The 57,671-nt window shown below is 30.4% G+C and carries 60 protein-coding genes, 1 tRNA gene, 3 other RNA genes and 1 pseudogene (2 of these 65 running past the window's edge); 6 read left to right on the forward strand and 59 right to left on the reverse strand.

Features of this window, described 5'->3' with window-relative positions; translation table 11 throughout:
• Positions 1–712, forward strand: the 3' portion of a protein-coding gene (locus ACCQ40_RS05490; protein WP_410032948.1) for a ribonuclease H-like domain-containing protein. Its footprint begins 194 nt before the window's first position; only the last 712 of its 906 coding nucleotides appear in the window; its start codon lies beyond the left edge, outside the window; it ends in the stop codon at positions 710–712.
• On the opposite strand, the gene ACCQ40_RS05495 is transcribed toward ACCQ40_RS05490, so the two are convergent.
• The 46 genes and pseudogenes from ACCQ40_RS05495 to ssrS form a co-directional block, all read right to left on the reverse strand.
• Positions 707–1,384 carry a uracil-DNA glycosylase gene (locus tag ACCQ40_RS05495; RefSeq protein WP_410032949.1) on the reverse strand — a complete coding sequence of 226 codons (678 nt, stop codon included), beginning with the start codon at positions 1,382–1,384 and terminating at the stop codon, positions 707–709. The genes ACCQ40_RS05490 and ACCQ40_RS05495 overlap by 6 nt on opposite strands.
• The gene (lspA, locus tag ACCQ40_RS05500) at positions 1,381–1,827 is read right to left on the reverse strand and encodes a signal peptidase II (RefSeq protein WP_410032950.1); all 447 of its coding nucleotides are present in this window, start codon (positions 1,825–1,827) and stop codon (positions 1,381–1,383) included. The genes ACCQ40_RS05495 and lspA overlap by 4 nt, the downstream gene beginning before the upstream one ends.
• Positions 1,824–2,591, reverse strand: a complete 768-nt coding sequence (locus tag ACCQ40_RS05505) for a YlmH family RNA-binding protein (RefSeq protein WP_410032951.1) — start codon at positions 2,589–2,591, stop codon at positions 1,824–1,826. Before ACCQ40_RS05505 ends, lspA begins: the two co-directional genes overlap by 4 nt.
• 30 nt (positions 2,592–2,621) lie before the next feature.
• Positions 2,622–3,245 carry a cell division protein SepF gene (locus tag ACCQ40_RS05510; RefSeq protein WP_410032952.1) on the reverse strand — a complete coding sequence of 208 codons (624 nt, stop codon included), beginning with the start codon at positions 3,243–3,245 and terminating at the stop codon, positions 2,622–2,624.
• 70 nt (positions 3,246–3,315) lie between these two features.
• Positions 3,316–4,302, reverse strand: coding sequence for an NAD(P)H-dependent glycerol-3-phosphate dehydrogenase (locus ACCQ40_RS05515; RefSeq protein WP_410032953.1), 987 nt, complete (start codon positions 4,300–4,302; stop codon positions 3,316–3,318).
• A gap of 2 nt (positions 4,303–4,304) precedes the next feature.
• Positions 4,305–4,880, reverse strand: a complete 576-nt coding sequence (gene plsY / locus ACCQ40_RS05520) for a glycerol-3-phosphate 1-O-acyltransferase PlsY (protein ID WP_410032954.1) — start codon at positions 4,878–4,880, stop codon at positions 4,305–4,307.
• Complete coding sequence (der, locus tag ACCQ40_RS05525) at positions 4,880–6,196, reverse strand: ribosome biogenesis GTPase Der (RefSeq protein ID WP_410032955.1); 1,317 nt, start codon at positions 6,194–6,196, stop codon at positions 4,880–4,882. The genes plsY and der overlap by 1 nt, the downstream gene beginning before the upstream one ends.
• A gap of 2 nt (positions 6,197–6,198) precedes the next feature.
• Positions 6,199–7,434 carry a serine hydroxymethyltransferase gene (locus tag ACCQ40_RS05530; RefSeq protein WP_410032956.1) on the reverse strand — a complete coding sequence of 412 codons (1,236 nt, stop codon included), beginning with the start codon at positions 7,432–7,434 and terminating at the stop codon, positions 6,199–6,201.
• Positions 7,434–7,850, reverse strand: coding sequence for a SoxR reducing system RseC family protein (locus ACCQ40_RS05535; protein WP_410032957.1), 417 nt, complete (start codon positions 7,848–7,850; stop codon positions 7,434–7,436). The genes ACCQ40_RS05530 and ACCQ40_RS05535 overlap by 1 nt, the downstream gene beginning before the upstream one ends.
• On the reverse strand, positions 7,834–9,606 hold the full coding sequence (aspS, locus tag ACCQ40_RS05540) for an aspartate--tRNA ligase (protein WP_410032958.1): 1,773 nt from the start codon (positions 9,604–9,606) through the stop codon (positions 7,834–7,836). Before aspS ends, ACCQ40_RS05535 begins: the two co-directional genes overlap by 17 nt.
• 9 nt (positions 9,607–9,615) lie before the next feature.
• Positions 9,616–10,218, reverse strand: a complete 603-nt coding sequence (locus ACCQ40_RS05545; RefSeq protein WP_394011503.1) for an MBL fold metallo-hydrolase — start codon at positions 10,216–10,218, stop codon at positions 9,616–9,618.
• Positions 10,219–10,668 carry a D-aminoacyl-tRNA deacylase gene (gene dtd, locus ACCQ40_RS05550; RefSeq protein ID WP_394011502.1) on the reverse strand — a complete coding sequence of 150 codons (450 nt, stop codon included), beginning with the start codon at positions 10,666–10,668 and terminating at the stop codon, positions 10,219–10,221.
• Entirely contained in the window at positions 10,668–12,857 is a 2,190-nt protein-coding gene (locus ACCQ40_RS05555; protein WP_410032959.1) for a RelA/SpoT family protein, read from the reverse strand. The genes dtd and ACCQ40_RS05555 overlap by 1 nt, the downstream gene beginning before the upstream one ends.
• Before the next feature lie 7 nt (positions 12,858–12,864).
• The gene (gene recJ, locus ACCQ40_RS05560; RefSeq protein ID WP_410032960.1) at positions 12,865–14,595 is read right to left on the reverse strand and encodes a single-stranded-DNA-specific exonuclease RecJ; all 1,731 of its coding nucleotides are present in this window, start codon (positions 14,593–14,595) and stop codon (positions 12,865–12,867) included.
• A 75-nt stretch (positions 14,596–14,670) separates the two neighbouring features.
• The gene (locus tag ACCQ40_RS05565) at positions 14,671–14,931 is read right to left on the reverse strand and encodes a preprotein translocase subunit YajC (RefSeq protein ID WP_410032961.1); all 261 of its coding nucleotides are present in this window, start codon (positions 14,929–14,931) and stop codon (positions 14,671–14,673) included.
• Positions 14,931–16,049, reverse strand: coding sequence for a tRNA guanosine(34) transglycosylase Tgt (tgt, locus tag ACCQ40_RS05570; RefSeq protein WP_394011498.1), 1,119 nt, complete (start codon positions 16,047–16,049; stop codon positions 14,931–14,933). The genes ACCQ40_RS05565 and tgt overlap by 1 nt, the downstream gene beginning before the upstream one ends.
• Before the next feature lie 9 nt (positions 16,050–16,058).
• Positions 16,059–17,081: a tRNA preQ1(34) S-adenosylmethionine ribosyltransferase-isomerase QueA gene (queA, locus tag ACCQ40_RS05575; protein WP_410032962.1), complete on the reverse strand. Its 1,023-nt coding sequence runs from the start codon at positions 17,079–17,081 to the stop codon at positions 16,059–16,061.
• Positions 17,082–18,089 carry a Holliday junction branch migration DNA helicase RuvB gene (gene ruvB / locus ACCQ40_RS05580; protein WP_394011496.1) on the reverse strand — a complete coding sequence of 336 codons (1,008 nt, stop codon included), beginning with the start codon at positions 18,087–18,089 and terminating at the stop codon, positions 17,082–17,084.
• Between the two features lie 9 nt (positions 18,090–18,098).
• On the reverse strand, positions 18,099–18,686 hold the full coding sequence (gene ruvA, locus ACCQ40_RS05585) for a Holliday junction branch migration protein RuvA (protein ID WP_410032963.1): 588 nt from the start codon (positions 18,684–18,686) through the stop codon (positions 18,099–18,101).
• Positions 18,686–19,180 carry a crossover junction endodeoxyribonuclease RuvC gene (gene ruvC / locus ACCQ40_RS05590; protein ID WP_394011494.1) on the reverse strand — a complete coding sequence of 165 codons (495 nt, stop codon included), beginning with the start codon at positions 19,178–19,180 and terminating at the stop codon, positions 18,686–18,688. Before ruvC ends, ruvA begins: the two co-directional genes overlap by 1 nt.
• A gap of 33 nt (positions 19,181–19,213) precedes the next feature.
• On the reverse strand, positions 19,214–19,927 hold the full coding sequence (locus ACCQ40_RS05595; RefSeq protein ID WP_410032964.1) for a hypothetical protein: 714 nt from the start codon (positions 19,925–19,927) through the stop codon (positions 19,214–19,216).
• A gap of 181 nt (positions 19,928–20,108) precedes the next feature.
• Positions 20,109–20,846 carry an HAD family hydrolase gene (locus ACCQ40_RS05600; RefSeq protein ID WP_410032965.1) on the reverse strand — a complete coding sequence of 246 codons (738 nt, stop codon included), beginning with the start codon at positions 20,844–20,846 and terminating at the stop codon, positions 20,109–20,111.
• 15 nt (positions 20,847–20,861) lie between these two features.
• Positions 20,862–21,413, reverse strand: a complete 552-nt coding sequence (locus tag ACCQ40_RS05605) for a hypothetical protein (RefSeq protein ID WP_410032966.1) — start codon at positions 21,411–21,413, stop codon at positions 20,862–20,864.
• Complete coding sequence (locus ACCQ40_RS05610; RefSeq protein ID WP_410032967.1) at positions 21,413–21,895, reverse strand: metallophosphoesterase family protein; 483 nt, start codon at positions 21,893–21,895, stop codon at positions 21,413–21,415. The genes ACCQ40_RS05605 and ACCQ40_RS05610 overlap by 1 nt, the downstream gene beginning before the upstream one ends.
• Positions 21,892–22,476: an RdgB/HAM1 family non-canonical purine NTP pyrophosphatase gene (gene rdgB, locus ACCQ40_RS05615; RefSeq protein WP_410032968.1), complete on the reverse strand. Its 585-nt coding sequence runs from the start codon at positions 22,474–22,476 to the stop codon at positions 21,892–21,894. Before rdgB ends, ACCQ40_RS05610 begins: the two co-directional genes overlap by 4 nt.
• A gap of 49 nt (positions 22,477–22,525) precedes the next feature.
• Positions 22,526–24,010: a hypothetical protein gene (locus ACCQ40_RS05620; protein ID WP_410032969.1), complete on the reverse strand. Its 1,485-nt coding sequence runs from the start codon at positions 24,008–24,010 to the stop codon at positions 22,526–22,528.
• Complete coding sequence (locus tag ACCQ40_RS05625; RefSeq protein ID WP_410032970.1) at positions 23,991–25,436, reverse strand: sensor histidine kinase; 1,446 nt, start codon at positions 25,434–25,436, stop codon at positions 23,991–23,993. The genes ACCQ40_RS05620 and ACCQ40_RS05625 overlap by 20 nt, the downstream gene beginning before the upstream one ends.
• Positions 25,427–26,125 carry a response regulator transcription factor gene (locus ACCQ40_RS05630; protein ID WP_410032971.1) on the reverse strand — a complete coding sequence of 233 codons (699 nt, stop codon included), beginning with the start codon at positions 26,123–26,125 and terminating at the stop codon, positions 25,427–25,429. The genes ACCQ40_RS05625 and ACCQ40_RS05630 overlap by 10 nt, the downstream gene beginning before the upstream one ends.
• On the reverse strand, positions 26,115–27,017 hold the full coding sequence (locus tag ACCQ40_RS05635; RefSeq protein ID WP_410032972.1) for an ROK family protein: 903 nt from the start codon (positions 27,015–27,017) through the stop codon (positions 26,115–26,117). Before ACCQ40_RS05635 ends, ACCQ40_RS05630 begins: the two co-directional genes overlap by 11 nt.
• Before the next feature lie 8 nt (positions 27,018–27,025).
• Positions 27,026–27,982, reverse strand: coding sequence for an RluA family pseudouridine synthase (locus ACCQ40_RS05640; RefSeq protein WP_410032973.1), 957 nt, complete (start codon positions 27,980–27,982; stop codon positions 27,026–27,028).
• A 1-nt stretch (position 27,983) separates the two neighbouring features.
• Positions 27,984–28,529, reverse strand: a complete 546-nt coding sequence (locus tag ACCQ40_RS05645; RefSeq protein ID WP_410032974.1) for a DUF6648 family protein — start codon at positions 28,527–28,529, stop codon at positions 27,984–27,986.
• 42 nt (positions 28,530–28,571) lie between these two features.
• Positions 28,572–28,991 carry a hypothetical protein gene (locus ACCQ40_RS05650; RefSeq protein ID WP_410032975.1) on the reverse strand — a complete coding sequence of 140 codons (420 nt, stop codon included), beginning with the start codon at positions 28,989–28,991 and terminating at the stop codon, positions 28,572–28,574.
• Between the two features lie 3 nt (positions 28,992–28,994).
• Positions 28,995–29,939, reverse strand: coding sequence for a tRNA modification radical SAM protein MnmL/YtqA (gene mnmL, locus ACCQ40_RS05655; protein WP_410032976.1), 945 nt, complete (start codon positions 29,937–29,939; stop codon positions 28,995–28,997).
• The gene (locus ACCQ40_RS05660) at positions 29,932–30,318 is read right to left on the reverse strand and encodes a DUF1292 domain-containing protein (RefSeq protein ID WP_394011480.1); all 387 of its coding nucleotides are present in this window, start codon (positions 30,316–30,318) and stop codon (positions 29,932–29,934) included. Before ACCQ40_RS05660 ends, mnmL begins: the two co-directional genes overlap by 8 nt.
• Before the next feature lie 13 nt (positions 30,319–30,331).
• Positions 30,332–31,702, reverse strand: a complete 1,371-nt coding sequence (locus ACCQ40_RS05665; protein WP_410032977.1) for a zinc-binding metallopeptidase family protein — start codon at positions 31,700–31,702, stop codon at positions 30,332–30,334.
• A 9-nt stretch (positions 31,703–31,711) separates the two neighbouring features.
• Entirely contained in the window at positions 31,712–32,452 is a 741-nt protein-coding gene (locus ACCQ40_RS05670; RefSeq protein ID WP_410032978.1) for a peptidylprolyl isomerase, read from the reverse strand.
• The gene (locus ACCQ40_RS05675; RefSeq protein WP_394011477.1) at positions 32,452–33,021 is read right to left on the reverse strand and encodes a S1 RNA-binding domain-containing protein; all 570 of its coding nucleotides are present in this window, start codon (positions 33,019–33,021) and stop codon (positions 32,452–32,454) included. The genes ACCQ40_RS05670 and ACCQ40_RS05675 overlap by 1 nt, the downstream gene beginning before the upstream one ends.
• Before the next feature lie 87 nt (positions 33,022–33,108).
• A pseudogene (locus ACCQ40_RS05680) lies at positions 33,109–33,264 on the reverse strand (RNA-binding protein); the annotation flags it as partial.
• Between the two features lie 6 nt (positions 33,265–33,270).
• Positions 33,271–34,107: a YitT family protein gene (locus ACCQ40_RS05685; RefSeq protein WP_394011476.1), complete on the reverse strand. Its 837-nt coding sequence runs from the start codon at positions 34,105–34,107 to the stop codon at positions 33,271–33,273.
• 74 nt (positions 34,108–34,181) lie between these two features.
• Positions 34,182–35,057: a hypothetical protein gene (locus tag ACCQ40_RS05690; RefSeq protein WP_410032979.1), complete on the reverse strand. Its 876-nt coding sequence runs from the start codon at positions 35,055–35,057 to the stop codon at positions 34,182–34,184.
• Between the two features lie 4 nt (positions 35,058–35,061).
• Positions 35,062–36,765: a phosphoenolpyruvate--protein phosphotransferase gene (gene ptsP, locus ACCQ40_RS05695; protein WP_410032980.1), complete on the reverse strand. Its 1,704-nt coding sequence runs from the start codon at positions 36,763–36,765 to the stop codon at positions 35,062–35,064.
• 64 nt (positions 36,766–36,829) lie between these two features.
• On the reverse strand, positions 36,830–37,090 hold the full coding sequence (locus ACCQ40_RS05700; RefSeq protein WP_394011473.1) for an HPr family phosphocarrier protein: 261 nt from the start codon (positions 37,088–37,090) through the stop codon (positions 36,830–36,832).
• A 60-nt stretch (positions 37,091–37,150) separates the two neighbouring features.
• The gene (locus ACCQ40_RS05705) at positions 37,151–38,152 is read right to left on the reverse strand and encodes a LacI family DNA-binding transcriptional regulator (RefSeq protein WP_410032981.1); all 1,002 of its coding nucleotides are present in this window, start codon (positions 38,150–38,152) and stop codon (positions 37,151–37,153) included.
• 53 nt (positions 38,153–38,205) lie between these two features.
• Positions 38,206–38,649: a hypothetical protein gene (locus ACCQ40_RS05710; protein WP_394018268.1), complete on the reverse strand. Its 444-nt coding sequence runs from the start codon at positions 38,647–38,649 to the stop codon at positions 38,206–38,208.
• A gap of 10 nt (positions 38,650–38,659) precedes the next feature.
• Positions 38,660–39,295 carry a YtxH domain-containing protein gene (locus ACCQ40_RS05715; protein ID WP_394018270.1) on the reverse strand — a complete coding sequence of 212 codons (636 nt, stop codon included), beginning with the start codon at positions 39,293–39,295 and terminating at the stop codon, positions 38,660–38,662.
• Positions 39,296–39,364: 69 nt separating this feature from the next.
• Positions 39,365–39,533: non-coding RNA, 6S RNA (gene ssrS, locus ACCQ40_RS05720), on the reverse strand.
• A gap of 182 nt (positions 39,534–39,715) precedes the next feature.
• On the opposite strand from ssrS, the gene ACCQ40_RS05725 reads away from it, so the two are divergent.
• A complete protein-coding gene (locus ACCQ40_RS05725) occupies positions 39,716–40,501 on the forward strand; it encodes an NAD(+)/NADH kinase (protein WP_410032982.1) in 786 nt (261 codons plus the stop codon).
• Here ACCQ40_RS05725 and ACCQ40_RS05730 read toward each other — a convergent pair whose 3' ends face one another.
• The 9 genes from ACCQ40_RS05730 to ACCQ40_RS05770 all read right to left on the reverse strand — a co-directional run bounded on the left by ACCQ40_RS05730 (position 40,502) and on the right by ACCQ40_RS05770 (position 53,404).
• Complete coding sequence (locus ACCQ40_RS05730) at positions 40,502–42,031, reverse strand: peptidoglycan D,D-transpeptidase FtsI family protein (protein ID WP_410032983.1); 1,530 nt, start codon at positions 42,029–42,031, stop codon at positions 40,502–40,504.
• Positions 42,024–43,283, reverse strand: a complete 1,260-nt coding sequence (locus ACCQ40_RS05735) for an FtsW/RodA/SpoVE family cell cycle protein (protein ID WP_410032984.1) — start codon at positions 43,281–43,283, stop codon at positions 42,024–42,026. Before ACCQ40_RS05735 ends, ACCQ40_RS05730 begins: the two co-directional genes overlap by 8 nt.
• Positions 43,276–43,779 (reverse strand): FHA domain-containing protein, encoded by a 504-nt coding sequence (locus ACCQ40_RS05740; RefSeq protein ID WP_394011466.1) that lies wholly within the window; start codon positions 43,777–43,779, stop codon positions 43,276–43,278. Before ACCQ40_RS05740 ends, ACCQ40_RS05735 begins: the two co-directional genes overlap by 8 nt.
• A 106-nt stretch (positions 43,780–43,885) precedes the next feature.
• Complete coding sequence (locus ACCQ40_RS05745; protein ID WP_410032985.1) at positions 43,886–45,580, reverse strand: phospho-sugar mutase; 1,695 nt, start codon at positions 45,578–45,580, stop codon at positions 43,886–43,888.
• Between the two features lie 9 nt (positions 45,581–45,589).
• Complete coding sequence (gene pulA, locus ACCQ40_RS05750) at positions 45,590–47,470, reverse strand: type I pullulanase (RefSeq protein WP_410032986.1); 1,881 nt, start codon at positions 47,468–47,470, stop codon at positions 45,590–45,592.
• The gene (locus tag ACCQ40_RS05755) at positions 47,467–49,713 is read right to left on the reverse strand and encodes a glycogen/starch/alpha-glucan phosphorylase (protein WP_410032987.1); all 2,247 of its coding nucleotides are present in this window, start codon (positions 49,711–49,713) and stop codon (positions 47,467–47,469) included. The genes pulA and ACCQ40_RS05755 overlap by 4 nt, the downstream gene beginning before the upstream one ends.
• A 1-nt stretch (position 49,714) precedes the next feature.
• The gene (glgA, locus tag ACCQ40_RS05760; protein WP_410032988.1) at positions 49,715–51,145 is read right to left on the reverse strand and encodes a glycogen synthase GlgA; all 1,431 of its coding nucleotides are present in this window, start codon (positions 51,143–51,145) and stop codon (positions 49,715–49,717) included.
• A complete protein-coding gene (gene glgD / locus ACCQ40_RS05765) occupies positions 51,145–52,269 on the reverse strand; it encodes a glucose-1-phosphate adenylyltransferase subunit GlgD (protein WP_394011461.1) in 1,125 nt (374 codons plus the stop codon). Before glgD ends, glgA begins: the two co-directional genes overlap by 1 nt.
• A 1-nt stretch (position 52,270) precedes the next feature.
• A complete protein-coding gene (locus tag ACCQ40_RS05770; RefSeq protein WP_410032989.1) occupies positions 52,271–53,404 on the reverse strand; it encodes a glucose-1-phosphate adenylyltransferase in 1,134 nt (377 codons plus the stop codon).
• Between the two features lie 152 nt (positions 53,405–53,556).
• On the opposite strand from ACCQ40_RS05770, the gene ssrA reads away from it, so the two are divergent.
• Positions 53,557–53,912, forward strand: a transfer-messenger RNA (tmRNA) gene (gene ssrA, locus ACCQ40_RS05775).
• Positions 53,913–53,980: 68 nt separating this feature from the next.
• Here ssrA and recR read toward each other — a convergent pair.
• From recR to dnaX, 3 genes are read right to left on the reverse strand one after another with little or no spacing between them, the layout of a single operon-like run.
• A complete protein-coding gene (gene recR / locus ACCQ40_RS05780) occupies positions 53,981–54,586 on the reverse strand; it encodes a recombination mediator RecR (RefSeq protein WP_410032990.1) in 606 nt (201 codons plus the stop codon).
• Complete coding sequence (locus tag ACCQ40_RS05785; protein WP_410032991.1) at positions 54,586–54,921, reverse strand: YbaB/EbfC family nucleoid-associated protein; 336 nt, start codon at positions 54,919–54,921, stop codon at positions 54,586–54,588. Before ACCQ40_RS05785 ends, recR begins: the two co-directional genes overlap by 1 nt.
• Positions 54,922–54,932: 11 nt before the next feature.
• Positions 54,933–56,642, reverse strand: a complete 1,710-nt coding sequence (gene dnaX, locus ACCQ40_RS05790; protein ID WP_410032992.1) for a DNA polymerase III subunit gamma/tau — start codon at positions 56,640–56,642, stop codon at positions 54,933–54,935.
• 85 nt (positions 56,643–56,727) lie between these two features.
• On the opposite strand from dnaX, the gene ACCQ40_RS05795 reads away from it, so the two are divergent.
• From ACCQ40_RS05795 to cbpB, 3 genes are all read left to right on the forward strand, one after another.
• Positions 56,728–56,818, forward strand: a tRNA-Ser gene (locus ACCQ40_RS05795).
• Positions 56,818–57,085: signal recognition particle sRNA large type (gene ffs / locus ACCQ40_RS05800), an RNA gene on the forward strand. The genes ACCQ40_RS05795 and ffs overlap by 1 nt, the downstream gene beginning before the upstream one ends.
• An 87-nt stretch (positions 57,086–57,172) precedes the next feature.
• On the forward strand, positions 57,173–57,637 hold the full coding sequence (gene cbpB / locus ACCQ40_RS05805) for a cyclic-di-AMP-binding protein CbpB (protein ID WP_410032993.1): 465 nt from the start codon (positions 57,173–57,175) through the stop codon (positions 57,635–57,637).
• Positions 57,638–57,653: 16 nt separating this feature from the next.
• On the opposite strand, the gene ACCQ40_RS05810 is transcribed toward cbpB, so the two are convergent.
• Positions 57,654–57,671, reverse strand: partial view of a GlgB N-terminal domain-containing protein gene (locus ACCQ40_RS05810; RefSeq protein ID WP_410032994.1) — the final stretch only. It continues 1,635 nt past the right edge of the window; only the last 18 of its 1,653 coding nucleotides appear in the window; its start codon lies off the right edge, out of view; the stop codon is at positions 57,654–57,656.

A 57,671-nucleotide genomic window follows, 5' to 3' on the forward strand; every position in this document is an offset into this window, starting at 1 on the left:
AATATATTTAAAAATGATAGAGGATAAAAAAGTTATAACCTACAATGGAGATAAGTTTGATATACCATTTTTAAATATGAGATTGGATTATCATAAACTTTTCCCCGTATTTCCTAAAACCTTGGATATATATAAGTTAATATCAAGACATAGGAAATATTTTGTGTTCGAATCTATGAAACTTATGGATATTGAAAAAAGTATAGGTATTTTTAGAAACGATCCTAGTAGGTATAAGGTTATAAGCAAACTTACCGAGGATATAAAAAAAAGGGATAAGCCAAAGCCTATAATGATTCATAACGAAAATGATATTATAGCTACTGAAAAACTAGCTAATATTGGAGAATATTTTAAAAAAGAACTTTCAATTACACTTGAAAATAATATTATAACATTAGAGTCAGTATGGATTAATAACGACATTTGCCAAGTAAAACTGAGTGGTAAGGAAAAATTTACAGAGTCTTATTTTCAAGCTAACAATTATGAACTAAAAACTACTGATAAAGAAGCAGAAATAAATATTCAAGTCCTTTATGGCAGATTTGATAGTAAAAATGCTGGTCATGTGGCTTTAAATACTTTTGAATTAGAAAATGAAAGCCATATGTCAGTCGATCCCAATCTTTTAATTATTAGAGAAAATTACCTATATAATTACAAAAATATATTAAATTTAAGTAAAAAAATAATTGAGAATCATTTATAGATTCTCAATTTGCCAATCGATGGGCTCTTCGCCTATGGATTTTAAAAAGTTATTTGTTTTAGAAAAGGGCCTAGACCCAAAGAATCCTCTATGTGCTGATAATGGAGAAGGGTGAGTAGATTTTATTATTAAATGATTAAGGTTTGTAATAAATTTTTCTTTTGATTGGGCATTTCTACCCCAAAGGATAAATACTATTGGTTTTTCTCTTTCGTTTAATTTTTTAATAATGTTATCTGTAAGAATTTCCCAGCCAATTTTTTGATGAGAGTTTGCTTCATGAGCTCTTACGGTTAATGAAGTATTTAAAAGTAATACTCCTTGGTCAGCCCATTTTAACAAATTTCCATTATCTGGAATAAATGTTCCTATATCTTCGTGCATTTCCTTATATATATTTTGAAGAGATGGTGGTGTTTTTATTCCTTTTTGTACTGAAAAAGCATAGCCATGAGCTTGCCCTTGGCCATGATATGGATCTTGACCTAGGATTACAACCTTTACATCCTTATAAGGAACAGATTTTAGAGCATTAAATATATCATACATATCAGGATATACTTTATAATTTTTGTATTCTTCTATTAATTTTTTTCTTAAATTTTGATAGTATACCTTATCCCACTGGTCAGCAAGGACTATATCCCAATCATTACCTATATTTACACTCATACCTTTTCACTTTCTTCGAAAAATATCATGTATATAATTAGTAATATACTTCCAACAGTTACAAAAATATCTGCTATGTTAAATACTGGAAAGTTTACAAAGGCAAATTCTATAAAATCTACTACATAACCTTGGAATAATCTATCATAAAAATTACCGATAGCACCAGATATTATCATAGCTAGGGCTATATTTAAAATTTTATTATTAGTCCTATAATTTTTTAGAAAATAATAAACTAGGGCACAAACTATGACTAGGGTTAGAATAATAAAAAATATCTTTCTGTCTTGGAGTATGCCAAAGGCTGCTCCCCTATTTTCTAAATAAGTAAAATTAAATAAAGTCCCATTATAGGGATTTTCTATCAAATTGTTTATAGCATAAGTTTTTGTAAGCCTATCTAGTATTAGACCTAAAACTATAATAATTATGTATGTCATTTTAACTTCCTATATGTAATGTGCATATTACCTTTTTTGCTAGTTCCAGTTATCTCATCAAATATGAAACGCCCTTGTCTTCTTATAGATATCATAGATCCTTCTTTAACCAACTTACTTGGATCAGTTATTATTTCGTAATTCACTTTTACAAACTTTGCTTTTATAATATCTTTGGCCTTAGCGCGTGATGTATTGGTAAATTCTGAAATAATATTATCTAATCTTAACAAAGAAACAAAACCCATGTGGCTAGTAAAATCTGATAATTTTATATCAAGTTTACTATCCTTTTTATCATCAATAGTAATGCCTTGTCTTTTAATCTTAGTGAGATTATACTTAATAAAATTTGCATCTTCTTTTAACACTACAAATTGGCAGGTATTACCATCTATTACTATATCTCCGATAGATTCACGGTTTAAGTTTAAACTCATTAAAGAACCTAATACATCAGGATGACTAAGTCCTTGATGTTTAAATTCTAAAATACTTATATAATTTGTCTCATCTATGGGTTCATAAAAGAAATTGGCGATAAATATTTTGCGTTCAGCTAAATCATTACCGCCTATAAATTTGATATCTATATTATTTTTATTTGCTATAGATTCTATAACTTCTTGCTCAAATGGGTCTAAAAAAAAGCTAGACTCTTCTAAGTTAGTATAATAAGCACGTTCTAAAAAAGAAATAGCTTTTTTTATAGTTGATTTTTTGCTTTTATCGTTTATAAAATCTAAATTATATTCTAAACTCATAAAAAATAAAGATCGATTTTTATCTCGATCTTATAATTGGTTATAATTTCCATCAGAAATTTGTTCTGTAACAGCACTGTCTACTTCTACTCCCCTAGGACTGATTACAAATATACCTTTTGTAACGCGTTCCACAGTACCATCTAGGGCATATACAGCTCCAGATACAAAATCAAATATTCTTTGTCTCATGTCTGCATCAACCATTTCAAGATTTAAAACAACAACTTTTTTATCAAGTATATCATTAATTACACTTGGTGCATCTGTTTCATAATCTAGAGGCTCATGAATAGAAATTCTCATTGAAGATCTCCCTGTAAAATTATTTTCTGTCATACTTACTATATTATCTCCTCTTTTTGATGATCTTTGATAGTTGTTAGTTGATTTATTTGAACTATAAGATTCACTATTATAATTATTTGAATCATAACTATAACTTGTAGATGAGCTAGGAGCTGAATAACTACTCTCATATGTTTTAGAGTTATCATTCTTTTCAATATCATCATCTAATAAACTAGTATAAGCCTCTCTAGATGATGAGTTAGAGTCTATATCTGTTCTATCATCATCGTAGTAAAGCTGCTCTTCATCATAATCATCGTAATTATCGTCAATACCAATAAAATCTTTAAATTTGTCAAACATAATTTTCCCTTTACTATTTTTATTAATTCTATTATAACTTAAAAATATAAAAATATAAAATATGTTTATATTAGAATTCGCTTTTTAAACTTCTACCCATAAGTGATATAACAGAATCAGCAGGATTTTTACCTTCATATAAAACTTTATAAATTTCTAAAGTAATTGGTAAGTCTAAATCATTTTGAGTTGAAAGTTGATATAATGCCTTAGTTGTTGGTATACCTTCTACGACCATATTTATCTCTTTAATAGCATCTTCCATCTTAAAGCCTTGTCCAATTAATAAACCTGTCCTATAATTCCTAGAATTCAGGCTAGTAGAAGTTACTATTAAATCTCCAACTCCAGCTAGCCCATTTATAGTGTTTGGATTTGCATCATATGTTACTAAAAGTTTACTCATTTCGCTAATACCACGAGTAATTACGGCAGCCTTGGTATTATCACCATAACCTAAGCCATCAAGCATTCCTATCCCAAAAGCTAGGGTATTTTTAATAGCTCCACCAAGTTCAACGCCTATTACATCTGTTGAACTATAGACTCTAAACCAGTCGCTGTTAAATATTTTTTGTATTTCTTTTGATAAATCCATATCATTAGATGCCGCTACTACTGCAGTAGGCATTTGTTTTACGACCTCTTCTGCATGAGATGGACCACTTAAAACAGCAAAAGATATATCACTACTAATTTCATCATAAAATATTTCTGAAATTCTTTTATGGGTATCTAGTTCTAACCCTTTAGAAAGATTTATAAAAACATTTTTTTCATTTACAAATGGCTTAAACTGCTTAATAACAGATCTAATGCTTTGGGTAGGTATACCATTAACTATAAATCTATTTTTAAATAGTTCTTCTAAATTATTAGTAGCTCTAATATTTTTTGATAAGTCAAAATCTTTTAAATACTTGCGATTTTTATGATTTTTATTGATATAATCTACATCATCTTTGTTTCTTGCATACATCAAAACTTTATGATTTTCTGCAAGTAAGGATGCTATAGCTGTAGACCAAGATCCTGCCCCTAGAATTGATATTTCCATAATTAAAATATTTTAGACTCCTCATGGTTTATTATTCGTTGAATATTTGCCCTATGCTTATAAATTACCAAACATGCAATAATAATTATTGCATAGTAAATATTAGTTAATCCAAAATAAAAATAACCTGCTATAATGGCACTTGCTGCTGCAAGAATAGATCCTAAAGATACCATCCTACTTGCTAATACTGCTAGTAGAAATATTGCAGCTAATATTAAAATAAATTTAATATCTATATAAATTAGAGCGCCAAATGATGTAGCCACACCCTTGCCGCTTTTAAAATTTAAAAACATACTGTACATGTGTCCTAAGACTACAAATACAAGGCTAACAGCAATACCATCAGATCCCACTACTTTATCAGCTAGAAAAACGGCAATAAATCCTTTTAAGGCATCACAGAAGAGAGTAGCAATGCCTGCTTTTTTTCCAAAGTTTCTAAGCGCATTTGTACTGCCTACATTACCAGACCCTAAAGTTCTGATATCAGTGTTATAGAAATATTTTCCTATAAGATATCCACTAGGAATAGAGCCTAGGATATAGGAAATTATAGCAACCAGAAAAATCATTATTCAGATCCTCTTTCTTTTAGTACAAAACTAAAAGGAACACCAATAAGGTTATAATTTTTCCTAATTTGATTTTCTAAATATCTCATATAAGAAAAGTGCATTAGTTCCCTGTCATTTATTGATAACATAAATTTAGGTGGCGCTGTCCCAACCTGAGACATGTAGTAAATTTTAAGCCTCTTACCCTTATCTTGTGGTGGTTGGTTAAGCATAATTGCATCTTGTAAGATGTTGTTTAAAACTCCAGTAGATATTCTTGTGTGGTAGTTATTATCTACAACTTCTATCATATCTAAGAGATTATCTATTCTTTGATTCTTAAGAACTGATATAAATACTACAGGTGCATATAATGCAAACCCTAGTTTGTTTCTGATATCTGCTTCCATATCTCTCATAGTATTAGTTTCTTTTTCAACTATATCCCATTTATTTACAGCGATAATTATTGCTTTTCTTTGGTTGTGGGCATAGCCTGCGATTTTTGTATCTTGCTCTGTAACACCAACAGTTGCATCTATTAAAAATAAAACTATTTCAGCACTATCCACTGCATCAAAAGTACGTTGATTAGCATAATATTCAATATTTTCTTTTACTTTTGATTTTCTACGAAGTCCTGCTGTATCTATTAGCACATAGTTTTTGTCATTATAAGTCCAGTAAGAGTCAACTGCATCACGGGTAGTACCAGCTAAATTTGTAACAATCATTCTTTCATCATTTAATAATAAGTTTACTAGAGATGATTTACCAGCGTTTGGTTTTCCTATAATAGCAATTCTTGTTTCATCCTCTATTTGGTCATATGCTTCAAAATCTATATTTTCTACTACTTTATCTAATAAATCACCAAGACCCTTACTTTGTTCAGCAGAGATGGTTGCTAAATCATCAAAACCCATAGAATAAAAATCATAAATATGATCTGGTAATTTGTGACTATCAATTTTATTGGCAACGATTATTACTTTTTTATGGTAGCGACGGATTACATCTGCTATTTCTGCATCATAAGGGCTTAGTCCTTCTTTTCCATCTACTACAAAAAGTATTAAATCTGTTTCAAGGAGGGCTTTTTCTACTTGAGATTTGATTTCTTGATTCATCATTTCTTTATTAGAAATATCAAGTCCACCAGTATCTACTAGTAAAAATTCATCTCCCTGCCACTCGACCTTATCTACAATTCTATCACGGGTTACACCACTGACATCCTCTGTTATAGATTTTTTCTTTCCTACAAGTCTATTAAATAATGTTGATTTTCCTACATTAGTTCTACCAACTAACGTTACTATCGGCATAGCCATAATTAATCTCCATACACAGGAAATTTGCTAGTTAATTCTATAACTTCCTTTTTTATTACTTCTAGGTCTTCTTTTCTATCAAGAGTTCTTGAAATAAGCTCTATTATCTTTTTCGACTCTTCTTCCTTCATTCCTCTTGATGTGATAGCAGCTGTACCTATTCTTAAGCCACTAGTCACTTGTGGAGAAAGTTTTTCATTTGGAATAGTATTTTTATTTGTTGTAATATATACTTCATCTAATAAATCTTGAGCCTCTGCACCAGTTATATTTTTATTTGTTAGATCAATTAAAAGTAAGTGATTATCTGTACCATCAGATATCATTTTAAAACCATGCTCTCTTAAGGCCTCTTCCATGGCCTTAGCATTTGCTTTAATTTGTTTAGCGTAATCTTTCCAAGATGGATCTAAGTTTTGCTTAAAACCAAGTGCTTTTGCTAAAATAATATGTTCTAGAGGTCCTCCTTGAGATCCTGGGAAAACTGCCTTATCAATTGCTTTTGCGTATTCTTCTTTACACATTATTATCCCTGATCTTGGTCCTCTTAAAGTTTTGTGAGTGGTTGAGGTAACTACATCACAATGTGGGAATGGATCTGGGTGTTCACCTGCAACGATTAAACCTGCAATGTGAGCCACATCTGCCATTAAAATTGCTCCAACTTCATCAGCTATTTCTCTAAATTTTTTAAAATCTATTTCTCGTGGGTATGCGCTTGCCCCACATACAATTAATTTTGGTTTGATTTCGCGAGCTTTACTTAATACATCGTCATAGTCAATTCTTCCAGTTTCGCTGTCTACTCCATATGCATAAAAATCATAAAGTTTTCCAGAAAAATTTACCTTTGATCCGTGAGTTAAGTGGCCACCTTCAGTAAGATTCATAGCTAATACCTTATCTCCAGGATTTATTAAAGCTGAGTATGCTGCAAAGTTTGCATTAGATCCTGAATGTGGTTGAACATTTGCATGCTCACAGTGGAATAATTCTTTTAAACGATCAATGGCAAGTTGCTCAATCTCATCAATATTTTCACAACCACCATAGTATCTTTTGTTCGGATATCCTTCAGCATATTTATTTGTTAGTATAGTGCCAGCTGCTTCTAGGATATAGGGCTTAACATAATTCTCTGATGCTATAAGTTCAATGTTATCTTCTTGTCTTTTAACTTCTTTTTCTAAAGCTTTGTAAGATTTTTCATCAAAGTCTTTGATCAATGAGTAATTCATTATATTTTCCTCACTTTCATAACTTTATCATTTGCGAGTTTTTTATCTATTCCTTTTATAATCATAAATGATATAGCAAAAAATACTATTATAGATATAAGAGTAAGTAAATTCATATCATATCCGCTATTTTTCAGGAATAAATTTGGTATTATAGCGCCTACAACCATCATGACTACTGGAAGTACATATACATACATAGAATACTTGGTAATATCAGATGAGCGAGTTTCAAGCATAACTTTATCCCCTACCTTTATATCATCAGGAGAAAATAATTCTATAATTGTTTCTTCTTTTTGACCACAAGAGCCCTTGGCTGCACAAGATCCGCATGCTTCATTTCTAGCTACACTAACAGTTAAATGCCCATTTTTATTTTCAAGAACAGTCCCTTGTTTAATCATCGTTGTCATTTATATCACTCCTTACAGTTATCCCAAGCTCATCTAGTGCTTTTGCATCAACAATTGTTGGTGCTTCAGTAAGTGGACATGTAGCTGATTGGGTTTTTGGAAAGGCAATTACATCTTTGATATTATCAGTTTTTGCAAATAACATTAATAGTCTATCTAGACCGTAAGCAAGACCTGCATGTGGTGGTGTACCATACGATAATGCTTCAATAAAGAATCCAAATTTATTTTGTATATCTTCTTCTGTTAGATTTAATGCTTCAAAGATTTCCTTTTGTAGGTCTGAATTATTTATTCTAACTGATCCACCGCCCATTTCATCACCATTTATTACAATATCATAAGCTTGTGTTCTAACCTTTTCTGGATGAGTTTTTAAAAGTGGAATATCATCTTCATTTGGCATGGTAAATGGATGGTGTTGGGAGACGTATCTATCTTCCTCTTCGTTGTATTCAAACATTGGAAAGTTTACTACCCATGTTAAGGCATATTCTTTTTCGTAAAGATTATTATCTTTTGCAACTTTATTTCTTAAAGCTCCAAGCCCTTCTAAAACTTTTTTATTCTTATCAGCAGCAATTAAGATAAGGTCATTATTTTCAATTTCTAATTTTTCTACCATATTATTTAAAATATCATCTGTTAAGAATTTGCTGATAGATGAATTTACTTCTTCACCATATTTGATATAAGAAAGTCCACCTAGACCATAGTGTTTAACAAAGTCTGTTAATTTATCTAATTGTTTTCTAGAATATTTATCTGCTAGGTTTTTAAAGTTAATTGCTCTTACTGAACTTCCTTCAGATGTATTGTTTGCAAATACTTTAAAGTCGCTATCTTTCCAGATTTCAGAAATATTTTCAATTTTGTAACCAAATCTTAAGTCTGGTTTATCAGACCCATATGATTCCATTGCTTCACTATAATCCATTCTTGGAATTGGAAGAGTCAAATCATAATCTGTATATTTATCAAATAATTCTTTAATAAGACCTTCATTTACCGCAATTACATCATCTTGGCTAGCAAAGGATAATTCCATATCTAATTGAGTAAATTCTGGTTGACGATTAGCTCTTAAGTCCTCATCTCTAAAGCATTTTACAACTTGGAAATATCTGTCTAATGAACCAATCATTAAAATTTGTTTTAAAAGTTGTGGTGATTGAGGTAGAGCATAGAATTCACCTTGATTAATTCTAGATGGTACAAGATAGTCTCTTGCCCCTTCAGGAGTTGGTTTTGTTAAAAATGGAGTTTCTACTTCTGTAAAGTCATTGTTATACATATATTCTCTTATAGTACGAACAATATCAGATCTAAGTTTTAGATTTTTTTGAACAGAAGCCTTTCTCATATCAAGGTATCTATATTTTAATTTTAAATTTTCTGCTACATCATCATCATCTTTTATGTAGATTGGTGGTGTGTTTGCCTTATCTAGGATATTTATTTTTTTAGCAACAATTTCTATATCACCTGTCGGCATATCTGGGTTTTTAGATTCTCTTTCTCTAACTGATCCTTTTACTTCAACTACATATTCTTGACCTAAGTGGCTAGCTAATTCGTGATTATCTTTATCTTCTTCACGAACTACTATTTGGGTTATGCCTGTTTTATCTCTTAAATCAAAAAATACTAGAGAACCTAAGTTTCTTTTTTTTGCCACCCACCCCATAAGGACTACTTCTTCACCAATATTTTCACTTCTTAATTCGCCACACATATGGCTTCTTTTAAATTCCATCTTATCTCCTTACATTAAAAATGGATTATTATTAAACTCATAATCCAAAGTTGTTTTTTCTCCATGACCTGGATATACTTCCATATTTGAATCTAATACCCTATACTTCTCATTTATTGAATTTATGATAGTATCATAATCTCCTCCAGGAAAGTCTGTTCTTCCTATGGATAATTTAAATAAAGTATCTCCAGAAAATAGAACATTACCTACAATATAACTTATAGAATCTAAGCTATGACCTGGTGTTTTTATTGCCTTTATATTAAAATTCGTGATTATTTCATCATCATTTAAATATCTATCAATTGGCACATATAAATCATCATAATCATAAGCCAGATTATAATTTTTATCATTAGCTATATCAATAGCTTCACTTGAAGCATACACATCTACATCATATAAGTTTTTATAGTATTCAAGTCCTAGGACATGATCGAAATGGGTGTGAGTTTGTAGGATAAAGTCAATTTTGATACCATTATCTTTTATATAATCAGTTACCAAATGACTTTTTTCTACTGCATCTATGATAAACCCATGACCATTTTCGCTTACTACATAAAGATTTGTCATGACAGGACCTATGGTAAATCTTTTAATTTCCAATTATAGAATCCTTTCACTATCAATTAAAATTGTAGTCGGTCCATCATTTATTAGACCTACCTCCATATGGGTTTGAAACTTACCAGTTTCTACCTCAAAACCATCTTCTATAAGCTCATCTTTCATTATTTCATAAAATTCATTAGCCTTATCTGGCCTTGCTGCTTCTATAAATGATGGTCTATTACCCTTTCTTACATCTCCAAAAAGGGTAAATTGGGAAACTAGAAGTATTTTTCCTCCCACATCTGCTATTGATAGGTTCATCTTTCCATCTTCATCTTCAAAAATTCTAAGTTTTTCAATTTTTTTCTTTACATAGGCAAGGTCTTCCATTGTGTCTGTATCCTTTATACCTAGTAAAACTAAAAATCCCCTATCAATTCTTGAAATTTCTTCGTTATCTACTACTACATTTGCATTTTTTACTTGTTGTATTACTGCTCTCATTAATTATTTATCCTATACACACTAAAAACTGTACTTAGTGATTTTAACTTCGCCATAACATCATCTAACTGGTCTAAGCTATTAACTTCAACAGTTAAATCAATAAGTCCCTCTTGATTTTCATTAAGCCTAGCATTCATACCAGCTATATTTACATTAACTGTGGATATCATTTTTGTAATATCATAAATTACTGATGGTGAATTTGCTACAGTTATTTGAATTTTAACCGGGAACTTATCAGTTGTCTCATTTTGCCAGTAAACATCGATTAGTCTTTCTGGAGCGTGGTTATTAATAATATTTGGGCAAGATTTTGTATGAACTGATATGCCATTTCCTTTTGTAATAAATCCTATAATAGGATCGCCAGGAATAGGTGTACAACATTTAGCAAATTTTACTTCAATATCATCATCAAAGTCACTTACCCTAACCTCGCCTTTGGAAGAGACTGGTTTCTTTTCCTTATTTACTATTTCAATTGGTTCATTTATAGATTTTTGCTTTTCTTCAAGTTCATTTTCTCTTTTTATGAGCTTTTGAATAATTTGCTCACTAGTTATTCTACCGTAACCAACTGCTGCATACATCTCATCTTGGGTTGGAAAACCTAATTCATTGGCAATTTCATCTACCCATTCATCCTTAAGTAGGGATTTATAACCTTCCCTGTGTTTTTTAATATCACGGATGATTTGATTTTTACCAAGCTCAATATTTTCTTCTTTACCATTTTTCTTAAAGAATTGCTTAATTTTATTCTTAGCTTGGTTACTTTTTACAATGTTTAGCCAATCTTTACTAGGTCCTGCAGAATTTTTACTGGTAAGTATTTCTATTACATCCCCAGTTTTAAGTTTTTGTGTAATTGGTACTATAGAGCCATTTACTTTCGCCCCTATACATTTATTCCCCACTTCTGTATGGACTTTATAAGCAAAATCTATGGCACAAGAACCTATTGGTAGGGAATAAATTTCGCCAGCTGGAGAGTAAACGTAAATTTCTCTTGAGAAAAAATCTGTTTTTAGAGTTTCCATAAACTCTTTACTATCTGAGTCCGCCCCACCTTCGTTTTGCCATTCCATAATACGGCGTAAAAATTCCATGGCATCATCAAAATCTGATCCCTTAGTATTATTTTCTTTATATCTCCAGTGGGCTGCTACCCCGTATTCACACTCTTTGTGCATTTGACGAGTACGAATTTGTACCTCAAATGGCCTAGAGTCTTCTCCAAACACAGTAGTATGAAGTGACCTATATCCATTTGGTTTTGGTTGACCAATATAATCTTTTATCCTATTTGGTATAGGTCTCCACAAAGAGTGGACTTTTCCTAAAACTTCATAGCACTCAGCAATTGTATCTACCAAAACTCTTACAGCTGTAAGGTCATATATTTCCTCAAAGACGATATTATTTCGCTTCATCTTCTTATAGATAGAGTAAAGAGATTTTGGTCTACCACTTATTTCAAAATTGATATTACTATCTTTTAAGGAATCTGTAAGTGTTTCTATTATTTCATTTATATATGCTTCTCTCTCCCTACGTTTTTGAGAAACCATTTCTGCTAGTTCATAATATCTTTCTGGGTCTTGGTACCTAAAACATAGGTCTTCAAGTTCCCATTTTATAGAGTATATTCCGAGCCTATGAGCAAGGGGTACATAGATTTCAAGAGTTTCTGTTGCTGTCTGCACTTGTTTTTCGCGTGTCTTATATTCCAAAGTACGCATATTGTGAAGTCTATCAGCAAGTTTTATAAGGACAACTCTTACATCGTTAGACATGGCCATAACCATTTTTCTGATGTTTTCTGCTTGCTTTTCTTCTCTTGAGCTATAGTTTAAGTTTTTTAGTTTAGTTACTCCATCTACTAGAAATGTTATCTCATGACCAAATTTTTCTTCCATTTGCTCATAAGTTATAGATGTATCTTCTAAAACATCATGCATAAGACCTGCACATATAGTTTGATCATCTAGTTTCATATTTGAAAGGGTTTCTGCTACTGCAATAGGGTGGATAAAATAATCCTCACCAGAGTTTCTCTTTTGTCCCCTATGGTTAACTTCACCAAAGTAATAGGCTTTTTTTATCAAATCCATATCAGCTTTAGGATTGTTTTTTAGGATTATATCTTTAAATTTTTCATATTCTTTATTAAAATCTGTTGCCATTTTTACCTCATCTTATATCAATAAGTTTTAACTGAAGGTTTCTATTGCCTCTAAACTCATTTATATCTGGGTAATAGACCACATCAATTTTCTTTCCTTCAATATTTCCATTAAATTTATCACGCAGATAATTATAATCATCCACTGCATTAAATTTAATAGCGTTTACATAAACTCCATTTTTATGGAGGGATAACTTCATAGTTTTTTTATCTTTACCAATCATAGCTACTTGGGCTATATCTACATTTTTATCAGCAAAAATTGGCTTTTCAAAATCTTTTCCAAAGGGCTCTAGCTTATTTAAGCTTTCTGCAAACTCTAAGGACAATCTTGAAATATCAATAGCCTTATCAATATTTATAGTTTTTTGCTTTTGACTATCTGTTAGCTTTGAGTTTTCATTTAAAAACTTTCTTAGCTCATCAATTTTTGCCGTTTTTATAGATAAGCCACAAGCCATAGGGTGACCGCCAAATGATTCTAAGTTTTCCTTATATTTTAAAACCTCTTGGTAGATATTGTAAGTTTCTATAGACCTACCAGATCCCTTAGCTATTCCCTCAGTATTTGAATCAGTAAGAATTATAGTTGGCCTATAATATTTTTCTTTTATACGACCTGCTACGATACCACAAATAGATTCATTAATTGATGGTTCATAAACTACTATTACATCATCATCGTAGAATTTGTTTTCTTCAATGATTGCTACACACTTATCTAAGCCCTCTTGGGTAAGTTTTTTTCGTTCATTATTTAATTCAACTAATTCTTTGGCAAGTTCATAAATTCTATCTATATCTTCTTCCATAAGTAACTCTATGGCCATTTTTGCAGAAGAAAGCCTACCTGTTGCATTCATAGTTGGTCCTAAAATAAAACCTAGGGTGTAAACATCAATTTCCTTTGTCCAAGAACTTTCTTCTAAGACAGCCTTTATTCCAAGTTTTTCAGTATAATTTAGTCTTTTTATTCCCTCAATAACAAATATGCGATTTTCATCTGTAAGAGAAACTATATCACAAACTGTTCCCATAGCTACATATTCTAATAGGCCATAGAGGTATTCGTAGTCCCCATCAAGTTTTTGAAATAGTGCTGTTATTAACTTAAAACAAACAGCTGCCCCACATAGGTCTGTAAATGGATAATCTTGGTCAATTCGTTTTGGATTTATAACTGCATCCGCTTCTGGTAATACTTGCTTGGTCCATTCACCATTATTTGAGGTTTCGATCTCGTGGTGGTCAGTTACAATTACATTTAGACCGGCAGTTTTTAATTCTTTTACCTGGTCAAAACCTGTGATTCCATTGTCACAAGTAATTATAAGACTAACTTTATCAGTAATAGCTTTTTCAACCATGCCAGTTGATATACCATAACCTTCCTTTACTCTTTGTGGAATATCATAGCTTATGTTGTCATAATAAAAAAGCAAGCCATCTAATAAGGTCATAACTGATGCTATACCATCTTGGTCATAGTCACCAAATATCCTTATTTCTCCACCTTTTTTCATAGTTTCAATAATAAGATTAGTAGCCTTATCCATATCTTTTAATAAAAATGGGTCATGCAATTTATCAAGACTAGGATTTAAAAACATATCTACCGTTTGTTCACCTATTATATCTCTATTTGCTAAAATCAAAGCTTCTAGCTTTGAAATATTATTATATTTTAAGTTATTTAAGTAATTTTCTTTTTTATTATATATAAACCAATTGCTCATTGCATCACCCTTCCTAATAGCAAAATTATACCATTTTTTAACTTTTTATAAAACAAAAGAGGCATCCTATGCCCCTTAAGAAATTATATTTTCAATTTCAGATTTTTTTATTTTTAGCTTACTTATACTATCATAGTCACCGGATAAAATTGTAACTACTTCTCCATCTATATCAGTAACTTCACCAATGATACCAGAAAAAGTTGTTATTTTGGAACCTATTTCAAGATTTTCATAAACATATTCTCTATTTTTTCTATGTTTTATGTCATCTTTGATAGATTTTTCATAAAATCCAAATAAGAGAATGATTAATATTATATATTCTAGTCTCATTAATAGCCGTATTTACTATAAAATTCTTCTTTATATTCTAAGAACCTATCTTCCATAATGGCTTGTCTAATGTTTTCGCACATTTTTAGCAAGAAATATAAGTTGTGGTAGGTTAGTAGTCTAGCACCTAAGATTTCATTTACATTTACTAAATGTCTGATATAAGCTCTAGAGTAATTTCTACATGTATAGCAGTCACATTCATGGTCAAGTGGCGAGAAATCTTCTTTATAAGCTGCATTTCTTACTACTAATCTGCCGTGAGAAGTCAAAGCAGTACCATTTCTTGCAATTCTAGTAGGCAACACACAATCTGCCATATCAATTCCTGCTTCAAATGATTCAAATAGATAATCTGGTGTTCCAACTCCCATATTGTATCTTGGCTTATCATAAGGAAGGAGAGGAGTAGTAAAGTTTAAAATATCAATCATTTCTTCTTTTGTTTCCCCAACGGAAAGTCCACCTATAGAAAATCCATCAAAATCCATAGCGGTTGTTTCTATAGCAGATTTTTCTCTTAAATCCTTATACAATCCACCTTGAACTATTCCAAATAAAGATTGGTCTGGATGTGAATGTTCTTTATGGTAATCTAGACCTCTTTTTGCCCAACGGATTGTTCTCTCCATTGATTGTTTTACATAATCGTAATCAGCTGGAGCTTCTACACACTCATCAAAACTCATCATTATATCAGAGTGGATATCATTTTGGATAGAGATTGCTTTTTCAGGCGTAAAGAATTGTTTTGAACCATCTATATGAGATCTAAACTCAACTCCATTTTCATTTATTTTCCTACGTTCTGCTAGAGAAAATACTTGAAAACCACCACTATCTGTAAGAATTGGCTTATCCCAATTCATAAATTTATGAAGACCACCTGCTTGTTTCATAATATCCATACCAGGTTTTAAGTATAAATGGTAGGTGTTTCCTAAAATGATTTTTGCACCCATTTGATCTAGCTCTTCTACTGTCATTGATTTTACAGTTCCAAGGGTGCCTACAGGCATAAAAATAGGTGTAGGAATATCTCCATGAGCAGTATGGATTACTCCTACCCTAGCGTTTGAATTTTTATCTTTTTTTATAACTTCAAATGTTAATCCCAAAATGTCTCCTTAATGAATAAACATAGCGTCGCCAAAGCTAAAGAACCTGTATTTTTCTTTAACAGCATAGTTATAGGTATTTAAAATCATATCTTTAGAGGTAAAGGCTGCTACTAGCATAACTAAAGTTGATTTTGGCAAGTGGAAATTTGTTATGAATGCATCCACAACCTTATATTCAAAACTAGGATAGATAAAAATATCTGTCCAACCAGAGTCTGCTGTAACTTTGCCTTTGTTTTTATAAACTGTTTCTAAGGTTCTAATTGTTGTGGTTCCTGTTGCAATTACCCTTTTACCATTAGCACGAGCTTCATTTATAATATCAGCAGTTTCTTGACTTATATTATAAAATTCGCTATGCATTTTATGGTCATTTACATCATCTACGCTTACTGGCCTAAAAGTACCCAGACCCACATTTAATGTAAGATAGGCTAACTTTATGCCCTTTTTTTCAATTTCAGCTAATAATTCTTTGGTAAAGTGTAACCCTGCAGTGGGTGCTGCAACTGATCCTGGATTTTTTGAATAAACTGTTTGGTATTCTTCCGGCTCGTCTAGTTCTTCTTTAATATATGGTGGAAGCGGCATATTTCCAAGTTTATCTAAGATTTCATTAAATATTCCCTCATAGAAAAACTCTATTATTCTATTGCCATCTTCCTTTATATCCTTTACTTCAGCTGATAATTCATCAGAAAATATTATTTTTGTACCTATTTTCATTTTTTTACCAGGTCGTACTAAACATTCCCATGTTTTGCCTTTGGTATTATGCAGTAAAAATACTTCTATCGATTCTTCTTTGTCCTGTCTATGGCCAAAAAGTCTAGCTGGTATTACCCTAGTATCATTCATTACTAAAACATCGCCAGGATTTAAGTAATCAATAATATCATAAAAATATTTATCTTCTAGTTCTCCATTTTTCTTATCTAATACCAACATCCTAGCATGGTCCCTTTTTTCTGCTGGATGTTGAGCTATAAGTTCTTCTGGTAAATAATAATCAAAATCGTCTGTTTTCATCTATTCCTCGTATACTAATCCATAGTGTTCATAGGCTTTTCTTGTAAGAACACGGCCTCTAGGTGTTCTTGATAAAAATCCTATTTGTAATAAATATGGTTCATAAACATCTTCTATAGTTACATTTTCTATACCGGTTGATGCTGCTATTGTATCAATACCTACTGGGCCTCCATCAAAGTTTTGATACATGGTCATTACAATTTTCTTATCCATAGTATCTAGACCCATGTCATCTATTTCAAGTAAGTTTAGACCTTCTTTACTTGTTTGCCAGTCTATCTTACTTTCTTTTCTAACAATAGCATAATCACGGACTCTTTTTAAAAGTCTATTAGCTATCCTTGGAGTCCCCCTAGATCTTTTTGCTATTTCATAAGCACCCTCATCATCTATTTCTATATCTAAAATGCTAGCAGATCTTTTTATAATTGTTGTTAAATCATCTGCATCATATAAGTTTAATGAAAGTAAAACACCAAACCTATCACGTAAAGGTGCTGATAATTGGCCAGCTCTTGTTGTGGCCCCTACTAGGGTAAACTTTTCTAGGTCTATTCTTATCGATTGGGCATTAGGTCCCTTTCCAACAATTATGTCTAAAACAAAGTCTTCCATAGCAGAATATAATATTTCTTCTACAGATCGATTTATTCTGTGAATTTCATCAATAAATAAAACATCACCATGTTGAAGATTTGTAAGGATACTTGCAAGATCTGATGGACGTTCTATAGCTGGTCCACTTGTTACTCTAAGATTTACTCCAAGTTCATTAGCAATTATAGAAGAAAGTGTAGTCTTACCAAGACCAGGAGGGCCTTGTAAAAGTACATGGTCTAGTGGATCTTTTCTTGATAAGGAAGACTCAATAAAAATTTCTAATTTTTCTTTTACCTTATCTTGACCAATATAATCCTTTAACCATTTAGGTCTTATGGAATTTTCATTAGTTAAATCTTCTTTTAATTCGTTAGATCCAACTATTCTTTCATTTTCATCATACATACATTGCCCCTATATAAGTCTTTTTAAACTTTCTTTAATTAAATCTTCTAGTGATAAGTCCATATCTTTAAGTTCATTTAATACATTTGAAATATCGTTTTGAGCATAGCCAAGGTTTAATAAAGCTTCTTTTGCTACATCCATATCTTCATTTTTAGGAAGTGGAGCTGATGTACTTATCTTATCTGCCATAGGCATAAGTTTTACCTTATCCATGAGTTCTAAGATAATTCTGCTTGCAGTTTTCTTACCTACTCCTTTAGCCTTGGTAAGAGCGTCTATATCATTATTTGCAATTGAAAGTTTTATTTCCTCTACACCAAGTGAAGATAAGATTGTAATAGCATTTTTTGGTCCTATAGAAGAAACGGATGTTAATAATAAAAACATTTCTAGTTCTTCTTTTGAATAAAAACCATAAAGGCTCATATCATCTTCCCTAACTTGCAAAGACGTATATATCTTATATTCATTATTTAATTCTATTAGTGCAAGAGTTGATAAAGAAGTTTTAATTTGATAACCCATATTGTTATTTTCGATTATGAAATCTTCTTCATTTATAGCTCTTACATCACCTATAATATACGAAATCATTAATTCATCCTAAAATTTTCTTTAAATCGTTGGCTTAAAGCATGACAAAGAGCAACAGAAAGTGCATCTGCTGCATCATCAGGCTTTGGTATTTCTTTTAAATTTAATAATGTTGTAACTGTTTTTTGCATCTGGCTTTTAGTAGCCCTTCCATAGCCTGTAATAGCTTGTTTTATTTGTAGGGGTGTATATTCATAAATTGGTAAATTATTTCTCTGTGCACATAATACTTGTATGCCCCTAGCATGGCCTACTGTTATGGCTGTCTTTACATTTTGATTAAAAAATAGTTCTTCTATAGCATATTCATCTGGCTTAAACTCGCTTATAATTTCATTGAGATTTTCATATAAAATTTCTAATCTTTCTGGAGTTTTTGTCTTGCTAGATGTTGTAATTACACCATTTTCTATTACTTTAACCTTGTTTCCATCAAAATCAACCACGCCATAACCCATGATTGCAATTCCTGGATCTATTCCTAATATTCTCATAATTTTTAAAATAAAAAGAGCTTATATAAGCTCTTATTGATATCTTTCTAATACTTCTCTTAACAATCCTCTAAAATAATATTCCGCATAAATGTCTACAATGGATTTGTAAAGATATGATTGACTCTTTTCATATATTTTTTTAGTCTGACTAATAGTAATATCATCTGTGTATATATTACTAGTATCAAACCTTAACTGTTTGTGGGTAGTTTGATCTAAGGTGTAAACTTTAGATTTTACTTTTAAATCACAATAAATACCCATATTTTCTTTTAATTTTGATACTAAATGCTTATCATCGTAGATATTTTCTTTGTATTTATTACCTAAGTCTATGAGTTTTGGATTGTTTTTATTGATAGTTGGATACATATTCTCCATTAAGAACCTGACACCTAGTTCATTTATTATGTCACATTCTAAATCATCTATCATTTTTTTATCTTTAAAGGCCCTATATTGAGCTTTTACTGATATCCAAAATTCATATCTATTTAAGTCATCTGTAATAAGACTTTCTAAAGTTAAAATAATTTGATCTATGTCACTTAAATTCCAAAAGTATTTTTTAAGATTTTTCATAACATAGTCTTTTACGTAATAATCATTTTTAGAAAATTTTACAAAATTCTTATCATATAACAAAGACATAAGTGTGTTAAATGAATATATATCTTCATTTATTAAAAAATTATATTCAAGTTTTTCAATTATAGGATATTGTTCATTTACTTCTGCCTTCATTACCTTACCTCGTATTACTATTCTACCATAACTAGCCTTAAAATTATTTAGAAATATTTGCTCTGGGAATAAAAAAAACTAAATTATTAGCATAAATATGCTTTATAAACTTATGTTTGCATATTTAACTTACAATTTAGCCTATAACATTTTCAAAATAAAATTTTATTCATCAAAATTTTTAAAACTTTTTAAAATTTGCCTTCATATCATTGAGCCTAAAACTATAATTTACATCTTTTCTTTCTATATCAATTACAGTTTTTTCTCTTAACTCACTATCAGTATATAGTTTGTCAATTAGCTCAAAGGACGGATTAATAGCGTGTGGATGTCCCACCAATTGGAACATACTAATATCCCCGTTAGTATCCCCATAAGCATAAGAATTATCTAAATCTATATTATACTTCTTTGCTAAATCCATTACAGCCCCAAGCTTACTTCTATTATCCCACATAGGTGTAACTTTTCCTGTAAACAAATTAGCATTATCAAATTCATAAATTGTTGATATACTCTCATCTGCTCCATATATTTGACCAAAATGTTCTACCAAAAACATAGGAGAACCGGATATAAAAAATATTTTATATCCATTTTTTTTATGAAATTCTACCGCCCTTCTAGTTATCCTGTATACTTTGTTTTTATTTTGTTCGATAACTATATCTGAGTATTTATCAATAGTTTCCTTATCTATTCCAGCTAGTTTTTGCTGATAGACTAAAGATGCTTTATCTAGATAATCTTCATAGGCACCTAATCTGTTTTGATATTTGCTATAGAGTGGACCTATTTCATTTTTCCAAGCATCCTCATCTATAACTCCATCTGCAGTTAATAGTAAAAAATGCTCTATTAGTAAACTATTTCTAAAAAGTGTTCCGTCTATATCAAAAAATGCTGCTTTTTGCATAAAAATCACCTTTATTTAATCCTCAGACTCAAAAACTATGACATCTTCAGTCTTAGTTTTCTTATTAGCTTTTATCTCTTCATTAGGATTTGCTTTTATCTTTTTTGTGTAATATTTACTACTAGTTTCTTTCTTATTACGTTTTTTGCTAGGTTTTTTAGCCACTCTGATATTATCACTAGATTTTTTTGATTTTCTTTTAACATCTATTCTAGTTTTTTGGGCGACAGGTTGACCCTCGTTAGCTGCTACTGCTAGATCTGTATTTTTAATAGATTTTACTAAATCTATAATAAAACATGTAAACAAGCCAACTAAAGCACTAGTTCCTAAAAATACTGATATCCAAGTTAAATCTAATCCTCTTGGAGTAGTAAAAATATTAAGTGAATATATTAAAAGTAATATCGCACCAATTCCTAAAGCAATAGAAGGAAAAAATTTAATAATTTTTCGCTTAGCTAAGAAATGAATAAGGACTGTTATGATAATATTCATCACTACCACTACGGGTAATATATTTAATTTCGATGAATACTGGGCGATAAGATTAATTAATCCAGTCATTAGAACTCCTTATTTGTTTTAATTCTTTTTAAATCATAAGAATTACCGTTTATATCCAAGATAAAAAATCCTGGATTATTGTCTCTAGGCATGCTAACAGAGCCAGGATTTATAATTCTTATATTATCTTCAACTATATTTAAAGTTTTATGTGTGTGTCCATGGATAACTATATCGCAAGATAAATCCTTGGCACGTTTTAATATTTCATCATATCCATAATGTACACCATATATATGACCATGGGTTAAGAATATCTTTATACCTTCTACTTCTACTATTTTTTCTAAAGGTGCTTTAGTGGAGTAGTCATTATTTCCTTTTACAAATTCATAATTAATCCCGGTTTCATAATGGATATTTTCTACATCATTTGCCCCATCTCCAGCATGGAGAAGTAATTTTATATCATCATTTTCTAAAATATAATCACTTATTTTAGAATAAATTCCGTGGGTATCACTTGTGATTAAAATTTTCATAAAGATAATCCAGACAAGTATTTTTTGAATTCTTCAAGGGCTGTTCCCCTATGTGATATTTCATTTATTTCTTCTTTGCTCATTTGACCTAGAGTCTTTGATGATTTTTCTGGTAAAAATATTTGATCATAACCAAAGTCATAGTCTCCGGCTTCTTTTTTTGTAATTACCCCAGGAAGTCTACCATAAAAATAATGGTCTACTCCTGCTTCATCTATAAAACATAGGCAGGTTTCAAAATATGCGCTTCGATTTTCTTTATCTTCTAATTCTTTTAATAGTTTTTCTCTATTATCTTTATAAGTAGGATTTTCACTAGCATATCTATGGGAATGCACTCCAGGATTACCATTTAAAGCTTCTACAAATAATCCAGTATCATCTGCAATTGTTGGCTTATTTATTATATCAAAAAGAGCTTTTGCTTTTTTATAAGCATTGCCCTTTAAATCTGGTGCATCTTCTTCTACTTCAAAATTTTCTATTTCAAAATCCCCAGGTGTTTTTACATCTAAATTTCCTAGGATTAATTTAACTTGTTTTACTTTATCTTTATTTCCGCTTGCAAATACTATTTCCATATTCTCTCCTAGAAATATGATATCATTTTACAAAAACTCTTTCAATAAATTAATTTTCATCAACTATCTCATTTGATGAGCTAAAAGTTTCTTCTAAGCTTTCAACATTTGTACCATTTTGCTGGTCTAATCCTATAATTGATGTAGGATTTGAAGTTTGTATTGAAAAGAATGGTTTTTTATCAATAACTCCATCACTAATTTTGTGAAATAAAATTTCATCTGCAGTTTGTATTATTAAATAGTTAGAATTTTGTATAACAAAATAATCTTTTTCTTGAGTATTTATATTTCTAACCTGATCACGAGTAACTGATGGCGCTTGATCTGAATTCTCCTCTATATAGTTTCTTATAGGAATTTGACTTGATGCTCTTTGTTGACCTTCTTTTGTATAAAGTGATGTCTGTAGGGTCCACAAACCATTATCTCGTACTAACCCAAAGTTTGTTGGATCGACTGTTACATTTTCAGGATTTGTATCTTCATTTTTATTAGATGTTTCATTTATAACCATTTCTCTTAGCTGATCGCTAGCATCTTCTTCGCCAGTAAATTCTGATATATTTATAAGATTGTTATCCTTTAACTCATTAGTTCCAAGGACACCGTATTTATTTATAGTGTTATCATCTAAATCAGTTGTATAAGAAAATGAGATATAGTCCATATCTACATAATTTATTTTTATATCCTTAGAAAAGTCCTTATAAGTGTAGCGAACTATATTTTCGTTATCATCCATATCTTCTTCTAATCTTGCTGGAAAGGCTTCAATATTATCGTAAAGTCCAGTAACTTTACTTTTTTTGGATTTAGCTTTCCAATATTCATTTGGACCTCTAAAAAATATGTCTTTTGCCTTTTTAAAGCTAACTTCATCTTCAGGATTTATTTTTATAAAGTAAGTATAATAATTATAATCTTGTTTACCATCTGATAAATCTTTTCTTTCTCTTACTGAAAGTAATAATCCTATGTTTTCCTTTGCTTTAATTTGATCATTACTATCTAATCGTTCTTTACTAGCAAGACTAGTATATTTATCAATTATTTGTTGATCAACTGTGTTAGATAGTTTTGTTAAATATATAATATTATCATCAGCTATAAAAAATATTTCATCTTTACTTCTTTGAATAAAATCTCTAGAAAAAAATTGACCTTCTGAAGCATTTACAACAACAGCAGAATCATCTCTATTTATTTTTTGAAAATCATAGCCTCTAGCAGCTAAATAATCATATAAGTTTACATATTTTGAACTAAAAGTTGGTGGAAATGCGTAATCATCATTCATTGCTACCAGTTTTTTATCAATATACAGTTTTTCACCTAACTTAGGTGTTTTTTCAGATGAATTTCCAGTTATTCTTTCTACTTCACTAACCTGCCAAGTCCCCTCTAAAACTGGACTTGCAAGTTCTGGAGTTTTTATCAAATCACTTAAGTCTTGAGACTTTGATTGGGCACATGAAGTAAGCAAGAAAAAAAATAAAAATCCAAATATATATCTAGTTTTCTTTATCATCATCTAACCTCGGTATCTCTACAATAACTGATGTTCCTGAACCATACTTACTTTTTATTATAAGTTTTCCATCATGAGCTTTAATAATTTCTTCACATATAGATAAACCTAAACCAGTCTGTGATTTTGATGAACTGCCCTTATAAAATTTACTTGATACAAAGGCTATCTCATATTCTTTTATTCCTTCACCATTATCTTTTATAGTAACAGATACATTATCACCAGCTTGGTCAATAAGAATATCTATATTACCACCTTCGCTAGTGAACTTAATAGCATTATCAATTATATTTATAAATACTTCTTTCATGCGATTTTTATCTGCATATACCATTACTGATTTATATATACTAGTAAATGTAAAATTTATACCTTCATTATCAGATCTAGGTGTTAACTGGGTGTGGACTTGTTTAACTAGTTCTACTATATCAATTTTATCTTTATTGTATTTAAAATTACTCGATTGAAGTCTTGAAAAGTCTAACAAATCTTCCACCATCATTGATAGCCTATCCCCTTCACTCTCAATAATGCTTAATCCTTGATTTAGCATATCTGGGTTTTGTTGAATATCTTTTGACTGAAGGGTAATAGCCCATCCCTTTATAGAAGTTAAAGGAGTTCTAAGTTCATGAGATACTGAAGAAATAAATTCATTTTTCATATCTTCTCTTTTTATGATACTATCACTCATAAAGTTAATAGTTGAAGCAAGTTCAGATAACTCATCATTACCATTTACTTTCGCTTTTTCTTTAAAATCACCTGCAGCTAATTTTTCTGATACTCCTATTAAGTCTAAGATAGGCGCAATAACGCGTCTAGAAGCTATCAATGCTACAAAAAAAGCCACTATAACAACTATAGAACCAAATAATATGTAAAAAAACATATCATTTCTTACTTTTGTATTTACTTCAGTTAATGATGAAGTTAGTCTTAATATTCCAACCTGATTTTCATTGGCAGTTAAAGGATAAGATAAGGAAATAATTTCTTCATTTGTTTGAGGATTTAGACTTTTATAAGTACTTTGCTTACCTTCTCTAGCCTCGCTAACATCAGTTTGAGGAAGCTTAGTTCCTACTTGATTAGTAGCTTGCGAGTCAAATAAAACTACTCCAGAATTATCTAAAATTTGAACTTGGGTTTCATTATTCCTATAAAAAGAGTTTTTATCTCCAATTATAATATCAGATAAATCATATCTATTCGTATAAGTATTAAATTGGAGTTGATTTATTCTAGCTTGATTTTGCATAGATCCAACTAAGGCTGAGTCATAATAATTTTTTATACTATTGTAAGCAAATATTTCAAATCCTATTACTACTGTAACGACAAAAAGCATAATAATACGAATTATAGTTTGCCTATATGAATTATTTTGTTTTAATAATTTATTTGTTTTTTCTACTTCCATCTATATCCTGTACCCCATACAGTTTCAATATACTGAGGTTTTGCTGGGTCTTCTTCTATTTTAGCTCTTATTCTTCTAATATTTACATCAACTATTTTTGTATCATTACTATAATTCTCTCCCCAAGTTTGAGCCATAATTTCATCACGGGTCATAGCCTTTCCTTTATTTTGAATGAAATTTTTAAGGATTGCAAACTCTGTTGGAGTTACATCTATCTCTTTTTGGTCTTTATAAAAAGTTTTAGAGTATAAATTTAATGTAAAAGGTCCATCAGACATTGTATCTGCATTCTTTTCTTCTAACTTAGGAGCATTTAAGTTTACTCTACGCATAAGAGATCGAACTCTAAGTATTAGCTCCTGGGGATTAAATGGTTTTATAATATAATCATCCGCTCCTCGTTCTAGACCAAGTATTTTGTCTATATCCTGAGACTTTGCTGAAACCATTATTATTCCAGTTCTAGGAGATTTTTCTCTTATAGACTCACAAACTTCAAATCCACTTATTCCCGGTAACATTACATCTAGGATAGCTACGGCTGGATTTTCTTCTTCAAATAATCTTAAAGCTTCTTCTCCAGTAGCAGCTTCAACAGTTTGATAACCCTGATATTCCAAATTTATTTTCATAAATTGTCTTATAGAATCTTCATCATCTAGGATTAAAACCTTATTATTTTCCATTACTCATCCTTTCAAAAGCAATTTTTCCAGCGCCTATTACTCCTGCTTCATTTAAAAATTGTGCAGCAACTATATCAATATTTTTCGAATTATTGCAAATATTTTCAAATTTATTGATCATTCCATCCCACCATATGTCTTTGGAGTGTATAACTCCTCCACCAATTATGATAGCTTCAGGGTCAAATATATTTCTTAAACTAGTTAAGAAATACGATAAGTTACTTTGAAAATCTTCTAATACTTTTTTGGCATTTAAATCTTCATTTGATTTTTTTAATATATCTTCCCCGTCCAAAACTTTACCAGTAAGCTTTTCATAATTTTTAGAAATAGCTGTTCCAGCACAATAAGCTTCTACGCAACCATTTTGGCCGCATGTGCAAGAATCTCCTTGTGGGTGTAAAATTATATGTCCAAGCTCAGCTCCTTGAAAATTTGAACCTTTTAATAAACCAGATTTTTCATTATAGACTGCTCCACCTACACCCGTACCCAAGGTTACCAAAACAATATCAGTATAATTTTTTCCTGATCCAATCCATTTTTCTGCTAAAAGAGCTATATTTGCATCATTTTCTACAAAAACAGGAATATCAACAAATTCTTCTATTGCTTTTTTTAAATTCAATCCAGTCCAGCCCTCAATATTTCCAGAAAATGTAACAATTCCATTTTCAGTATCTATAAAACCAGGTGTTCCTATACCTATTGCAATAGCATCTTTATAATCCAAGGCTTCTATAGATTTTTTTATATTATTTAAAACTACATCTTTACCTTTTTTAGCCTCTGTTTTTACAGCACTTCTTTGGATTATTTCACCATTTTTATTTATTAAACACGCATTTATCTTAGTTCCGCCAAGATCTATTCCTATAACTTTATCCATATCCCACCCTATAAGCTAAAAATTTTTTCTTTTAAATTTAATATTTCATTAATTTTATGAGACTCGTACGTTCTATCTTTTAAATATTCTAGATTTTTAATATCGTTAAAGTGAACTTTATAAGCTAGTAATATTTGATTATTTATTTTAAATTTATCATTAACTAATTTATTAGTACTCTTATCACCATATTTTCTATCCCCTATAATAGGAGTGTTATTTTTTGCTAGAGAAAATCTGATTTGATGAGTTTTACCAGTTATAAGCTCGCATTCTAATAAAGTATACTTACCATTTGTCTCCAGAGGCCTAAAATGAGTAATTATTCTTGATCCATTTCCTGCGCTTTTAACTTTATTTTTACTTTCATTCTTTCTAATCGTAGTATCTATTGTAAATTTTTCGGTTATTTCACCTTTTACAATTGTTAGATAATACTTATCGATTTTATTATCCCTCATAGCTTTATTTAAAGACCTTAGAGCGTTTGCATTTTTAGCACCTATTATAAGACCTGCAGTATTTCTATCTAGCCTATTTACCACTGCTGGATTAAAAGTTTTATCGCTTTTATCTACTTGATTAGTCTTATATAAGTAAGAAAGCATGTAATCAACTAAATTATTTCCATAATCAGCCTTACTAGTAGAATGAGTCAATAATCCACTTTCTTTATCCATTATTATTATATTTTTATCTTCAAAAACGATATCTAGATTGAAATCAGTAGGTTTAAAATCTGTTTTTGTTAGCCATTTATTATAATTTTCATCAGATATATACATAGCTATGAGGTCATCTTCATAAATGTATGTGTCAGCCTTTGCTCTTTTACCGTTTATTTTAAAATTCTTTTTACGTATATTTTTTTGAATTACAGATAAGGGAGCATTTTCAAAATATTTCCTTAAAAATCTATCGAATCTTTGATTAGCATCATTTTTGGTTATAGTTATCTCTATCATATTAATAAGTTTTATTTACATAAGAATCAATAAGCGATTGTCTTTCTTCTTCTATAAAAACATCATGGTCTCTTAAATTTTGGAGAATTACTTTACTTTTGGAGTGAAGTATTGCCTGATCCAAGGATTTAACATGAATTTCAAAAATTTCTCCCTTTAATCTCGTGGATTTTAAAATTATGTAATAACTTTCTATATCCTCATAATTTAAAAGCTCTAATAAACGTAGGGTAGCCATATCTTTTAGATAATAATAATTTTCTCTTTGGTTAATATTTTTTACATATTGCTTTTTCTTTTTTGTGTTATGGATTATTTTTTGAGCATCTAAATTAGATTTTTTAGCTAAGAGATTGTAATAATGATAATTATATAAGGCTTGGCTTATACTTTTTATATTTGTAAAAGGTTTAAGATTTAGTTTTTCTAAAAAAGCTAGGTTTGTAGCTAAGAAAGTTTCTTTATCTACCTTTGATTCTTCTAATAAATCTATCGATTCCTTTCTAAAAGTTTCGAATAGCTTCAATTTTTCATTTTCATTCATCATAATTAAAAAACCGTCTCAAAGAGACGGCCATATACTAATTTATTATTTAACTTCAATAATGTTAGCCTTAGTTGATTCAGGTATATCATCTTTTGACCAGTCTAAACCTAGATAAATATCAGCTTTTGCATATTCTGAAAGTTCGTTTAAATCATTTGTTAATTTTTCTAAACCTTCACTATCTAAATCAAGAATGTCATAGATTCCGTCAACATACACTTTTCCAATATCGTAGTCACGAGCAAGGATACCAGCGATAAATCCTTTTAATGAGCATCTGCAGCAAATACCATATGATTTTGCATTAATTACTCTAACTTTGTGATCTAAGATTCTAGTCTTATCATCATCTGTATTGATAAATACTATATTGTTGATATCTTTTTCTTTTTCTTTATTAGCTTCATCTACAAGATATTGTGTTTTACCTGTTCCAGATTGTCCTAATACATAATAAATCATTTTCTATACCCCCTTGATTTTATCATAAATTATTCTTTCGGACTTATCTCCTTGGACAAATCCATTATTATTCATAATTTCTACTATTTCATCACGAATCGCCCACCAAGAAGTATCCCAGTTACAAAATGCTGTTTCTTCTTGTGGAGCTCTACCTACAAGTCTTTGAACTGCTACATCTTTTTTGATTAATCTAAGAAATTCAATGACATTCTCTTCATATTCTTGCTTACTTGGCATTGTAAATTCATTATTTTTATACATTTGATAAAGTTTTGTATCCTTTATTACAAATAAGGAATGAACCTTAACTTCTTTTACACCTAAGGCATTAATTATTTTAGCAGTTTGCCTTACATCCTTTATATCATCCCATGGTAGAGATAATATAACATGGGTGCATATTCTAAAATTATACTTATTTATCAAATTACAAGCATAGATAAAATCTGCCAAATCTTCGCCCCTATTTAAAATTTCTAGGGTTTTGTAGTTTGCTGTTTGTAAACCAAGTTCAAAAATTATATCTTTGCCAGTTTCTTTTGACCACTCATTAAGAAATATTAATTTATCCTCTGTAACAGAGTCTGATCTGGTTGATATAGAAACAGCAACTATATAATCTTTATTACAAGCCTTGATGATTTCTTTAAACTCATCTAAAGACATGTAAGTATTGGTGAAATTTTGAAAATATGCAATAAACTTTTTTGCTTTATACCTACTGCCTATATAAGATTTATTCTCTTCTAACTGCTCTTCTACTGTTAGATATGATGGCAAGTTTTCAAAACTACCTCCACTCTCGCTACAAAATATACATCCTCCATAGCAAGCAGCACCATCACGGTTGGGACAAGTTAGAGAAAGTTTTATAGGAAGCTTATATACTTTTTCGCCATAGGTATCTTTATAATACTCACTTATTGAATAATACGGACTACTCATCTATTGATTCAGAATCCTCAATTATTTCCTCTTCATTGCCATAATGTTCAATTTCATTGTCATACTCTTCTACTAGATTATCTAGAGCTTCATCATCCCAATAGTGAGTAAATAAGTGGAATACTTCTTCTAATTCTTCTTCATCTTCTATAACTTTTAAATCAACTTCATCATTTTCAAATGAATCTTCATAATAGAATAGATATATTTCATTAGACTCGCTAGAAATAAGGGCTACATAATCTGTTCCATCTACTGAGAATACATCAATTAGATAACATTCATCAGTAGCATCACCTAAGTCAATTTCTATTACAGCTTTGCCATTATTTTTTTGAAATTCTAATTCATGTCCATGAAGTTCTATTTTTTCTGTCATATTAGCTCCTTATTTATATATATGTTAATACATTGTCGATCACATTAATAACAGAAATAATTTCTGCTAAGTCAGTGAAAAACATATTATCATCTCTTTGTTTATATTCTACCCCTATAGATACAATCTTAACATCTAAGTTTAAAAATATCATGCTCGAATCTAAAGAATACTGAGTTTTAACTACTTCTAGGTGGTCTCCTGTTAATTGTTCGTAGGCTTTAATAAATATTTCAGTTAAGGAATTATCAGGATTTTTCCATCTTGGTAGTTTAAGCCCATTTATAATCTTACTATCACTTATACTAGCGGCAGTTTTTGCCTTATCAAGCATTTCATTCATACTTTCTTCAGATAAGGACCTTAGGACTATTATAAAGTTAATGTAATCTTCAAATGTTCTTACTGTTGATAAATTAATGGAGCTAATTAATTGATTATTATTTGAATTTACTGAATATGCTCCAGTTGGTAAGAGTTCAACAAGTGATGATAAGTGGCTAAAAGATTTATCTGATAAAGGTTTAGAACTTTTTTCTTGCTCTTCATTTAAAACTATATCCATATCGGGCTCATACTTTAGATTTTTTTCTATATATTCATTTTTATATAGATTAAATGTATTTATTAGTTCATTTTCATATTCACTTTTAACAGTAAAATCAATACTTGAATAGCTTGGTATATAGTCGTATCTATCTCCACCTTGGAATTTTACAATGTCTATATCAACTTTAGATTTTATTTTTCTTATAAAACCCATGACCGTTTTAATTGAGTTTAATCTAACTTTATCTAAATCTTCACCAGTATGTCCACCGATTAAATTAGAAAAAGATAACTTATAACTTTTAATTGTATCTTCTTGTTCTTTTCTTTCTATAGGAAGTTTTACATTTAATAAGTTTAGAGCACTAAATTCATCAGCTATACACTTAGATTGACGTAAATTGAGGTTTATTACATTATCAGTTCTTATGACATCCTTTAAGTTACTATAATTTTTTATATCATTTTGAATATTATTGTTAGTTATTAATACATCAAAATCATTACTTGATAAGTCAAGAAGTGATGCTATAACAAAAATTGCATTAAATAAATATATATTTTTGCCAGCAAGGATTCTACCCCCATCACTTTCTTCAAATTTTAAATCTTTATATAAAAATTTAGCGTCTGCATTTAAGTGTATGAGGGCTTTTGGATAGACTCCTTTTTTAATGTAATAAGAATCAATTAAGTCTATGACCTCATAATTATGATCGTGAGCTTTTTCTAGGATAAATTTATTCACTACATCCGCCGATGTCTCCACGTCTTCATAGGCCATAGTATGCTTTATATTATATTTTAGATTATTAGTTATATTTTCATAATCCATAAGCTTTGCCTAGTAGAATTTTTTAACCTCAGCATTTTTAGCTAATTTGTTTACTAATTCCACATATTTTTCTTGTCTTTTTAACATTTCGTAAGTTGATTTTACTTGATCTTTTATCTCTTCGAAAGTGCTTTCTATTTCTTTTTTATCATCTAATTTAATAATGTGGTAACCAAATTCACTCTTTACTGGTTTAGAAATTTCTCCTACTTTTAAAGAGTCTAAACCATCTTGGAATTCTTTTACCATAACTCCTTTAGGGAATGATCCTAACTGACCACCATTTCTAGCTGATGGATCTAGAGAATATTCTTCTGCGGCTTTGGCAAAGTCTTTACCATCTTTAATTTCATCATATATCTTATTTGCTTGTTCTAAATCTTCTACTAAGATATGACTAGCTGTATAGGTTATAGGTGAAAATAAAGTTTCTTTGTTATTATTGTAATATTTTTCTAATTCATCATCAGTAATTTCAATTGATTCAAAAAGTTTATGCATAGCATAGTTTTTGAGCATATTATTTTTTACTACTTCTAATTCTTCAGAAAATTCTTTTTCTTCATCATATTTTTTTGCTTTAGCATCTTCTAATAGTAATTCTTGGTTAACAAGTTCATCTGCAAGTACATTGATTCCTTCATCATTATTAAATCTTTCTCGATCTTGCATCCCTTGCATAAGTTCGTATACATCACTTAGATATATTTCTTTACCATTTACTTCTGCTAATAATTTATTTTCAGTCATTAAATCCTCTTTACTAATTCTATTTTGTTATCAAAAATTTTGATATCATTGTTCTTATACAATCTTCCTATAGCACGTTTAAAGCTTGATTTGCTCATGCCAAAGACCTGATTAATTTTTGCTGGGCTAGATTTATCTGATAGGTAAACTACTCCGTCATTTTCATAAAGATAATCTAGGATTTTATCACTATCATTATCTATTTCAAGATGAGCTCTTTTTCTTAAGGATAGTTCAATTTTACCATCAGACTTTACTTCTTTTACCCTTGCATTTACTAACTCTCCTTCTACAAATACCCCTTTTAATTCATCAATTCTTAAAAGTGAATCGTATTTGCCATCAATTGCTATAAAAGCACCTATGGACTTATTAATGGAGTAAATTCTACCACTAACATCATCATTTTCCTCAAATTCATGATCAGTTGATAGGAGATCTCGTATTTTTGAAGTTAAATAAACTTCACCATTACTATCCACTTTAAAAGCAACAGGATAAATCATATCTAATATTATCCTATAAGTTCTTTCAGAGAATGGCATAAATATATGGTTTTTATTTGGCATTTCAAAATAAACGCCTTTTTTATCAATTTGGACTGCCTTTAAATCATAGACTTTATCAAATTGGTAAGGAAAATCAGTTGTAGCTTTTAAAGTATTATTAAAATCCTGGTAGATATACGCCTTTACACTATCACCTTGATTCTTATCTCTTACTTCTTTTTTATCTATTATGGCATCACCAAATTTTGTGGCAAGATATGCTTTATTCTTGTTAAATCTCTTTATTCTAAATTCTTTAATAATTCTCTCCTATCTTAGTTCTTTCATAGTAAATCCTTCACCAAATACTTCTGAAATAGTGTATGAGAATATGAAAGCTTTATCGTCCATTTGTAAGATTTCTTCTCTTATAACAGGGAAACTTCTAACGTTTGATATTGTAAGTACTAATTTTTTATCCCTACGAGTATAACCACCTTCTGCATGAAGTAGGGTAACTCCTCTGTGGTATTTTTTAGTCAATAAGTCATTTATTTCAGTGTACTTATCACTAATAATAAATACTGCAATTTTTCTACCCAAACCTTGGCTGACATAATCAAGACAAATAGATTGAATGATTACAGCTAAAACAGCATATAATGATGGTTCAACTCCTAGTACAACCATGGATATCATTATAATGGTAAAATCTGTACAAAATAAACTAATGTGCATCGGTATTTCTTTATATTTATTTATAACAGTTGCTATTACATCAGATCCACCAGATGATCCACCATTATAAAATATTAGTCCTAAACCCACTGCAATAATTAACGGTCCAAAGATAACATTTAATATCATATCATTTGTTAATATTACATCTGGGAATAAGTTTTCTAAAATAATTATAGTAACTGATAAAGTTACCGCAGCAAGTATTGATTTTTGCGCAAATTTTTTACTAATAAAAACAGCTCCCAAGGTCAGAACAATAACATTTAATATTAAGTTTATAATTCCTAGGGGAACTGGTATCAGTTGAGACATTACAAGAGAAAGTCCTGAAAGCCCACCGGCCGATATATTATGTTGTAATAAGAAAAAATATAAACCTGTTGCCATTAAAATAGCTCCAATAAATATGTAAAAGTTCTTTCTCACTAGTCACCTCCGTATTTTTTATAATAAAAGTCTATCACAAAATAAAGTTTTATACAATTAAGTAAAAAAGAAGGCTAATAGCCCTCTTTTATCCAACTAGGTATATCTGTATTAAAATTATCAAAGATTTTTAGAAGCTCTTCTATTTCATCCTTATTGTAGTCAATGTTACTTCCATCTCTATACTCTACTAACTCATATAAAATATTATAGGCAGAATATAAAGCTAAGAGTCTAAAAAATTTTCCAGGAGCTTTTTGATTATTAAAGTACCCATCATAGGATCCTCTTACAAAATCTGATGATTTTATAGCAAAATTATTTACCTGAGCAAAATCAAATACTCCATCGCCCACTTTTTTAAAATCTAGTCCTGAAATTTCAATTTTATTATTTTCATCGATTAAAATATTATCATAGTCAATTGTGTTATAAATATAAGACTGACGAATATTTTTCGTTAGATGTTTATTTCCGTTTATATAATCAATCAGAATGTAGTCATCATCACCTATATATTCGTTTACTCCATGCATAAAAAAAAGGTAATTTGCTTTTGTATTAAATGTTTCATACCAATCTACTGATTGATCTGGTTTTATATCATGAAGATTTCTAAGTAATCTTCCAAATGATAGTCCTAAATTATAATTCTCTTTCGGACTATGATTAGTTAAATATTCATCTAGCCTATAAGTTTTTATAATCCTAGTTACTTCATAGATATTTTCGGAATCTAATGGACCTTTTTCTAATATATCACCTTCATTGTCTGCTAAAGATGCAAATTTATCATAATTTTCTTTTGCATATAGACTTACCAGGTAGGTACCAGTGCTAGTAACTACCCTATACTTATCGTGATTTAAAAAGTTTATTTCTTCTATAACTATATTGCTATTTTTAAAATAACTTATATTTTCAATTTGATTTTTTATATAAACTGGCATTTGCTTAATTGTGTTCTTTAACCTTTTCTTCTACTTCTTCTGGAGTTTCTAAGTCTAATAATTTAATAGCAAATTCTTCTTCATCTTTTTGGTTAGATTTAATTATTGTATCTTTTACTTCTGCAATTTTATTTGGTGATGCAGAATATTCGTCTAATCCTATACCTAAAAGCAATTTTGTAGCTTGAGTATCTGATGCAAATTGACCACACATACCAGTCCATTTACCTGCCTTGTGAGATTCATCTATTACATGTTTAATAGCTTTAAGGACAGCTGGATTGTAGTTAGAATAAAGGTCAGAAATATTTTCATTACCTCTATCAACTGCTAGAGTATATTGGGATAAGTCATTTGTACCAATTGAGAAGAAGTCAACATATTTTATAAATTTATCAGCCATTAATACTGATGCAGGTGTCTCGATCATGATACCTACTTCTAATTCTTTATTATAATCTACTCCATTTTGATCAAACTCTTTTTTGATATCGTCTATTAATTCTATAGTTCTTTTAAATTCAGAAATATTGATAACCATTGGAATCATTATTTTTAAGTTACCAAAAGCAGAGGCTCTTATTAAAGCTTTTAGTTGTGTAATAAAAATATCTTCTCTATCAAGGCATAGTCTTATAGCTCTATAGCCTAAAAATGGGTTTTCTTCTACAGGAAACTCGAAATAATCTAGACCCTTATCTCCACCTATATCTAGAGTTCTTATTATAAGTGATTTTTCCCCTAGCATCTGTGTAGCTTCTTTGTATACTTCAAATTGTTCTTCTTCTGTTGGGAAGTGGTCATTTTCCATATATAAAAGCTCGGTTCTAAATAGACCTACTCCATCACAACCATTTTCTATGGCAGCTTTTAAGTCCTCGATATTTCCTATATTTGCAGATACTTCTACTTTTTTCCCATCTGTTGTTATAGATTCTTTATCTTTAACTTCTTTTAGTCTTTCACGTTTTTCATTTTGCTCTTTTAGTTTATTTTCGTATTCTGCCACTACATCATCAGAAGGATCTATAATAATGATTCCTTGATCGCCATCGATGATAGCTTTTTCTCCACCTTCAACTTTTTCTGATATATCTTGCATACCAACTAAGGCTGGGATATCTAAAGTTTGAGCTATGATTGATGTGTGGCTTGTTTTACCACCAAGGTCAGTTGCAAAAGCAACTACATTTTCTTTATTCATATTTGAAGTATCAGATGGAGTTAGTTCTTTTGAAATAACTATTGAGCCTTTTTCAATTAAAGATAAATCTTTTGGTTTTATTCCTTTAAGTTTATACATTAATTGATAGCCTATATCTTTATAGTCACTGGCACGTTCTTTTAAATACTCATCATCTATTTGGCTCATTATTTCTACCATTTCATTTATGGTTTCATTTAAAGCTAGTTCTGAGTTTTTTAATTCATTAACTATTTTAGCATCTATAGTATCTGAAAAATATGGGTCTTGAAGAAGTTCTTTATGAGCATTAGCGATGTTAATTTGAGCTTCATTAGCTCCTTCTGTATTATTTAATTCACTTATATAATCATCAATAGCAGATTTTACACGGTTTTTCTCATCATCAACCATGTTCTCATCTATTTTTGTCTCATCAACTACAACTTCTTCTCTATTAAATAAATAAATTGTACCAATGGCAATTCCATTACTAGCTATAATTCCTTCGTGTTTAGTATTCATAGTTATCCTTTCCTAATTATCTATAAAAAAAAGGATACTAATCAGTATCCTTAAAAGTTTAGTTTTATTCTGATAAGTTTTCAATAAAATCTACTAATTCATCTGCAAATTTATCTTCATCTTCACCCTCTACTACTAAAGTAATTTCTGTTCCTTTAGCAATACCAAGGCTCATTACATTAAAGATAGATTTTGCGTTTGCTTCTTTTCCTTCTTTTATTATTTTAACTTCACCTGGATAATTTTTTACAAATTGTACTAATGATGCAGCAGGTCTTGCGTGTAAACCTGTTTCATTTGTAATAACAACGTTTCTTTCTGCCATAATAGCCTCCTCTTAATTCATAATAATATTATAGTGTTTTATAAACGCTTTTCAACCAACCTATTTGCTTGATTCCCTAGCAACTATATTACAATCTATAATCCAATCTTTATCTAAAATTTCATCTTCTTTTTTGATTCGTTTTATTAAAGCCCTTATGGAAATTGCACCAATATCATAGTAAGGAATGGCAACAGTGGTTAGATTTGGTCTATAAATGCTTGCAATAGATGAATCACCAAAACCGGCCACAGATATATCGTCTGGCACTTTTATACCATTGTCAGCACAATAATCTATAAATCCAATCGCAACTTCATCATTCAATAACGAAACTGCTGTGATCCCATTTTCTTTACAAACATCTATAGCTTCCTTACCTATGTTATACCCATCATTGCTAGTTATCCCATCAATTTTCACTATAAATTCTTCTTTACCTAATTCTTCTATAGCTTCCCTATAACCGGCAATTTTTGCATTATTTAGTACATTATCAGCTTTATCGCCAATAAATAATACATTATCATTACCTTGGCTAAATAAATACTTGGTCAAATTATACTGCTCTTTTTTATAGTCAACTTTTACAGTTGTAAGATTTTTATATGCATGGAATTTATCTAATAAGATAAAAGGTATTCTTGTTTCTCTTAATTTTAATAAAGCTTCATCAGATAAATTTTGCGTAATTATAATAAATCCTTCTACTTGTTTAGTTGCTAGAAAATCAATTGAGTTATTAAGCGCATTTTCATCTCCATATGAACTTTGTAAAAGAATATCGTATTTATATACTCTACCTATTTCTTCTATACCTCTAATAAGTTGAGCCATATATTCTATACCTATGTCTTCTACTATAACTCCAACTAAATTAGATTTTCTCATAACGAGAGATCTTGCTAACTCATTTGGTTTAAAATCTAGTTTTGCTATGGCATCTAATACTTTTTGCCTAGCTTCTGGACTAACTGGCTTTGAGTTATTCATAACTCTTGACACTGTAGATATAGAAACGCCGGCAAGTTTGGCCACATCTTTTATTGTTGGTTGCCCCATATTTACCTCTTTTCATCAAAAAAGGTCATCCTAAGATGACCTTTTGTCTTTTATTATCTACCTGATATTACGTTTCTAACTATATCAACAACATCAACAACTAAGCTTGAGTAATCACCAACTGATGCAATACCAGCACCAACTGTATCAATGCTATCTATAGCTGTTTCGCCAACATAGTTTACAGTGTCTCTAATATCATCAGTGATACTATTAACGTTAGTCATTGTATCATTTGCTTTGGCAATTGCCATTCTTAGGTTAGGATCTTGAACAACTGTGTTTACGTTGTTTACTAACATGTTAGCTTGATCAACAACTCCAGGAAGTTTATCAATTACTTGATCAATGTTATCTTCATTTTTATCTAGTACTCCGTGGATTTTCTTTACTAGTTCGTTAGCACTTTTTAGTGTTAATATTAAATAAACTAAAGCAATGATTCCTACTATAGTAAGGATAATATTTCCAAGAAGATTAAAGTTTATTGTTAGCATTTAAAACTCCCTAGTTTTTTTTCTTATTTTCGATATCTTTTTTTACTTGTTTGCCAGTAGCCTTAGCTTCATCTACTGCTTTTTCAGTATTTTCTTTTACTTCTTTTTTACCTTTTTGAGCTTCATCTTTAATGTCGATGCCTTTTTCATCAGCAACTTCTTTAGCTTCTTTTGCACCAGATTTTACATCTTCTGCAACATCACTTGCTGTGTTAGAAACTATTTTTGAAACTTCACTTGCGCCTTCTGCTACGTTTTCTTTTACATTATCAGCAGTTTCTGCAATTTGATCACCAGTTTGTCTTGCTATTTCTTTACCATAATCAAAACCTTCTCTAACTGGTTCTAAGTCTGTGTAAGCTCTATATTTAATATCTTCGTAAGTATCTTTTGCATTATCAACTAAATCAGTAGAAGTTTCTTTTACTGTTCTAATTGTTTCATCAAACGCTTCACCAATATCTTCTCTAGTTTCTTTACCAGATTTTGGAGCTAATAAAATACCTGCAGATACACCTACAAGTGCTCCAAGTAAAGCCCCTTGAGTTCTCATTCTGCTATCATGATTTTTAGCTTTCCAAATTTCATACTTAATTTCTCTTTGTTTAGCTCTTGCTCTGTCTTCAATATAATCTGCTATTGACATATATATCTCTCCTTTAAATTGTACTAATTATTATATACCCACTTAAAGTAACATATAACAATTATTTAAAAAAATCCTAAGGTGGCCCTTACTTTAATACCTTCGCTTGTGTGAAGGTGGGCAAGCTGCCTAGTATTTCTGAAGTCCACTCAAAGGAGGCTTTCCATCCAAACTAGGACGACGCAATCCCTTATAAAAGTTGTAGGTTTAAATTCGGGCCTATTCGCCTTAGGATATATCAATTATAATATATTGATAAGGCTATTGCAACAAAACTTTTTCATAAAATAAGCTACAATATCTTTATATCAATGTTTATCTTAAGGAAAATTTTTTCAAAAATTAAAAAAATTGCCAGGTAAATATTTTATTATAGGATTTTTTTATCTATGTTATAATTACTATGAGAGGTAGAGATAAATGACAAATGTTATCAATATTTTTAAAAATAAATCAAAATTTAGTAAAAGCGTTTATTACAAAACAAAACAAATGTTAGAAAATCATGGTTATGTTGTAAGTAAAAATTATGACAAGAACGCTGTGTTAAATCTTGTGATTGGTGGAGACGGCACTTTTTTAAAGGCGGTTCACGATACTAACTTTACATCTATACCATTTATAGGTATAAATACAGGTCATCTTGGCTTTTACCAAGAAGTAGAAGTAAATGAGATTGAAGACTTTATTCTAGCATTTAAAAATGGACTCTATCAAACAGAAGAGTTAACCATTTTACAATCAACTGTTAATAAAAGAAAAATAGAATCTTTAAATGAAGTAGTGGTTAAAAGTAATAAAAATCAGATAGTTAGGCTAAAAGTTTTTATAGATGGCAATTTTGTAGAAAATTTTTCTGGAGATGGGCTTATTATAGCCACACCTCACGGATCTACAGCCTACAACTTATCTTGTGGTGGGTCAATCCTTCACCAATCATTAAAAGGATATTCTCTAACACCTATTGCTCCTATTTACTCAAATTTAAATAACGCAATAATTAGCCCCATCGTGCTCCCAGAGGATGCTACTATTGATATAGTAATTTCCAAAAGAGATAACTATCATACTGTATTTATTTTCGATGGTAAGGAATATTCTACCAAAGACTATAAAATCAATATTAAAGTATCTCAAAACACAATAAAAAAGCTTATCCTTGATAAAAACCATTACTGGTCAAATATCAAAAATAAGCTTATATAACTAATCTAGATTTACTTGGTTAAATATGTCAACCAATAAATTTCTAGCAATTGGTGCTACGGTTACACCTCCTGTGTCAGCCGCATCTTCAACTACAATTGCTATTGCAATTTTAGGATCATAGGCTGGCGCAAAACCAACAAACCATGCATCTATAAATCCATTTGATTTATCAGTTGTCCCTGTTTTTCCAGCTACCTGAATTCCATCAATGTAGGCAGCCCTTCCTGTTCCCTCATTTACTACATCTACCATCATATCACGTATATTATTTGCATTACTTTTACTGGTTACAACAGATAATTTTTCATCTTTTGCTTTGTATACATTTTTTTCTTCTTTATCAGTTATAGTTTTTACAAGCTTTGGCTGCATCATAATTCCATCATTTGCAATAGTTGACGCTACCATGGCCATATGAAGCGGTGTCGCTTGTGTTTTTCCATACCCAAAACCTGTCATAGCTAAATCTACTTGGTTTAATTCTTTATAAGGTATTTTTGAATCATATTTTTCTAGATCAAATGGATAAGATTTATTGAACATATATTTGTCTGTCATATTCATCAAGCTTTCCTTACCCATATCATTAGTTTTTTTGGCAAAGTAAGTATTTGATGAATTTACAAAGGCACTTCTTAAATCCAGATGACCAAAAGATATACCATCAAAGTTTTTGATTTCAAAATTTTGTATAAGCTCTGATCCCATATCTTCATAGTTTTGGTCAGTGTTACTTTCTAGCATTGCATTTGCAGTTACTATTTTAAAAGTTGAACCTGGTCTATATAAACCAGTTGTTGTCCTATTAACCAAAGGCCCATTATTATTTGCAGTTAGATTTTCCCAATTTGCATCAATTGAGTTTGGATCAAAGGTAGGGTTTGAAACCATAGCTAGGATATCGCCAGTTTTGGGATTCATAACTACAGCTGCCCCAACATAGTTACTCATGTAATTATAAGTAAGATTTTGGATATTTTGATCAATGGTTAAATGCAGGTCATTACCAACATCATTAGTTACTACCATTTTTCTAAAATTACTTAAGTTTTCATCTTTTAGGTTTAGTAACCAGTTATTATAAGTTTTTTCTATACCAGTTTTTCCGTAAGTTTTTGAAGTATAGCCTGTAACTGTTGAAGAAATTTTGCCATAATTATAATGGCGGACTTGGTTGCCGTTTTGGTCAATGTCACTATAAGCTAATATATTGCCATTTTTATCAAGTATTTTACCACGAGCAATATTTTCTTCGTTTACCCAGTTTCTACGGTTGTTTTCATTGCTAGCCACTGTCTTTGCCTTAAATAGTTCAAAATAAACTAAGTATAAAGCAAGTCCCATAAATAAAACTACAAAGAAAATCATTACAAAAAGTAAACGCTTATTTAATGTTGATTTGGATAAGACCTTAAGCTCACGGCTATTTTTTAGTCTTTGCTTTTCTTCTTGTTTTTTTATTTTTTCTATAAAGCTTTCTTTTTGAGCTCTTTTTTTACTAGCCTTGCGATTATTTTTATCACTCATCTATCTCATCTCCATATTTAATATCACTTGCACAATATTGCAGACATCCAAGCAGGATAAAACCTGAAAGCATAGATGATCCACCTTGGGAAATAAAAGGCAAGGTTACACCTGTTAGAGGGATTATTTTTAAAACTCCTCCTAGGATTATAAAGGTTTGAAAGGCAAATAACACTCCTATAGAAAAGGCTAGGATACTAAAAAATTTATCCTGCTGGGTTAAAGATATCTTAAAGGCCCTGTAAACTAAAATCATAAATAATAGTATAACAGCAAGCCCCATAAATATTCCCATTTCTTCTGAAATAGCAGAAAATATAAAATCAGACTCCGCAACAGGAATATAGTCAGGATGGCCTAGACCAATACCTGTTCCAAATAATCCCCCACTTGCAGTTGCAAATAAGGCTTGGGTTATTTGATAGCCAGTAGCATTTATATCACTCCATGGATCTAGCCAAGTGGCAACTCTGATTCTTACGTGGCCAAATAGAAAGTAAGCCACAATCGAACCAAAAATCATAGCAACAATATTTATAGTAATAAGCACCCTATCTTTCTCATAGACAAATTGAGCAAGTATCATTAGCCCAAAAAATATAAGGGCTGTTCCTAAATCTTTTTGTAAAAATAAAAATCCTATGAATACATAAATTATTATATTCATATAATATCTACCAAAAGGTTTCATAGATATTTCATTATATCTAGAATAAAAACTTGCTACAAAAAATGCTAGAGGTATCTTTATAAATTCTGATGGCTGGACTGTAATAGGTCCTAAGATAATCCAGTTTTTTGCCCCACCTATATAAGATCCAAATACCAAGGTCGCCATAAATAGACCAATGGATACTACTACATAAAATAAACTAATCTTACTCCAAAAATTAAAAACTTTTAAAATAAAAAAAGTTAAGAAAAATAGGACTATACCTATCAAATAAAATTGTAATTGTCTCTTACCATAGGATGGGTCAAGCCTATAAATCATAGCTACTCCTATGGCAAAGAGCATATTTACTATCATTAAGAGTATATTATCCGCCTTGGTAATCTTTGGTGTAAGTATTGTAGATAAAACAATGACAACCAGAATAGCAAGGTAGGTATAAAAATCAGTGGCTGAGAGATTAGAAATATTAAAAATCAAAGCCAAAGATAAGGCCAAAAATGAAAATATAAATAGTAAAAATATTGATTTTCTAATATATTTTTTCTCTTTTTGTTCTACATCAATAGTATTAAGCATTTTCTTCACCTTGGATAAATAAGAATTGGAGCTGGCCAATATGGATTATGTCATTTGACTTAAGCTCTATGGCATCCTCAATCCTTTCATCATTTAAAAATGTTCCATTTGCAGAATCTAGGTCTTCTAGAAAATATATATCTTCATCTTGGATAATGCGGGCGTGAAATTTTGATAAGTACTTATCTTTTATACAAATACTATTCCTATCATCACGTCCTATGGTATTATCCTCTCCGATAAAGTAATACTCTTGGACTATAAATCTAAAACCATCATTTCTATTTAAAAGTTTTAGATAGGTATCTGATTCTTGTTCTTTTTTAAGTGTTGTTCTTACATCATAGTAGATAATTCTAATGATAGAATATATAAAATAAAAAACTACTATGACAAATATGTATTTTAATATTGTTGAAAATAATTGGTATAGGGTTAAATTTCCTATAACCTGCACTGAAAAAACATCATCAACAGCTTTCAAAAATTTTTCCATATAAACCATCCTTTACGATTTGTATATATTTTACCACATATGATTTATTTTTGAACTTTAGAAAAATAAACAAAAAACTAGGGCATCTGCCCTAGTCATTTAAGTGTTATTCTACGCTATCAATTATTTTTTGCATTTGGCTAATTAATTGCTCTTTTTTATCATCTGCAGCTTTTATATCATCTTTTGATACTGCATTGATGTAGAGTTTTATTTTTGGTTCTGTCCCTGATGGTCTGACAGCTACCCAAGATTCATCTTCAAAGTAGTATTTTAATACATTTGATTTTGAAAGCCCTGTTTCATCTAACTTGTAATCGATAATTTTTACAGTTTTTAAATCTGCTAGAGATTCTAGTGGATTGTTTCTAAATTCTTCCATTATCCTACCTATGCGAGCTTTACCATCTAGCCCCTGAAGGGTAATAGATATTACATCGTTTGAGTAATAACCATGTTCTTTGTACATATCATCTAATACATCTAGTAAAGATTTGCCTTGTTTTTTATAGTAAGCTGCCATTTCAGCTATCATCATTGCTGAGTTTACAGCATCTTTATCTCTTACAAAGTCCTTGTAGTTATAGCCAATTGATTCTTCAAAACCAAAGATAAATTTACCATCACCTGTTCTTTCAAGTTCATTTGCAACTGCATAAATATTTTTAAAACCTGTTAGAACATCATATTTTTTAACTCCATATTTTTTAGCAATTGGAGCTATTAAATCACCTGTTACTATAGATTTTACTACTGCCCCATTTTCTGGTAGTTCTCCATTTTTATCAAGGGCTTCTAAAATATAATTTGTAAGTAGGGCACCGATTTTATTTCCAGTTAAAAATACAAATTCGCCATTTCCATCATTAATTTCTACAGCACATCTATCAGCATCAGGATCTGTTGCAAGTAATAGGTCAGCTCCAACTTCTTTTCCTAATTTTTCTGAGTATTCAAAGGCTGCTGGCATTTCTGGATTTGGATAACCAACTGTTGTAAAATCTGGATCTGGGTTTTCTTGTTCTGCTACTACATGGATATTTTTAAAGCCTCGTTCATCTAATATTCTACGGACTAATTTGTTTCCTGTACCATTTAATGGTGTATAAACAATGTTGATATCTTTATCTATGTCTTCATTTATAGTACAGTCTAAGATTTCTTTTACATAATCTTCTACCACACTATCTGGCACCCACTCTATAATGCCATCTTTCAAACCTTTTTCAAAATCTATACGTGGGATTTCGAAAAAGTCTGGATGCTCTGCTATATGGCCTAAGATTTTATCTGCAGTTTCATCTAAAATTTGACTACCTTCAGCATTGTAAGCCTTGTATCCATTATATTCCATTGGGTTGTGGCTAGCTGTAATCATAACACCTGCTGAAGTTTTTAGATGTCTTACTGTATATGATAAAACTGGTGTAGGTTGTATTTCTTTATAGATATATACTTTTATACCATTTGCAGCAAAAACTTCTGCTGTTATTTTTGCAAATTCTTCTGATTTATGACGGACATCATAAGAAATAGCAACTCCAGAATTTTTTGCATCCTCTCCCATTTCAGCAATAGTATCTGCAAAACCTTGGGTAGCTTGGGCAACCATGTATTCGTTCATACGATTTGTACCAGCACCTAGTTTTCCTCTAAGACCTGCTGTACCAAATTCTAGAGAGCTAAAAAATCTATCCTTTATTTCTTCGTCATTATCTTTTATTTCTTCTAATTCCTTACGAGTTAATTCATCAAATTTTTCATTATTTAACCATAAGTCATAACTTTTTTTATAATCCATTTTCATCTCCTAATATATCTTATATACATTAACTGATAGTCTATCAAGGACTAAATCCTCTATCCTACTATTATTTTTACCCTTTTTGCCAAAAATTTTATCCATTATAAAATCATGGTAGCCTATAAACGATTTTAGCTTTTTATTATCTATATGCTTATCCTCATTTGAAGCATTAATCGCTACTAAGATATAGTAATCACTTGCCTTTACTTTATAAATGATAAGATTATCTTCTATATTTTCCATAAAGCTCAAACTTTCCCTGATAGCAACTGGGTTTATCTTATTAAATGCCTTTACATTTTTTCTTAAGGCTATCAAATCTTTGGTATAGTTAAATATATCAATATTTTCTTCTTTCTCCTGCCAGTTAATGGCATTTATAAATAAAGGAGAGTTATAGGAATTCCTATCATTATTTTTACTATGATTAAATTCATTGCCCTCATATAAAAATGGTTTACCAAAGGATAATAAAACAAGTCCTAGGGCAAGCTTTACATAGTCATCTATATCTTCTAGATTTTTTAATGATATTTGTAATTTGTCATAAAGAATCAAATTATCATGGCAGTTAAAATAATTTATTGATTCAGAAGAAAAATCAGCAAATCCCCATCTTTTTTCATCAAAGTGTATAGACCCAGCTATTCCTTCTTCAATGGTAGTTTTTAAATAGTGGGCCCCTTGGATGTAGCCAATGCCAAAAGAATCCGTGTCTCCTTTGATAGCATCCCTATATATATCATTAAAAACTCCAAAGCCTTGAGATTTTTGAGAACCTTTTACAGTTTGCTTTTCATAGGGCAAGGTAGTTCCTAGGGCCATCCATGGTTCTCCATAGATTATTAAATTTGGATTTATTTTCCTAAGCTCTATTAAGGCAATTTTTATAGTGTCGATATCAATTAAGGCCATTAAATCGAAACGAAAACCATCTATTTTATATTCTTTAACCCAGTGCTTTAGAGAATCAATGATTAATTTTCTAACAAAAGGCATCTCAGTAGCAAGTTCATTTCCAACACCAGATCCATTTGAGAATGTCCCATCCTTATTCATCCTGTAATAATAATTTGGACCTAGAGTATTTAAATTTGAATCATAAGACTTAAAGGTGTGGTTATAAACAACATCCATAATTACTGCTATATTTTCGCTATGAATAGCCTCAATCATTTTTTTAAGCTCTATTATTCTAGTTTTTGGGTTGGTTGGATCACTTGCATAGGACCCTTCTGGTGCAAAGTAAAGTTCTGGATCATAGCCCCAGTTGTAATTATCATCATCAAAAAATCTCTCACTTGCTTCATCCACACTTATAAAATCGTAAATAGGAAGAATTTGTACATGGGTAATGCCAAGCTCTTTTAGGTTTGCAAGACCTGTATTAAATCCATGGTAGATGGTATTTTTTTCTGTAAGTCCTAAAAATTTACCGCGATTTTTCACTCCACTACTTTCATCTGCCGTATAATTTTTAACTGACATTTCATAGATGATAGCTTCCTCTTCAGGTATTTGTGGTACTTTAGAATTTTTAAAACCATCTGGATTAGTTTTTTCCATATCACAAACCACTGAGTACATACTATTTATAGAGCTTGTAAAAGAGTAGGGATCTGTTACTTCATATTTTTCATTTACTATATAAGTATAATAATAACCATCTAAATCATTATCCATAGTTATCTCCCAAACTCCCCACTCATTTTGAGTCATAGGAAATATTTCTTTTCTGGGATTTTTATAATTAGTAGTTAAGGCTAATTTTACATCTACCTCTGGTGCAAACACTCTAAAGGTTGTTTTACTTTTGCTATAGATAGCACCTAGCTTATAATCTTTTATATCATCGTAAGTTACATTTTTGTAATTTTTTATCAAAACAAAGTTTCCTTTTTAATATCTTCAAGGTTAAATTCATTGGCCCACAAAATATTTTTCACCTGCTTTTTAGTCCATTTTTCCTTATCAAGAAAATCTTTTGAAGCATTTTCCCTAATCTTGATTAAATTTTCCAAATCTAAAAGTACTTCAAAAGAATCGTTATAAAGTAAGATTTCTTTATATAAATTTTTAAAATCATAAGGAAAGTTTTGGTGGGCTTCATTTAACAAGTTTTCTAATGTATATTTTACTACTTGGTTTTGATAAATGATATCACTAGCCTTATAGGTGTGGTTATCTTTTCTATTTTTGTAAGTATTATAATTATCTGGGAATAAGTAAAAGTCATTTGTTTTGTTTAGGTTATCAACTATCCCACCCTTAGTTGAGATAATGTTTGCCATATTAAATAAAGAATTTAACATATCAAAGTTTTGATTATCATACAAAGGATAGGTTAGATTTGAATAGATATCACAAGCAGGATATAACATCCTTAGATCACTAACAGTAACATCTTCTACATAAATTATCTTTATTTTTTCTTTGATAATTTTATCTGATTCTATTAATTTTTTAAGGGCTAGGATAAACTTTATAGTTTCTTTTGCAATGAAGTATCCTTCATTGGCCTTGCCAGAAAAAATATAGGTAGTTGGCACAAAGTAGGCATTTCTGTTATCCCTTAAGTAATAATATTGGTAGGCAATAGCAAGAGCATTTAGGATTTGCCTTTTACTTTCATGCATTATAGAAAGTTGCATGTCAAATATCGAGTAAGGATTTATACTAGTTTCTTTTTGACCTAAAACTTCTATCATTCTATTTTTGTTAGCAAATTTGATAACTTCTAATCCTGATAGAAAATTACTGTCATTCTCATATTTGCTTATATTTTTTAAACTCTTATAGTTGGTTACATCTAAGCCGATATCTTTAAAGTAAGATGAAAGTTTATCATTCGCACTTCTCCCATACATTAACCTATCTGTACCTAAGTTTATATGGATGTTTTGTTTATTGGCCCCCTTATTTTCTGCTAAGATTTTTGATAAAAATAGATAGTCTTTGCTTAGGGCTAGGTTTATATTTTTAAATATCACATATCCATCTTCTATAAAGGGTTTAAAGTCAATCTCGCCTGCTAATTCATTTTGCACATCTATTATAGTAGTAAATACATCTTCGTTTAGTTTTCTAATCTCATCTACCGGATATCTTTCTAAGGAATCATCTGTTACTGAAAAAACTAAGTGATAAAAGATTTCTCTAGTATAAGCTATAGCTTTTTTTATAGTAAATTTATATTCATAAGTTAAAATTCTTATAAATTCTATCAGGGCCAAGCTTGGGTGGATGTCATTTATTATTACATTTGTCTGATCTTTTATATTTTTTATGTCTTCATAATATAAAAGATATCTACGGACAAAGTCTCTCATAGCAGAAGCAGCAAAAAAGTATTCTTGCTTAAGCCTTAGAATTTTTCCCTCATAACTAGAGTCATCTACGTATAAAAACTCTGTTATTGAACTATTATTTATATAATCATCATAGGCTTCTAAGATTTCACCCTTAGAAAACTTATTAATATTTACATCCTTTGGAGATTCTGCTTTAAATAATCTTAGAGTATTTATAAAACTTGCATCATCTGATATTACTGGCATATCATAGGTAACTGTCTTGTGTTTTTTACCATATATTTCTATTTCGTTGGTAAAAGATTTTTTATGCTCCCAATTTGAGCCATATTTTAGCCATGAGGAAGCTTCTTCAGTTTGCATACCATCTTTTATAACTTGTTTAAAGTTGCCAGATTCGTAGCGCAAGGCGTAGGCTGTTGCTTTTATTTTTTTATTTGACAGTTCATTTATGAGATAAGAAGAGCCCATGCCTATATCTCCTATACCTAAGGCTGGTTCTGGATCTAAGGATACAATGTCTTTATAAGAAAAACCCATTTCATTCAAGGCATCTTTTATCTCATCTTCTAAATTTAACTTATAAATAGCATTTGCCAAAAATCTACCTGGTAAGTATTCAAAACTTAGAATATAAACTTCATAACCTTCTTTGATTTTTTTAGTATCAACCCATGTTTTGCCTATAATTTCCATCATATACCTACATAGGCAATCATATATTTCGTTATCTCTCGCTGTTTTTATATCTTTAGCATAAAAAGAATACAAATAATTTTGTATTCTTTCTATAATTATATCCTTATTTTTTTGCATATTAGGCTTTAATGTTCTCATATAAGTCTAAGTATTTGCCCGCAGACATTTGCCAGTCTATGTCTTGACTCATAGCGTTTTTTACTAGCCTATCGTGAGTTTTTTTATCATTTTTATAAACATTTATAGCATTTTTTATGGTAAATAAAAGCTCATGGGCATTTATATTTGCAAATGAATAACCAGTCCCATCTCCTGTGTATTCGTTATAAGGAATTACCGTATCCTTTAGCCCACCTGCTTCTCTTACTATTGGTAGTGTTCCATAGCGCATAGCAATTAATTGGCTGATGCCACATGGCTCTGATATGGATGGCATTAGATAAAAATCACTTGCTGCATATATTTTATGGGCTTCTGCTCCACCAAAATAAATCCTGCTTGCCATTTTTTCTGGATACTTCCAAGCAAAATATTTAAACATTTCCTCGTAAGTATAATCACCAGTTCCCAATAAAACAAACTGAATATCTTCTTGTAAAAGTTCTTCTAGGATAAAACGAATTAAATCCATACCCTTCATTTCATTTAACCTAGATACCAGTCCTATAACAGGCACATCTTCTCTTTTTGGCAGTCCATATAATTCTTGGATAGCAAGTTTATTTAAAACTTTTTTATCAACAGAACTTATATCGTATTTTTGATCTATCATAGAATCTGTTGCAGGATTCCATTCATCATAGTCAATCCCATTTACTATGCCTGATAGTTTATATTCATACTGTTTTATAACACCATCTAGGCCTTCTCCATAAAATGGATAGTGAATTTCTCTAGCATAGTTTTCTGAAACAGTATTTACTGCTGTAGCATGGATGATGCCCGCTTTCATAAAGTTTATAGCATCATAAAATTTTAAGTCATTCTCATTAAAGTATGATCCATCAAGCCCTGCTAGGCGTAAATATTCGGGATCGAAAATACCTTGGTATTTTAAATTGTGGATAGTAAATAAGGTTCTAATGTCATCAAAATAACTATCCCCACGTCTAAAATCATTCACAAAAACATTTACCATAGCAGTATGCCAGTCATTTGAGTGGATGATGTCTGGTTTAAAATTAATTTCTTTACCTAGAAGTGTACAAGCTTTTGAGAAAAATAGAAATCTTTCAGCATCATCATCATAACCATAAGGACTTTCTCGGTCAAAGTATTCTAAATTATCAATAAAATAGTATTTGACTCCATCAAAATCAAGGCTATATACCCCTGCATATTGGTGTTTCCAGTCAAGGTCTACATAAAATTCAGTGATTTTTTCCATTTTGGCCCTATATGACTCATCAATAGTACTATATAAAGGCAAAACTACTCTAATATCTGCTCCAAGTTTTATGAGTTCTTTAGGAAGAGAACCTGCAACATCTGCAAGTCCTCCAGTTTTTATAAAAGGAACTGCTTCACCAGTTAAATAAAGGATATTCATTAATAACTCCAATCCTCTAATATTTCATTTTTACTTGATACATATGGATGAGATCTATTACCAAATAGTTTTATATTTTTACCTATCTGTGTACCTTTTTCAGCGATTACAAAGTTAAGGATTGATTCCTCTCCTATTACGCTATCTTGGAAAATAACTGAGTTTTTGATTACTACCCCTTTTTTTACATAAACTCCTCTAAATATAATTGAGTTTTCTACATCTCCTTCAATTATCGCTCCATTGGCCACTAAAGAGTTCTTTACATTGCTATCTTTCGTATATGAAGTAGATGGCTCATCTTTTGATTTTGTGTAAACAAGTCCATCTTTATAAAACAAATTATTAAAATATTCTCTATCTAGTAGCTTTAGATTTGCATTAAAGAAAGAATAGGCATCCATAATTATTTCTAATTGGTTATCAATTCTATAAAAATCTATATCTAACTCTTCAGGAAAGTCAAAAATAGCCGTTAAAAGACCGGAAATACTATTTTTTTCTTCTGCATATCTTAAAATTCTTATAAATAAATCTCTTTTTATTAGAATAGAACCTGAAAATAAGTCAAACTCTTCGCTAGTTCCTAAATTGAGACCAGCACTAGTTGGTTTACCATTTTCATTAGAATTTATTATTTTACGATTTAGAAAAAAACCATCTTTATCATATGTTTTTTTAGTAAAGATTAGGGCATCTTTATTCTCACTTTTTAAACGCTCCTTAGCATCTCCTATATCAACTTTATTTATATACATAGGATTTGTAATGAATACGTACTCAGCACTACTACTTTCAAATGCTCTTATAGTATCAAAGTAAGTTTCTATTTCAGTTGGATTTGTTATATCATAGTTTGGAGGATTGATTGTAAGACCTCCTCGTCTTCTATTTAGCTCCCAACTACGTCCGTCTCCTATATGATCAATGGTAGAACGCATTTTATTTCCCGCATATAAAATTACATTGCTAATATCATAATTAGTTAAATTTGAAAGCGTAAAGTCAATTATCCTATATCTTCCAGCAAATGGAAGCATATAATCAGGTCTTACCTTACATAATTCTCCGTAATCTGCTGGATTAAATTCTGAGCTATACACTAATGCTAAAATACTATCCATATTATTCCTCCCCGATACCTTCAGAACTTACTAGGTAGACCTTATCAGTACCACTTTCACCGATATTTTCAGTTATCTCTATATCTTCTGCAACGACACAATTATATATTTTGCATCCAGCCTTTACCTTTGATCCATTTAGTAAAACAGAATTATATACCTCCGCCCCTTCTTCTACAGTTACATTTGAAAAAAGAACAGAATTTTCTACTTTACCATCTATAACACAAGCTTCATTTACCAAGGCATCATTTAAAGTTCCTTTTGGTCCTATTCTATGTGGTGGTAAGTTTAGGCTGGTGGTATATATTTTCCAATCTTCATCATAAATACCAAGCTCATTATCAGGATTAATTAAATCAAGGTTTGCTTGCCAATAACTTCTTACAGTTCCTACATCTTTCCAGTAACCATCAAATTTATATACATAAAGTGGCTGGCCATCTGCAAGCATTTTAGGAATAATATCTTTTCCAAAATCATTAGAAGAATTTGGATTTTCATTATCTTCAATTAGAGCTTTTCTTAAAACTTTCCAGTTAAATACATAAATGCCCATGGATGCAAGATTAGATTTTGGATTTGCAGGTTTTTCTTCAAATTCGGTTATTCTACCATCTTCATCAGTATTCATAATACCAAATCTACTAGCCTCATCCCAATCAACTTCCATAACGGCAATAGTAGCATCTGCTCCCTTTTCCTTGTGGATATCTAAAAGCTTTCTATAATCCATTTTATAAATATGGTCACCAGATAAAATTAAAACGTATTCTGGATTTACCAGATCAAGATAATTTATATTCTCATAAATAGCACTAGCAGTTCCCTCAAACCATTTCCCTCCTTCTTCTGTATAATATGGAGAAAGGATTCTAAGTCCACCATTATTTCTATCATAATCCCAAGCTGATCCTATACCTAAGTGACGGTTTAAAAGTTGTGGTTTATATTGAGTTAAAACACCTATATCTTTTATTTCTGAATTTGTAGAATTGCTTAAAGCGAAGTCTATTATTCTGTATTTTCCCCCGAATGGAACTACAGGTTTTGCCATATCTTTTGTCAATGCTTTAAGTCTTGATCCTTGACCACCAGCTAAAAGCATTGCTGCTGTTTTATTTGAGTTTCTCATATGCCCTCCTTTACAAGAGACTTATCTGTATAATATATTAATACCCTAAATTAGGAGTATAAAAGATAAAAAAACCTTTTCTTAATATATATTTTACAAAATTTACACTTCTTTGACAATAATAACGGATAAAAGTATAGTATCAGTTACATGGGGATGCCATGGTTTCGACGTGGTCGAAGAATTATTAGTAGCAAGTCGAGTGTGGAACGTAAATCCACAGTTTAAATATAAACGCAAACAACAATAGCGAAGCTAACTTCGCACTAGCTGCCTAAGAATCTGGTAGCAATGAATTGTAGGTTTGTCGCGAACTTACAATTTGTTTCATAATTTTAGCGACAACTAATATACCTAAGCTTTGCGGTATATTCAGTAAAATGAAGCTAGCATAAAAACTATTTGTAAGTTTATCAGTTTTTATGTGAATATTTTAAACTTACTAAACTTGTAGAAGCTAATAAGGAGACTTCCACGGACATGGGTTCGACTCCCATCATCTCCACCATGTAATATTTATACAATAAAAAAAGAGCCTTTATGGCTCTTTTTTATTTCTTAATTACTTTTTTTAACTTAGTCATGGATTTCTCGTCTATCTTCTATAGCTCGCTCTAGTGTAAGCTGATCGAAGTATTCCAGATTTGACCCAACAGGTATACCTTGGGCAATTTTTGTTACTCTAACATTTTTTTCATTTAAAAGACTGGTTAAAAATAATGTTGTAGTTTCTCCTTCTATTGTAGAAGAAATAGCAAGAATAACTTCATTTATACCCTCACTATCAATTCTATTTAATAATTTATCTATATTTAATTCATCTGGTCCTATACCATCTGATGGAGATATTAATCCACCAAGGACATGGTATTTACCATGAAAGGCTCCTGATTTTTCTATAGCTATCAAATCTTTTACATCTTCTACTATACAGATAAAATCTTCTTCACGTGTAATATCTTTACATATATCACAAATTTCTGCTTCTGTAAGGTTGCCGCAAATCTCACACCTATGGATTTTTTCTTTTACTTCCATTAAGGCCTTGGAAAAGTCTTTTATATCAGTTTCATCTCGCTCTACAATATTCATAGCCAGTCTTTCAGCTGACTTTCTGCCTATAGTTGGAAGTTTTTGAAATTCTTCTATTAAGTTATTTAAACTTTCTGGAAAGATTGCCATTACATAAATCCAGGTATGTTTAACCCACCTGTTAGTTTGCCCATAGTTTGGCCGCTATATTCATCTGCCTTATTTAGAGCATCATTTACAGCTGCGATTACAAGGTCTTCTAGCATTTCACTATCTTCTGGGTCTATTACATCTTCATCTATTTTTAAAGCAATTAATTCTTTTTTTCCATTTACAGTTGCTGTTACAACTCCACCGCCAGATGTTGATTCAAATTCTTTTTCTTCAATGTCTTGCTGAGCTCTTTCCATCTCCGCTTGCATCTTTTTAACTTGTTTCATCATATTGTTCATATTTCCGCCACCTGGGAATCCGCCTCTTGCCATAATTTTCTCTCCTATTCTATAATTAATTCATCTCCAAAGATATCTAATAATTTATTAGAATAATCTTTGCATTCTTCTTTCTTAATTTCTATTTCTTCTTTTTTTTTATCTTCTACATTACTTATATTATTGTTCATATTATCATATGAATCAATAGTAAACTTATAATCTGTTTTTAAGATGTCTTTTAAATTCTTTTCTATATCACCTATTTTTGATACTATAAAGAAATTATAAAAGTCTTCTTTGATATATAGGATAAAACTGTTATTTTCTATCCTGTAATTAAAGCCTTCATCAGTAAATAAACCATTTATAACCCCGCCAGCAGTTTTTACTAGCATGGTTTTTATTTTTTCTTCCTCAACAGAAGTTAAAGAGTTGCTAGTTCTTGGTGAAACCTCTTCTTTCTCTTCTATTTTTGGTGGTTGATCAATATTTTCTGAAACTTCATTAGTACTATTTACTGTTTGTTCATCTAGCTTATAATTTATTTCAGGAATTTCCCTATTAACTGGTACATCAACCTGAGTTAAATCTAGATTGGTTAGTTTATTTTCCACTACTTTATTAATAGTATCTATCAAATCATCACCAGTATTTTTTTCTAGATAGCTTATTCTTGAATCTAGGTTATCTATATTTTTTAAATTTAATAACCTAAGGATACAAACTTCTGTAAGTACATCAGTATTTTCTGTAAGCTTCATCTTGTTATTATATTCAATAAGTATATCCAGATAGTCTCCTAGTTCACCATCAGTTATATCTTTTGACCTTTTAGCTATGAAGTCTTTGTACTCCCTATTGTCAAAAAATGATTCATTACCTGTTAGTTTAAATATCAAAATATCATTAAAATATGCTATTAAGCTATCTATGATATCTTTATTGGACTTATTATTAGCTCTTAAATCAAATAAGCTTTCTAAACTTATTTTTGAATCTTTTGCTATAATCGCACTGGTAAGTCTATCTACATCATAAAAATCCACTACCCCTAGCAAGGATTGGACTTTTGCTAAATCATATGATTTCTCTCCAAAAGAAACTACCTGATCTAGGATGCTAAGTGCATCACGCATGGCTCCATTAGCTTTTTTTATAATAAGTTCAACGGCCTCGCCATCCATCTCTATATCCCTATCTTTTAAGATTTTATCTATTTGAGTTTTAATATTTGTATCATCTATTTTGTTAAACTCAAATTTTTGCACACGGGATAAGATTGTGCGTGGCACTTTTTCTATTTCAGTTGTTGCTAGTATAAAAACTAAATGGCTTGGTGGTTCCTCCATGATTTTAAGTAAGGCGTTAAATGCCTCACGAGTTATCATATGGGCCTCATCTATGATATAAACCTTATATTTTAGTTTATTTGGTGGATAAATTACATTATCTTTTAGATTTCTTATATCATCTATCCTACGGTTACTAGCAGCATCCATTTCCACTACATCGATAGTAGCTTCTTCTTCAATAACCTTGCAGTTTTCACATTCAAGGCATGGCGACCCATCTTTAGGGTTTAGGCAATTAACTGCCTTTGCAAATATTTTTGCACAAGAAGTTTTTCCTGTACCTCGTTCGCCAGAAAATATATAAGCATGGCTTATCTTGCCAGTTTTAACTTGATTTTTAAGGACAGTTGTTACCCTATTTTGGCCTAAAACCTCATCAAAAGTTTTTGGTCTATATTCTCTATATAATGCTTTTGCCATAATTTTCCTTTCTAAAACATTATACCATATGAAAAATTTTTGCATTTAAAAAAATTCATAGTATAGTCTAATATGTTAATCGTATGGAGAGCTGTCCGAGCGGTTGAAGGAGCACGATTGGAAATCGTGTATACATCTTTCATGTATCATGGGTTCAAATCCCATGCTCTCCGCCATGCACTAGACGGGGAACTAGCGATGCCTTGTAACCTGCAATTCGCTATAGCAGGGTCGAATTCCCAGCCAAGGGATATTATCTAACTACAAGCCTATATAAACTAGCGTTGACTACTAGGTCTTGCGCAACAGGAAACTATGAACCATGTCAGGACGGGAACGTAGCAGCATTAAGTAGATCTTTCTGTGTGCCGTAAGGTCACCTAGTACGAGCTAGGCTTATATAGATACTCTAGTGAGATCTTATTTCGAAGCTGGGTGTGCTTTACATAACCTCGAGGTTAAACCTCGGGGTATTTTTTAACTTTATTTTTCTTTTAAGGTAGTTTATAATCTTAATAAGGAGCTTAAATATGATAGGTAAAAATATAGAAAAAATGTTTAAAGAACCTACCGAAAATATAATGATTCCAGCAAGTGATGTAGCTGTAGTCCGTGAGAAGGACTCCCTAGTCCATGCAATACTTGTCCTATCCTCTTCTGGTTATCAAACCATCCCAGTTTTAGATGAGGAAAATAGAGTAAGGGGACTGATTTCCATTTCTAATATAGTTACTAATACTGAAGATTTATCGATTTTTGATGAGGAAAAACTTGCTCAAATCAAAGTAGAAAATGTTATGAATCAAATGGTGCCTATACTATTTGATAATTATAATCTAGAGGATGTTTTAAGACTAATAATTAATAATAACTTTATCTGTATCACCCACAAAAATGGATATTTTTTAGGAATCATTCCTAGAAAAATAATCCTAGAAAGATTTACAAATATAGCCCATAACTTGGAAAATCAATATACATTAACACAAAAATAAAAAAGAGGATGAGTTTTTACTTATCCTCTTTTAT

The organism is Anaerococcus cruorum, assembly GCF_046365495.1.
GTDB classification, from domain to species: Bacteria; Bacillota; Clostridia; order Tissierellales; family Peptoniphilaceae; genus Anaerococcus; species Anaerococcus cruorum.

Coding starts and splice junctions, on each gene's coding strand:
- ACCQ40_RS05495 (WP_410032949.1), bottom strand. CDS start 1,384: ATGAGTGTAAATATAGGTAATGATTGGGATATAGTCCTTGCTGACCAG.
- lspA (WP_410032950.1), bottom strand. CDS start 1,827: ATGACATACATAATTATTATAGTTTTAGGTCTAATACTAGATAGGCTT.
- ACCQ40_RS05505 (WP_410032951.1), bottom strand. CDS start 2,591: ATGAGTTTAGAATATAATTTAGATTTTATAAACGATAAAAGCAAAAAA.
- ACCQ40_RS05510 (WP_410032952.1), bottom strand. CDS start 3,245: ATGTTTGACAAATTTAAAGATTTTATTGGTATTGACGATAATTACGAT.
- ACCQ40_RS05515 (WP_410032953.1), bottom strand. CDS start 4,302: ATGGAAATATCAATTCTAGGGGCAGGATCTTGGTCTACAGCTATAGCA.
- plsY (WP_410032954.1), bottom strand. CDS start 4,880: ATGATTTTTCTGGTTGCTATAATTTCCTATATCCTAGGCTCTATTCCT.
- der (WP_410032955.1), bottom strand. CDS start 6,196: ATGGCTATGCCGATAGTAACGTTAGTTGGTAGAACTAATGTAGGAAAA.
- ACCQ40_RS05530 (WP_410032956.1), bottom strand. CDS start 7,434: ATGAATTACTCATTGATCAAAGACTTTGATGAAAAATCTTACAAAGCT.
- ACCQ40_RS05535 (WP_410032957.1), bottom strand. CDS start 7,850: ATGACAACGATGATTAAACAAGGGACTGTTCTTGAAAATAAAAATGGG.
- aspS (WP_410032958.1), bottom strand. CDS start 9,606: ATGGAATTTAAAAGAAGCCATATGTGTGGCGAATTAAGAAGTGAAAAT.
- dtd (WP_394011502.1), bottom strand. CDS start 10,668: ATGAGAGCAGTAATACAACAAGTAAAAAATGCAAATGTAGTAGTAGAT.
- ACCQ40_RS05555 (WP_410032959.1), bottom strand. CDS start 12,857: ATGGCAACAGATTTTAATAAAGAATATGAAAAATTTAAAGATATAATC.
- recJ (WP_410032960.1), bottom strand. CDS start 14,595: ATGAGCAATTGGTTTATATATAATAAAAAAGAAAATTACTTAAATAAC.
- ACCQ40_RS05565 (WP_410032961.1), bottom strand. CDS start 14,931: ATGAGACTAGAATATATAATATTAATCATTCTCTTATTTGGATTTTAT.
- queA (WP_410032962.1), bottom strand. CDS start 17,081: ATGAAAACAGACGATTTTGATTATTATTTACCAGAAGAACTTATAGCT.
- ruvB (WP_394011496.1), bottom strand. CDS start 18,089: ATGTATGATGAAAATGAAAGAATAGTTGGATCTAACGAATTAAAAGAA.
- ruvA (WP_410032963.1), bottom strand. CDS start 18,686: ATGATTTCGTATATTATAGGTGATGTAAGAGCTATAAATGAAGAAGAT.
- ruvC (WP_394011494.1), bottom strand. CDS start 19,180: ATGAGAATATTAGGAATAGATCCAGGAATTGCAATCATGGGTTATGGC.
- ACCQ40_RS05595 (WP_410032964.1), bottom strand. CDS start 19,927: ATGAAGGCAGAAGTAAATGAACAATATCCTATAATTGAAAAACTTGAA.
- ACCQ40_RS05600 (WP_410032965.1), bottom strand. CDS start 20,846: ATGCAAAAAGCAGCATTTTTTGATATAGACGGAACACTTTTTAGAAAT.
- ACCQ40_RS05605 (WP_410032966.1), bottom strand. CDS start 21,413: ATGACTGGATTAATTAATCTTATCGCCCAGTATTCATCGAAATTAAAT.
- ACCQ40_RS05610 (WP_410032967.1), bottom strand. CDS start 21,895: ATGAAAATTTTAATCACAAGTGATACCCACGGAATTTATTCTAAAATA.
- rdgB (WP_410032968.1), bottom strand. CDS start 22,476: ATGGAAATAGTATTTGCAAGCGGAAATAAAGATAAAGTAAAACAAGTT.
- ACCQ40_RS05620 (WP_410032969.1), bottom strand. CDS start 24,010: ATGATGATAAAGAAAACTAGATATATATTTGGATTTTTATTTTTTTTC.
- ACCQ40_RS05625 (WP_410032970.1), bottom strand. CDS start 25,436: ATGGAAGTAGAAAAAACAAATAAATTATTAAAACAAAATAATTCATAT.
- ACCQ40_RS05630 (WP_410032971.1), bottom strand. CDS start 26,125: ATGGAAAATAATAAGGTTTTAATCCTAGATGATGAAGATTCTATAAGA.
- ACCQ40_RS05635 (WP_410032972.1), bottom strand. CDS start 27,017: ATGGATAAAGTTATAGGAATAGATCTTGGCGGAACTAAGATAAATGCG.
- ACCQ40_RS05640 (WP_410032973.1), bottom strand. CDS start 27,982: ATGATAGAGATAACTATAACCAAAAATGATGCTAATCAAAGATTCGAT.
- ACCQ40_RS05645 (WP_410032974.1), bottom strand. CDS start 28,529: ATGATGAATGAAAATGAAAAATTGAAGCTATTCGAAACTTTTAGAAAG.
- ACCQ40_RS05650 (WP_410032975.1), bottom strand. CDS start 28,991: ATGATTTATTATGTATTAGGACAATCTGGAACAGGTAAAACACAATAT.
- mnmL (WP_410032976.1), bottom strand. CDS start 29,939: ATGAGTAGTCCGTATTATTCAATAAGTGAGTATTATAAAGATACCTAT.
- ACCQ40_RS05660 (WP_394011480.1), bottom strand. CDS start 30,318: ATGACAGAAAAAATAGAACTTCATGGACATGAATTAGAATTTCAAAAA.
- ACCQ40_RS05665 (WP_410032977.1), bottom strand. CDS start 31,702: ATGGATTATGAAAATATAACTAATAATCTAAAATATAATATAAAGCAT.
- ACCQ40_RS05670 (WP_410032978.1), bottom strand. CDS start 32,452: ATGACTGAAAATAAATTATTAGCAGAAGTAAATGGTAAAGAAATATAT.
- ACCQ40_RS05675 (WP_394011477.1), bottom strand. CDS start 33,021: ATGCCAAATAAAAACCATATATTTATGCCATTCTCTGAAAGAACTTAT.
- ACCQ40_RS05690 (WP_410032979.1), bottom strand. CDS start 35,057: ATGCCAGTTTATATAAAAAATCAAATTGAAAATATAAGTTATTTTAAA.
- ptsP (WP_410032980.1), bottom strand. CDS start 36,765: ATGAATACTAAACACGAAGGAATTATAGCTAGTAATGGAATTGCCATT.
- ACCQ40_RS05700 (WP_394011473.1), bottom strand. CDS start 37,090: ATGGCAGAAAGAAACGTTGTTATTACAAATGAAACAGGTTTACACGCA.
- ACCQ40_RS05705 (WP_410032981.1), bottom strand. CDS start 38,152: ATGGGGCAACCAACAATAAAAGATGTGGCCAAACTTGCCGGCGTTTCT.
- ACCQ40_RS05710 (WP_394018268.1), bottom strand. CDS start 38,649: ATGCTAACAATAAACTTTAATCTTCTTGGAAATATTATCCTTACTATA.
- ACCQ40_RS05715 (WP_394018270.1), bottom strand. CDS start 39,295: ATGTCAATAGCAGATTATATTGAAGACAGAGCAAGAGCTAAACAAAGA.
- ACCQ40_RS05725 (WP_410032982.1), top strand. CDS start 39,716: ATGACAAATGTTATCAATATTTTTAAAAATAAATCAAAATTTAGTAAA.
- ACCQ40_RS05730 (WP_410032983.1), bottom strand. CDS start 42,031: ATGAGTGATAAAAATAATCGCAAGGCTAGTAAAAAAAGAGCTCAAAAA.
- ACCQ40_RS05735 (WP_410032984.1), bottom strand. CDS start 43,283: ATGCTTAATACTATTGATGTAGAACAAAAAGAGAAAAAATATATTAGA.
- ACCQ40_RS05740 (WP_394011466.1), bottom strand. CDS start 43,779: ATGGAAAAATTTTTGAAAGCTGTTGATGATGTTTTTTCAGTGCAGGTT.
- ACCQ40_RS05745 (WP_410032985.1), bottom strand. CDS start 45,580: ATGGATTATAAAAAAAGTTATGACTTATGGTTAAATAATGAAAAATTT.
- ACCQ40_RS05755 (WP_410032987.1), bottom strand. CDS start 49,713: ATGCAAAAAAATAAGGATATAATTATAGAAAGAATACAAAATTATTTG.
- glgA (WP_410032988.1), bottom strand. CDS start 51,145: ATGAATATCCTTTATTTAACTGGTGAAGCAGTTCCTTTTATAAAAACT.
- glgD (WP_394011461.1), bottom strand. CDS start 52,269: ATGGATAGTATTTTAGCATTAGTGTATAGCTCAGAATTTAATCCAGCA.
- ACCQ40_RS05770 (WP_410032989.1), bottom strand. CDS start 53,404: ATGAGAAACTCAAATAAAACAGCAGCAATGCTTTTAGCTGGTGGTCAA.
- recR (WP_410032990.1), bottom strand. CDS start 54,586: ATGGCAATCTTTCCAGAAAGTTTAAATAACTTAATAGAAGAATTTCAA.
- ACCQ40_RS05785 (WP_410032991.1), bottom strand. CDS start 54,921: ATGGCAAGAGGCGGATTCCCAGGTGGCGGAAATATGAACAATATGATG.
- dnaX (WP_410032992.1), bottom strand. CDS start 56,642: ATGGCAAAAGCATTATATAGAGAATATAGACCAAAAACTTTTGATGAG.
- cbpB (WP_410032993.1), top strand. CDS start 57,173: ATGATAGGTAAAAATATAGAAAAAATGTTTAAAGAACCTACCGAAAAT.